This window comes from Dechloromonas sp. H13, assembly GCF_009469615.1.
Classification (GTDB): domain Bacteria; phylum Pseudomonadota; class Gammaproteobacteria; order Burkholderiales; family Rhodocyclaceae; genus Azonexus.
In genome coordinates this window covers 228,178-285,848 of the sequence record NZ_SSXX01000003.1, presented here as the reverse complement: position 1 = coordinate 285,848, position 57,671 = coordinate 228,178, and the positions used below count along the sequence as shown (strand labels likewise).

Sequence of the window (57,671 nt, the reverse complement as noted above, 5' to 3'; positions counted from 1 at the left end):
CTTCGGCAACATCGCCGTCGAGCCGCGCGCTTACCAGCTCGTGCCGCTGCTCATGGCGCTCAAGCAGGAGGTTGTGCGCCTGCTGATCGCTGACGACGTCGGCATCGGCAAGACCATCGAGGCGGCGCTGATCGTCCGTGAGTTGATCGACCGTGGCGAAATTGGTCGCCTGACCGTGCTTTGCCCGCCGCACCTGTGCGAGCAGTGGCAGCGCGAATTGAAGGAACGCTTCCACATCCACGCCGTCGTCGTGCGCAGCAGCACGGCCGCCCGGCTGGAGCGCGGGTTGCCCGCCAACCAGTCCGTGTTCGAGGCCTACCCGTACACCGTGGTCAGCCTCGACTACATCAAGTCCGACCGCAGGCGCGACGAATTTCAGCGCGCCTGCCCGGAATGCGTGATCGTCGACGAGGCGCACACCTGCACTTTCAGCGGTCAGGGGCGCCAGCAGCGCTACACCTTGCTCAAGGGGCTTGCCGAAAACCCCGAGCGGCACATGATCATGCTCACCGCCACCCCGCACTCTGGCGATGAGGAATCCTTCTTCAACCTGCTCGGCCTCCTGCATCCGACCTTCCGCGAACTCAAGGATGCCGCCGCCGACAGCCGCCAGCCGCTGCGTGAGCAGCTGGCCCGCCACTTCGTCCAGCGCCGCCGGCCCGATATCGAGGAATGGCAGGATCATCAGCTCTTCCCCGAGCGCCTCACCGCCGAGATCACCTATCAGCTCACCGGCGCCTGGGGCCGGCTGTTCGATGAAGTGCTGACCTACGCCCGCACGCTGGTCGAGCGCGCTGAAGGGCAGGGCGCCCTTCACCAGCGCATGAGCTGGTGGGCTGCGCTGGCACTGCTGCGCTGCATTTCCTCGTCGCCGGCCGCCGCCGTCAATGCCTTGCGCACCCGGCTTGCTGGCGGTTCGTTGAATGCCTCCGAAGATGAAACCCAAAGCCTCGCCGAAGCAGAAGCTCAGGGCCGCGAGCGCGTGCTCGACGGCGCCGAGGACGACCTGACCACCCAGGATATCGAGCCCGCCGCCTGCACCGAGGACAGCCAGTTGCTTACCGAACTCGTCGCCAAGGCGGAAGGACTCGCCGGCCCCGGCCAGGATCCCAAGCTCAAGCGCCTGCTCGAACACCTCGATGAACTCACCGCCGCCGGCTTCCAGCCGGTAGTTTTCTGCCGCTACATCGCCACCGCCCACTATGTTGCCGAGGCGCTGCGCAAGGCGTTCAAGAACCATCTGGTGCAGGCCGTTACCGGCGAATTCGCCGCAGCCGAACGCGAAGCTGCGGTCGACGCCATGGGTGAGGCAGAAAAGCGCATTCTCGTCGCCACCGACTGCCTGTCCGAAGGCATCAACCTGCAGAACCTGTTCACCGCAGTCGTGCACTACGATTTATCGTGGAATCCCACCCGCCACGAGCAGCGTGAAGGCCGCGTCGACCGTTTCGGCCAGAAGGCCCGCGAGGTTCGCACTACCATGCTCTACGGCCGTGACAACCCGGTCGACGGCGCCGTGCTTCACGTCATCCTCAGGAAAGCAGAAAGCATCCGCAAGGAACTCGGCGTGCTCGTGCCGATGCCGGACGACGAAGGCAAACTCACCCAGGCGCTGGTCGGCGCCGTGCTGTTGCGCAAGGGCAGCATCGCCACCGTCTCGCCGCAGCAGACCCTGGATTTCGGCCAGCCGGCGATCGAGATCGAAACCGCCTGGCAATCCGCCCGTGACAAAGCCGCGCGCAACCGCACCCTGTTCGCCCAGCGCCGCCTCAAGCCCGAGGACGTCCTGCCCGAATGGCGCAAGACGCTCGCCGTGCTTGGCGGCGAAGAAGACGTCGAGCGCTTCGTCCGCCGCGCCGCCGCCCGCCTTGGCGCGCCGCTCGAAGCCACCACCGGCGCCCAGACCGGCCACTGGAAACTACACGCCGGCAGCCTAGGTTCCGCCGCCCTGCGCGAGCGCTTGGCCGGGGAGGGGCTGACGGGCACGCTGCGCATCGATTTTCACCAGCCTCCGGCGCCGGGCACGCTGTTTATCCACCGCACCCACCCGCTGGTTGGCTGCCTGGCCGACCACCTGCTCGAACAGGCGCTCGACGACGGTATCGATGCCGACACCGCCGACGTTGCCCGCGCCGGGGCCATCTTCACCTCGGCCGTGACGACGCGCACTGCCGTTCTGCTGCTGCGCCTGCGCCACCAGCTCACCGTCACCCACCGTAACCACTCACGCCTGCTGTTGTGCGAGGAAACGGTCACCGTCGCCGTCGCCGAAGGGCAGGGCGATGCGCTGCTCGCGGGCGATGCCGTGCGCGACCTGCTCACTACCGAACCGGACCGCAACATGCCGCCGCCGCTGCGCGACCATCACCTGCGACAGCAGCTCGACCGCCTGCCGGCGTTACAGCCGACCCTTGAGCAGCTTGCCCGCGACCGCGCCCTGGCGCTCCTTGAAGACCACCGCCGCGTCCGCGAGGCTGCCCGGGGCAGCGGTGAATACCGCGTTACCCCGAGCCTGCCGGTCGACGTGATGGGCATCTTCGTGCTCGTTCCGGCCTAGGGAGACCTGTTATTCCTGCTCTGCAACGACATGAATTGATTGAAAATTTTCCCGGATGTCACCTTAAGCGCCGATCGCCATGCCTAATCCGACAGCGTAGGTTTGGGCCCGTTTTCTTTCTGAAGCGTTGTTGCAACCGGATGTTTTTAATGAAATTTTCGCGCTAGACTAGATAGTGTAAAAAAAGTTACACAAAAGGTTTTTATGACATCCTGGAAGTTCTACGGCCGCCGCGACGAGCTGGAGGCGATCAAGTTGCTTCTGACCCGCGAGCGCTGGTTTTTCTGCGCGATCAGCGGCCGCCGGCGCATCGGCAAGACCTCGCTGATCCGCGAGGCGCTGCTCGAAGCCCGGGGTGGCAGCGGACCGGCCGCAGCGCTCTATGTGCAGATTCCCGACAGCGACGAGCGCGATGTCGTTGCCGTGTTCACGGATGCGCTCGCCGCCTTTGCCGCCGCCAACCCGGGGCGCCTGCCGGTCGGTGTCACGGCCGACAAGCTGCGCCGCTTCTCCGACATGGCACGCTGCATCGGCGCGTTGTGCCGCGCCGGCATCGTCGTCGTCATCGACGAATTCCAGTATTTCAACCGCAAGGCGCTGTCGGCCTTCACCTCGCTGCTGCAGGCCGAAGTCGACACGTTAACCGGTTCCGCCAGCGGCGGCATCTTCGTTCTCGGTTCGATCCACACCGAGATGACGGCGCTCCTTGAAGATCGCGGCTCGCCGCTCTACGCCCGCGTGACCGACCGCTTGACCCTCGACCACTGGGACTTTGCCACGCTCTTCCAGGTCTTTGCGGACCAGGGCCTGGATAGCCCGCGCGACTGGCTGACCTTCTGGTCGGTCTTCGAGGGCGTCCCCAAGTTCTATCGCGACTGCGCCTATCAGGGCACTTTCTCGGCCGATGGCCGCAGCGCGGCGGACCGCATCATCGACACCCTGTTTCTCTCGGCGCGCGCGCCGCTGATCGAGGAGGCAGGCACCTGGTTTCTGCGCGAGCTGCGCGGCGCTGGTGTCTCGCTGTTGCGCCTGCTCGCCCGGCAGCAGCCCTGCGCGCAACAACAGCTCTCGGCGGCCTACGAAAGCCTCGGCGACAGTCGCTCCTTCGCCACCTACCTGGCGACGCTGATCGACCGCTACCGCCTCGTCGAGCGTCTCAACCCGATTTTTGCCCAGCCCGGCAGTCGCCAGGCGCGCTACCAGATCGGCGACAATTTCCTCGCTGCCTGGCTCGCGGCCATCGAGCCGGCGGTGCAGGCGGCGCGCGTCCAGCCCCCGGCGCAGGCGCTGCGCATCGGCGAAATCCGCCTCGAAAATCACGAAGGCCCCACCTTCGAACGCATGGTGCGCAAGCTGATGGCCGAAGCCTCGCGCCGCGGCGTTGCCGATTTCCCGCTGACCGATCTTGTCCACGGCTACTGGAACCGTCCCCGCGACGCCGCACGGCTGATCGAGATCGACATCGTCGCCATCAATGAAACCGAACAGCGTGTCCGCTTCGGCAGTTGCAAGCGTTCGTCCGGCAAGCACACCCGCGAGGCGCTGGCCACCTTCGAGCAGCACGTCGGCGATTTCCTCGCCACCGCCAGCGGGCGCCGCTTCAAGGGCTGGCACCAGGAACGCGCGCTCTACTCGCCGGACTTTCCGGCCGACGAGCGCCAGTCGCTGCAAGCCGCGGGCTACCGCTGCGTCGACCTCAACGATTACCAGCGCTGGCTTACCGCGCCCAACCTGAACTGAACTTTAATGGCCCGCCGCTCCAGCACCGAACTCGCCTTCACCGCCCTGACCATCGAGGGCGGCCTGCTGGCGCCTGATTTCCTCAACAAGATCGCCCACCTCGAAGCCGCCGCGCAGGGCGAAGCCGACTACGATGTGCCGCGCGGCCTCAAGCTGCGCGATGAGATCGGCCGCTACTGGAAGATCGCCCAGAACCTCTGGCAGGATTTCGCCGCCCGCCGCGAACGTGCCGACCGCGACCCGATCAAGGCCACTGCCCACGAATTCCTCGAACCCTTCTGCCGCCAGGTGCTCGGCTTTGCCGACATCCGGCGCATCGGCCAGGTCGCTATCGGCGAGCGCAGTTTCCCCATCGGCTGGGCCGCGTCCGACGGCCGCGTGCCGCTCGTCTTCGCCGGCCACGACCAGCCGCTCGACAAACCCGGCACCCGCCACGGCGACGGCACCCGCCGCCGCTCGCCCTTCCTGCTCGCCCAGGAAGTCCTCAACGCCAACCACGCCGCGCTCTGGGCCGTCGTCAGCAACGGCCTCAAGCTGCGCGTCCTGCGCGACAACCCGAGCCTCACCCGCCCGGCCTACGTCGAAGCCGACCTCGAAGCCATCTTCAGCGAAGGCCTCTATCCCGACTTCGCCGCCCTCTGGCTCTTCGCCCACGCCAGCCGCTTCGGCCAGGCCGGCGCCGAGCCCGCCGATTGCCCGCTGGAACACTGGCGTAACACCGCACAGGAAGACGGCATCCGCGTCCGCGACCGCCTGCGCGACGGTGTCGCCGGCGCCCTGCGCGTGCTCGGCACTGGCTTTCTCGCTCATCCCGCCAACGGTGAACTGCGCCGCCGCATCGAAAGCGGCGAACTGGCGACGCAGGACTACTTCGAGCAACTCCTGCGCCTCGTCTACCGCTTCATCTTCCTCGCCACTATCGAAGACCGCGAACTCGTCTTCGCGCCCGACGCCAGCGCCGAAGCCCGCGCCCGCTATCAGGCCGGCTACAGCCTCGCCCGTCTGCGCCGCCTGGCTGCCCGGCGGCGCAGCTACGACCGCCATGCCGACCTCTGGCAGGCGCTCACCATCACCTTCGCCGGCCTCGCCGGCGGTCAGCCGGCACTTGGCCTGCCGGCGCTCGGCGGCCTGTTCCACACCGGCCAGTGTCCCGATCTCGACGCTGCCCAGCTCGACAACCAGGCGCTGCTCACCGCGCTCTACGGCCTCTGCTTCTTCCGCGACGGTGCCGCGCTCTCGCGCGTCAATTACCGCGACATGGATTCCGAGGAACTTGGCAGCGTCTACGAAAGCCTGCTGGAATTGGTGCCGGAAATGACGTTGACCGCAACCGTCCGCCGCTTCGGCTTCATCGGCGACGAAGAGGCCGGCAGCACCAAGGGCAACGCGCGCAAGCTCACCGGCTCCTACTACACCCCCGACAGCCTGGTGCAGGAACTGGTCAAGAGCGCGCTCGACCCCGTCATCGCCCGCACGCTCGCCGACCACCCGCACGAACCGGTCGCCGCGCTGCTCGGCCTCACCGTCTGCGACCCCGCCTGCGGCTCCGGCCACTTCCTGCTTGCCGCCGCCCGCCGCATCGCCGAGGAAGTCGCCCGGCTCACCGCCGCCGACGGCAACCCGCTGCCGGCCGACTACCGCCACGCCCTGCGCGACGTCGTCGCCCGCTGCATTTACGGCGTGGACCGCAACCCGATGGCCGTCGAACTGGCGCGCACCGCGCTCTGGCTCGAAGCCTACACGCCCGACCGGCCGCTCACCTTCCTCGACCACCACCTGCGCTGCGGCGATGCGCTGCTCGGCATCCTCGACCCGGCCATCCTCGAAGCCGGCATCCCCGACAAAGCCTTCAACGCGCTCTCGGGCGACGACAAGGACGTCGTCAAGGCGATCAAGAAAGCCAACCGCGACGCCCTGAAATCCATCGAAAAGGCCAAGGCGCACGCCGCCTTCAACCTCGCGCTCGGCCTCGACGCCGCGCCCGCGGCCGCCGCGCTCGATGCGTTGCCTGACGACACCCTGGCCGCGCTCGACGCCAAGCGCGCCGCCTTTGCCGAGGCCGAGGCCAGGAGCGCCGCCTCGCGCGCCCGGCTGGCCGCCGACATTTTTGTCGCCGCCTTCGTCCTGCCCAAGACGCCGGAAACGGAAAAGACGGTGCCGACCTCGCAGGATCTCTGGCTGGTGCTCAACGGCGGCGATCCGCGCCCCGGTGTCGCCGCCGCTGCCGCCCGCGCCGCGCAAACGGCGCAGGCCTTTCACTGGTGGCAGGCCTTCCCGCAGGTGCGGGCGAAAGGCGGCTTCGCCGTGCTGCTCGGCAACCCGCCGTGGGAGCGCATCAAGTTGCAGGAGGAGGAATACTTCGCCAGCCGCAGCCCCCTGATCGCCGAAGCGCCGCATCAGGCCGAGCGCGGCCGGCGCATCGAACTGCTGTGCGAAGGCATGCTGCTGCACGCGCTCTATCCGGAAGTCGAGGCGGCGCAGGGGCTGGTGCCGCCCAACCTGGCCGAGCAGAAACTGTACGCCGACTTCATCGTCGCCCGCCGCATTGCCGAAGCCGCCAGCCTGTTCGCCCACGATGCCGGGCGCTACCCGCTGACCGGCGTCGGCGACGTGAATACCTACGCGCTATTCGCTGAAACCTTTACACAATTGGTCGCGGAAACTGGCCGGGCGGGGTTCATTGTGCCAACCGGCATCGCGACCGACGACAGCACGAAGCGTTATTTCGAGGCAGTTACACAGGGTCGGCAACTAATTGCTCTTTACTCGTTTGAGAACGAGGAGTTCGTATTCCCTGCGGTTCATCACGCGATGAAGTTTTGCTTGGTAATTGTAGGTGGCGTATGCACGAATTCGCTTACGTCGGAATTTGTGCATTTTGCTCGCCAAGTGACGGCGCTTGGTGATCCGAGGAGGCGCTTTACGCTATGTTCGGATGACTTCCGCCTGATCAACCCCAACACGCTGACCTGCCCGGTCTTCCGCAGCGAGCGCGATGCCGAGCTGACCAAGAAGCTCTATCGCTCCGCGCCGGTGCTCTTCGCCGAAGGGCCGCCCGAGCGCAACCCGTGGGGCATTCGCTTCATGACTGTGTTCCACATGGCCAGCGACAGCGGCCTCTTCCGCGACGCTCCGGCGCCCGGCCGTCTGCCGCTCTACGAAGCCAAGATGATCCACCAGATCGACCACCGCTGGGCGACCTATGCCGCCGACGGGACGAGCGGCGATGTTGCGGTCGACGCCAAAAAAGACCCGAATTTCACGGTCACGCCGCGCTACTGGGTCGACGCCGCCGAGGTCGAATCCCGCCTCGCCGTCAGGGGCTGGACGCGCGGCTGGCTGATGGGCTGGCGGGACATTACGAATGCGACCAACGAGCGCACGGTGATTGCGTCAGTGGTGGCGCGGGTGGGGGTGGGGCATACGCTTCCGCTGATGATGACCGTTCGCGAGCCGCGCGAGGCGGCGGCGTTGCTCGCCAATCTCAGCGCGTTGGTACTCGATTTCGTGGCTCGCCAAAAGGTTGGCGGCACGCACCTGACTTACGGCTATCTCAAGCAGTTCCCGATCCTCCCGCCCGACCGCTATAGCGAAACTGACCTCGCCTTCATCGTCCCGCGCGTCCTCGAACTGACCTACACCGCCCACGACCTCGCGCCTTGGGCCGCCGACCTCGGCCACGCCGGCCCGCCCTTCGCCTGGGAGCCCGATCGCCGCGCCATCCTGCGCGCCGAACTCGACGCCTATTACGCCCGCCTCTACAGCCTGACCCGCGACGAGCTGCGCTACATCCTCGACCCCGCCGACATCATGGGCGCCGACTACCCCAGCGAGACCTTCCGCGTCCTCAAGAACAACGAGACCCGCGAACACGGCGAATACCGCACCCGCCGCCTGGTGCTCGAAGCCTGGGATGCGCAGGCCGGCGGCGGCTGATAAGGTGCACATCAATGAATGACGTAAAGGGATTTCCGATGGACACGACCGTTTTTATCCGCAGGGTCAGGGTCAAGAATTTCAAGAGCATCGCCGCCTGCGATGTGGAGCTTGGGCCGCTGACCTATCTCGTCGGCCCGAACGGGTCGGGCAAAAGCAACTTTCTGGACGTTCTCCACTTCGTCAAGGATGCACTGCAGGGGTCGCTCGAGAATGCCTTGCAGTTGCGCGGTGGCCTTTCGGAAGTGCGCCGTCGCTCCGGCGGGCATCCTACCCATTTCGGCGTGCGACTCGATTTCCGGTTGCCCGATGGGCGAGAGGGCTACTACGCTTTCAACATCGGTGCACGGCCGGCCGGCGGATTCGAGGTGCAACGCGAGGAATGCGTTATCGGCGGCGCTGGCGGCGGGCCGAGCTATCTGGTCGTGCAGGGCCGACCTGAAAGGACCAGCGAGGAAGTGTTCCCGGTCAGCACACCCGACCGGTTGGCGCTGGTCAACGCGGGTGGCCTGCCGGTATTTCGGCCGGTTTTTGACTCCTTGAGCCAGATGAGCTTTTACAACCTTAATCCACGGGTGATTCGCGATCTGCAAAAGCCCCAGGATGGCTCCGAATTAAAGTCCTTGGGTGAGAACATCGCCAGCGTGTTGTCCTTCATGGAACGATACGCTCCGAGCGACAAGTTGCTGGTTGAGGAATACTTGAAGCTGGTGGTGCCGTCGGTGCATGGCGTGGAACGCACCGGCGTCGGCCACATGGAAACGCTGGAATTCCGTCAGGAAATTGCGGGCGCCAAGCACCCGTGGCGCTTCCCCGCCAACAGCATGTCGGACGGAACGCTGCGGGCGTTGGGTATCCTGGTGGCGCTGTATCAGGGCGGCGAGACCGGGCGTCCAAGCCTGGTCGGCATCGAGGAACCCGAGGTGGCGCTGCATCCCGCCGCGGCGGCCGTCGTGCGCGACGCGCTGGCACGCGCCGCGACACGCAGCCAGATTCTGGTAACCAGCCACAGCCCGGAACTGCTGGACGATGCCTCGGTTGCCGTGGAAACTTTGCTGGCGGTTTCGGCGAATGCCGGGGTGACGCGGATCGCGCCGGTCGACGAGGCATCGCGGCAGGCTATCCGCGGGGGATTATTCACCGCCGGTGAATTGCTGACGCTGAATCAGTTGGAGCCGGACCCGAATTGCTTCGGTGATCCGGAGGGGCGTCAGTTGAAGCTGTTTGGGGCCGAATCGTGAGGAGCATCGTCTGTATCGTCGAGGGCGATGGCGAGGTGAAGGCCGTGCCCGTCCTGTTGCGTCGCATCGCAGAGGCGAGAGGAATTTTTGATCTGAATGTAGGAATGCCTATCCGTGTTCATCGGGATCAGTTCCTCCGGCGTGAGGATGAGTTTCGGCGAAAGCTGCTGCTCGCCGCCGCCAAGGCTGGGGATGGTCAGGTCATCGTCTTGCTGGATGCCGATGATGATTGCCCGGTGGACCTCGCCCGCGATATTGCTGCGCGGGCAGGCAATATCGTTCCTCACGTACGGCTGGCGGTGGTTATCGCTCGGCATGAGTACGAAGCCTGGCTTCTTGCCGGTGCGAATTCCCTGGCCGGCAAGCGTGGCTTGTCGGCTGACCTTGAGGCGCCGGCTGATGGCGAGGCGATCCGGGATGCCAAGGGATGGCTGAGCAATCATATTCAGTCTGGGCGCTACCACGAGGTGAGCGATCAGCCCGCGTTGACTGCTGTGCTAGATATCGATCTGGCCTGCGCCGGCAGCCGTTCGTTCCGCAAGTTCGTCAAGGAGTGCGAGGGTGCGTTGGTGGCATTTCCTACAGCGGAATGATTCCATAATTGCTTTGCGGCATAGCTGATGGTTCGGGAGGATTAAGTGCCATCAATTCCGCACGATAACGGCGTGCTATACAAATAACAAAGTGAGCAAAGCATGAAAACTGACATGACTGCCGCCGATTACAAGGCCCAATACGCGCTTTGGGACCAATTCCTCGAGCACTGGCCGATTGCCACGCTGCGCGAGATGACGCTCGACGAGTATACAAAAGCTGGCGACAAGGACACCTTCACCTATTGGCTAGAAGTCAAATTGAAGAATCTGGGAAACGTCGGGGGAGGTTCATCTTTCAAGTTCGGGATCTTTTCGCGGAAGGATCAGTCGCAAAAGTCCAGTGAAAGCGGCGCGAGCTATACGCAGGAGTACGCGTGGCACTCCCGATATGGCGACACCCCGCAAGCAGCGTTTGGAGTTGTGCGCGATATCGTTGTCAACGTCGCGGAGGCGGCGCAGCAGGGCGACTGGAAGGCTGTCGAGGATGCGGATCTCGGTCCCGCTACCAAATGGAAGATTGCCTTCCACTATCAGAACCGTGATGAGCCGGGCGCGGTGGATGTCTTCATCAAGGCAGCATTGATGGCATTCGTCGGGGTCAGCGACGCCGACGTTTCTCTGCTTCAGTTGCAGCGGGACAGCGTGGCAAAGAAAAGGGCCGGCGAGGGCATTCTCGAATTCGGTGCCCGCGTCTGGTCAGTCTGGATGAGCAAAGCCGTGGCAGTCTGGAAGCTTTCGCACGGCAATGACGGGACGTTCAATGCCGGCGAGCGCGAGCAGTTGCTTGCGGACGGACTCGTTGTGATGCACAAGGACACGAAGAAGAGTCAGCCAGACAAGTTCCGGAAAGCGCCCAACGGCACCCTGTTCTATCTCTGCCACGGCAATTCCATCCAGTTGCTGGGGCGCTTCACGGGGCCGGTGGTGGCTTCGCCAATGAACGGCGAATGGATCCAGCGCCCCTATAAGGTTGTGAAGACTGGGTTGCATAGTACACCCTACGATGGCCCGGCAAAGGGCTGGACGCCTCGCTATTCGTCGACTTTCTCCAGGGTTCCGAATGATGACCTCTTTGAGTTCGAGGAAAGCCTCCTGACCCCCTATTTTGGATTGAAACTGGAAAACCTCATGAGCGATATGCCGAACGGAAATGGGGCTGCTGACTCTAAGGGCGACACGGGGTCGGGTAGCAATGGCCCTTTGAACCGCATCCTCTACGGCCCGCCGGGTACCGGCAAGACCTATCGCTCGGTGGCGGAGGCGGTGTCGATTATCGATGGGCAGCCGGTGCAGGCGCTGATGACCACCCAAGACGCTTATGTGGCTGCCAAGCAGAAATTCGACGCCTATCGTGCGGACGGACAGATCGAGTTCGTCACCTTCCACCCGTCCTACACTTACCAGGATTTTGTCATCGGCATTCGCCCATCGACCGAGGGTGTGAATGTAGTCTATTCGGTCGAACCCGGGCCGTTGAAGCGCTTGGCAGATCTTGCCGAGGAAAATTGGCGCGCATCACGGCTGAAGGCGGGCAGTGCGCTGAGCGACATGCAGCGCTTCGACCGGGCCTTTGGCAAGCTGCTCAAGGACATCTCGAACGCGCCGGAGCAGTACGTCGAGATGACGCTGCACGGCGGCAAGAAGACGCAGGCGCGCGCGGGCAAGCAGGGCAAGGGCGTGATTCTGAGCAAGGAGGAGGGGAGCATTCCTTACAACGTCGCGCGCAAGGGGCTGGCCGCGCTGTGGGAGGGTCGCGACAAGTTCAATACACCCGGTGACCTGGAGCCCTGCACGTACAACCATTCATTCTTCTTTGCGGTGCTCAAGCACCTGGCAGCCATCGACAGCAACCTCGGTGCACCGGAAGAGAAGGCGCCGGAGCCTCTGAAAAACTACGTGCTGGTCATCGACGAGATCAACCGCGGCAACATCGCCAAGATTTTCGGCGAGCTGATTACCTTGATCGAGGACGACAAGCGGCTCGGGGCGGTGAACGAGCTGACCTGCAGCCTGCCCTACGTCGACCCGGAGGAGGAACCGGCCTTCGGCCTGCCGCCCAATCTGTATATCGTCGGGACGATGAATACGGCTGACCGTTCGATTGCCTTGCTCGACACGGCCTTGCGCCGCCGCTTCGTGTTCGATGAACTGATGCCGGACATCAAAGCGTTGCCGCCTGTTGCGGTCGACGGCGTGGAATTGCCGAAATTGGTGGAGAAGCTGAACGAGCGCATCGCTTACCTGTTCGACCGCGACCACACGCTGGGCCATGCCTACTTCATGGGCATCAAGACCTTTGCCGATCTCGAACAATGCTTGCTGCGCAAGGTGATTCCACTGCTACAGGAGTATTTCTTCGAGGATTGGTCGAAGATCGGCCTTGTGCTGGGGTATGGCAAGAAAACGGATGTAGCGCCGATTATCTCCAAGAAGCAGCTCGACGCGACCGCGCTCTTTGGCAGCGATGTCGAGGTCGGCGACGGCCGGGCGATGTTTGCAGTCGCGGACGGGTTGAAGCCGGAGATGGTGAAAGCCATCTACGAATGAGCGTCGTCAGCTTCCGGGAGTACGAGCGAATTCCGGTGGTCGGGAAATTGTCGTCGCCGGTGGAGCGCGCGCTCGCGGTTGCTGAAATCGATCAGCTGGATGCGCTCGCCGCGCGCCTGAAGATCCCGGTCATCGAGCATCTTTCGCGCAGCCGGGTGCGCCCCGCGCAGTATGTCGGGGCGGTGCAGCTCGGTGGGCGCACGGTCGAGTTTCTGCCCAAGATCGAGCAGACGGAAGCCGAGGTCGATCTGCCGGCGGTACGCCACAACCTGCTGCAGATGTTGCTGGTGGCCTACGACCTGGAAGGGGCGACGCCGGGCAAGGCGGCGCTCGAACAATCGAGCGACGGCTGGCTCGATATCCTGATGCGCCTGTTCAGTCGGGCGCTGGCTGACCAGTTGCGGCGCGGCCTGATCCGCCGCTATCGCGAGGAGGCGGATGATCTGCCGACGGTGCGCGGCCGCTTGCAGATCGAGGAGCAGGTGCGCCGCAATCTCGTGCATCGGGAACGCAGCGCCTGCGCTTACGACGAGTTCGATGAGGACCACGCGCTGAACCAGCTGTTCCGGGTGGCGATCCGGCGGATGCTACGTGTCGCCTCGAACAACACGACGCAGCAGGCACTGCGCGAGCTGTTGCCGGCGTTCGAGGGGGTTTCCGACGTGGTGCCGACGGCGGACTGGCTGGATCGGGTGACGCTCGACCGGGTCAGCGAGCGTTTCGGTTTGTGCCTGGGCATGGCCCGACTCTTCCTGCGCGGTGCAACGACCGGGCTCTATGCCGGCGACCAGAATTCGTTCGCGCTGCTGTTTGACATGAACGACCTGTTCGAACGTTTCGTGGCCCGGACATTGCGGCGGCGCTTGCGCGGTTCCGGCTTCGAGGTCTCTATCCAGGATTCGTGCCACCACCTGGTGCGCGATCTGAAGTCGAAGCAGCAGCTGTTCAGGTTGCGGCCGGATATCGTGGTGCGCAAGGACGGCGCGTCGCTATGTGTCGTGGACACGAAGTGGAAGCGCCTTTCGCCCGAGGAGCGCAAGCTCGGGATTTCGCAGGGCGACCTGTACCAGATGCTGGCGTATGCCGAGGGCTACGCCAGCAGCGCGGTGCTGCTGATCTACCCGTGGGATCCGGCCGGCGGCGATCACCTGAGCGTGCGCAAGCGCCTGGTTTTCGAGGGCGGGAAGCAGTCGACCGTGACGATTGGCGAGGTGTCGCTGCAGGATTTGTCGGGTGTCGATGATCGGCTGCTCGGACTTCTGGAAGGGGCAGGTGTCATGTTGGCCGATGAGGTGTGTGCATGAGCAGCGAATATGAAACCCAGTTGCGCGAGGCGTTCGCCGGCCTGGGCGGTTACTCGAAGCTGGCCAACGGCTTTCGCTTGCAGGTGCCGACCGGACAGACTTGTGCGGTCTATTTTTCTAGCAATGCACCCGGCAACGCGGTCGAGATCGGCTTGTCGCCAAAGGCACTGGCACCGATCCTTGGCCGACCAGAGTCGGATATCCGGGATTGGGTGACGTCGCAAGCGGCGGTCACCGGCCGGGAGCGGGTGGTTTCCGGCGCGCGCGGGTCGTATCCAGGGCTGGCGCTTGGCTCGCGACGGGAACTGGATGCTTTTCTCATGGCCTGGCGCGAGTTCGTGTCGAAGCCTGGCGGCGGGTCGCTGGCCGCCACCCGTGTCGAGAAGGCCGCCGAGGACGCCGGTTTCGATCTGACGCCAGCGCGCGAAGGTCAGTGGATGATCTTCCGCTCGTCTGCGTTCCCTTTGGTACTGGGTGTTGTTTTGCGGTCGGTAGAGACGTACCGGGTCGGTTTTTCGGATGCCGGCTGGGGGCACAAGGTGGCGTACGACTGCAGTGTCGATGTCCGTGACGAGGACGGGCCGTGGGCTGCCATTGTCGAGTCATTGGCCGGATACGATGCACTGTATGCGCTGGTTCTGCGCGCCGGGCGCGTCGCGCACCTGCTGGCGGGGGAGGGAGCAGGCCAGTTTGCCGGCGAGGTACAACGTCTGCCGTCGACGACCGAGGCCGAACGCCTGGTGGTTCAGCGGGTTGGGCAGGATATTTTCCGCCAGTCGTTGATCGATTACTGGCAGGGGCGTTGCGCGGTTACTGCTCTGGATGTCGTGCCGCTCCTGCGCGCTTCGCACATCAAGCCGTGGGCGCGGTGCGAGACCGACGCCGAACGCCTTGATGTCTTCAACGGCCTGCTGCTGGCGCCGCATCTGGATGCGCTGTTCGACGGCGGCTGGATCAGCTTCGACGACGACGGCGGGATGCTGGTGTGTATCGATCTGTCCGGTGAGCAGCGTGCCTTGCTTGGCCTGGCGGCCACATGGCGGCTTCGGGAGCTGACGACGGCACACCGCCGATACCTGGCCTGGCACCGCAGCAATCTCTTCCTGACATAAGCTGCATTTTCTTTGCCAGTGACTCCTTGATGACTGGGCGACACTAATTCCGACCAATTACGGGCGCCGCGCCCCGGTAATGCGTGATCTGGTAAAGCGGTACCGGCTGTGCGCGTCCAGAATGTCCAGCATGGCTCCAAAATATCTTGTGCGGTCCGGTTCGCGTGGCGACTTCGCCCTGTCCCCGGAACATGCGGACTCGCCATGTATGAGATTTATCGGAACCTGTTGATGGAGGAAGGACGATGGAAACTGATGCCCGTGAAGTGCCAGATGGTGAAGACGAACCGCCCCTCGTAACGCTGGGTGAATTGCTCAGGAAGAAGATATCGGTTGCCAGCCTGGCGACGGCGATCGAGAAACATGAAATCTGGGCGTGGGACGAGTTTGGGCGCTGGGTCGCCGCGAATGAGGACCAGAAGGCTTCTGCACTGCGATTGCTGGCCAAGCAGCAAGCTTGGGCAGATGATCCGGAAAGAAAACTCAGGGAGGACCCGCGCTCGCCACTCGAGCTCTCTGAGGACGACTTTGATGGGCCGTTTGGTCATTATGGGTGGCCGCCCGGTTGCGAGCCGGACTTTGAGAGCGTTTCGCACGTTCAGATCGAAGCGACGGACATTCGCGCTGTTTTGCAAAGAAGGGCACCCGACGATTTTGTCAAAGCCTTGATGCAACTGCTGGTTGAGATTGCAAAAAGGGATCACATGCTAAATCTCAACGAGATGCCGGGGATCAAGAAAAATCTTTTCGAAGTCGCAATCAAGAGCAACCCGAGGCTGGACTGTTCGTTTGGAACCTTCGAGACCTATATCAAGCCGTTCATCGGGTTCAAACGAGGCAGCCGATCGGGCACGTATTACAAAAATCTCTTCCCCGAGTATTTCAAATAGGGGAAGTTGGTCATCCGGAAACCCTGACGACTAGGGGCATCCAGGAAACTTCCCCTATTTCCCCAATTTTCAGTCTGTGATCTCCCTGCTGAACTGGCGACTCGATCAACAAGCGCCGTTAGGCGCCAAGGAGCATCCATCATGACCAGTACAATTCTGAGGCTACCCACGGTCCGTTCACGCATCGGTCTTTCCCGTTCCACCATCTACAGCCACGTCGCTAAGGGTTCGTTCCCGAAACCGGTCAGCTTGGGACCGCGCGCTATCGGCTGGCTGGAGTCGGACGTCGAGGAGTGGCTTGCTTCCCGTGTGGAAGAAAGCCGCCGACCGGCCGGCAAAGCGGCGTGAGGGGGGGAGTGATCATGAGCAACAACATCAATCCCCTGATTCCCGGTTTCGACCTCAATGCTTTGCGTCTGCCACAGAACTTTGGCGAAGCGCTGGCCGTCAAGCGCCTCATCACCCGCGTGCCGGTGCGCAAACCGCTGAAGACCGAATTCTTCCGTGTCCGCCCTGGAGAGGCGTGGCGCTTTCAGACGATGATCCTGGAGTTGAAGGAGGAGAGGGAAACCTTCCTGCTGGCGCCAGCTGTCTGGGAAGCCGTTCCCGAATTATTGCGTACGGCCATGCTGTATACGGCCATCGATCGCCGCAACAACGTCTTTCTGATCCCCGTGCCGTTACCAGGATCTGACGGGCGTCGCAACCCGTGGCATCAGTCCCTCGCCGAGGTTGTGGCGATGGCCGAGAGCAACTGGGTCCGCAGCGTCGCGAACATGCAGGTCGGCGGTTACGACATGTTCGTCGCCGAAGCGGAGCTGGCTGAACCGGAATGGCCTGATATCACCTTCCCGGAACTCGTACAGATTGCCTTCCGCGAGCGTCTGATCGACAGCCCGGAACACCCCGTCATCACCCAGCTGCGCGGGCGTTCGTAATGGGGATGCCGCACTTTCCAGGCGGAATTTGGCTGGTGGACTTTGAATTTCACCCGGCAGCCGGACGGGAGGGGAATCCTCCCGTACCGGTCTGCATGGTGGCGCGCGAATTGACGACCGGACGTACCTTGAGGCTCTGGCAGGACGAAATGGCGCGGCTGGGTGGGGCGCCATTTCCGACTGACGAATCGGCACTTTTCGTTGCCTATTATGCGTCGGCGGAAATGGGGTGCTTCCTTGCCCTGGGCTGGCCGTTTCCGAAAAACGTGCTGGACCTGTTCATCGCCTTTCGCCGACATACCAACGGGAAACGTGTTCCCGCAGGTAATGGACTGCTCGGTGCACTCGCCTATTTCGGCCTCGACGCACTTGCTGCCGACGAAAAAGACGCCATGCGCGACCTGGTGTTGCAAGGTGGCCCCTGGAATGCCACCGAGCAACGCGCAATTCTCGATTACTGCGAATCAGACGTCGTGGCACTGGCAAAGCTGCTACCGGTGATGCGGGATGAAATCGACTGGCCGCGCGCAACGTTGCATGGCCGCTACACTTCAGCCATGGCACATATGGAACACAATGGTGTGCCAATCGACACCGAGGCGTTGGCGGCCCTTAAAACGGGCTGGCACGGCATTCAGCAGAATCTGATCGCGGCTGTTGACGCTGACTTTGGTGTCTATGATGGAACCACCTTCAAGCTGGAGCGCTTCGAGCGCTACCTGGCAACGACCGGCATTGCCTGGCCGAGCCTGACGTCCGGGGGGCTGGATTTACGGGACAACACGTTCAAGGACATGGCGAGGGCACACCCGCAGTTGTCGCCGCTCCGGGAACTTCGCAGCGCGCTGTCGCAGATGCGATTGTCCGACCTCACCGTCGGTGATGATGGCCGCAACCGTTGCATGCTCTCCATGTATCGTTCGAAAACCGGGCGCAACCAGCCGTCGAATACCCGTTTCATTTTCGGCCCTTCGGTTTGGTTGCGTGGCCTGATTCGGCCGGCGGACGGTTATGGCCTGGCTTATGTGGATTGGAGCCAGCAGGAGTTCGGTATCGCTGCTGCTTTGTCTGGCGACCTAGCCATGATGGCAGCCTATGATTCAGGCGACCCCTATCTTGCCTTTGCCATCCAGGCCGGCGCAGTGCCGCCGAATGCAACCAAGCACAGCCACAAAGCGGAACGCGACCAATTCAAGCAGTGTGTGCTGGCCGTGCAGTACGGTATGGGGGCCGAGAGTCTGGCTTACCGGATTAACCAGCCGGTCGCCCGGGCGCGGGAGTTGCTCGAATTGCACCGGCGCACCTACCGGCGCTTCTGGGTTTGGTCCGACGGCATATTGCACGAGGCTCTGCTCGGCGGCCGTGTCTTCACAACGTACGGCTGGCAGCTGTTCATCGACGACACGCCGAATGGGCGCAGTCTTTGTAACTTCCCGATGCAGGCAAATGGCGCCGAAATGTTACGCCTCGCCTGTTGCCGTCTGGTAGCTGATGGCGTTCGCGTCTGTGCGCCGGTTCATGACGCGATCCTGATTGAGGCTCGGTTGGCAGATCTCGACGCTGTGGTGGCTCATACACAGGCTGTCATGCGGGCGGCCAGCGCGGCCGTGCTGGGGGGCTTTGAGCTGAGCAGTGATGCCAAGATCGTTCGCTCACCAGAGCGCTACATGGATGGGCGCGGCGTGATGATGTGGAACACGGTGATGGAGCAACTTGCTCTCCATGACCGGAAAGTGGCCCATGAATAGGCGGCAAGCTGTCCCGTGTCGGGACACTAACCTGTCCCCATTAGGGACACCCGTACAGTCTTATCTATTGCTTATATGAATACTTCCAGAAACCGTACCCCCAAACTAGTCGAGCCAGGAATCGGTTCGGTTAAGCGTTTGACCTACAACGTTGTCACCGGTAAGCACCAGGCACCGTGTTCTTCCGAGAAGTTCATTAAGGGGCCGATCCCGCTTGCATGGATCAGCCAGGCCAATGCGCTACCCGGCAAGACGGGCCCGGTGGCTTTGGCCTTGTGGTTTCTGGTCGGAATACAACGTTCGCACATTGTCAGACTGACTGGAGAAGTCGAACGAATTGCAGGATGCGGTAGAAAGGCAGTCTATGCAGCGCTCCGGAACCTTGGGGACGCTGGCTTGATCAGCGTTGCGGTGAAGCGAGGAGGGCGGCCGCATGTCGAGATTCTGCATGGGGAGCCAAGACCGAATTGCGTAATGATGCAGCCGGTTGCCAATTTACTCAGGACCGCCACGATTGCCACGACTGGCTTGGCGGGTAGTGGGATTGATGTCGCACGATGTGACGAGATGCCTGATTTCGCAGATGGAGAACAGAAATGAGAAGGTTGCCTTCAACCGCATTCAAGCCGGGGCAATCCGGCAACCCAGCCGGGCGCCCAAAGGGGTGCCGGAATAAGGCGACGCAGACCGTAATCGCATTGATGGAAGGGGCAGGCGAGCAGATCGTGCAGTCTGTGATCAGGGCAGCCCAGGCCGGCGATCTGGCGGCCGCGAAAATGGTGATTGATCGCCTGGCGCCGCCACTGAGAGAACGTCCGGTTAATCTGCCTGACTTCCCAGATACGAACTGCATTGCTGGAATCAACCGGGTATCGCAAATCATTCTCGAATCGGTAGCCAGTGGAGAACTGACACCGGGTGAGGCGGCGACCTTGTCTGCGATTGTTGAGGCACGTCGAAAGGCTCTCGAGACGCAGCAGTTGAGTGAGCGAATCGGAACGCTCGAGAAAATTCTAAAAAAATGAGATGCCTTAATCGGGCGATTGGATGGCGACTGAAAAAACCACCAACGCGGCATCATGTGGAAATGTGACTACTACAGCAGGGGTTGAGACATGACAGGAATCAGTAACCGAGTAGACCGCCTAGAAGACTTGATCGGAAATAAGGACCTTGATACGAGCCGGCTAATTGAGAATATTCGCGCAGTGGCAGAAGGCTTTGAATGCCCTCATATCATGACAACCGGGATGCACAAAATTCTGGCGGATCAGCTACGAGAGCTATCCTTAATGGAGGAATTGACCGAGAAAGTGGAGGCCAAGAGTTCAACGCGAACCATCCCTTCGCGTTCGGTTGCCATTGAGCGCTAGATTAAATTTTTCAGAGGGTAAGGGAACGGATCTTCCCCCCCCACCTTGAAATGCGCTTGTTTCTCAAGCGACGGTGTGAATCGAGCTGACGACCGGCAGCATCCATAGGGAGGCTGCGGTCGACCACCCAAAACTGCTTATTTCTGCGAATCGTCCGGCTTGTCGAACTGCGCCTTGCCTTGGGCTATCTTGCGCCGCAGGAAGCTGATGCTGGCCGCTTCCGCATCGAGACTGTCAAAGTTAAGTTCCTCCTTCGCCGATATCCGCGAACTCATCTTGCGGGACGAGTACAGCGCCTCCTTGCGGAAGCGCGCCGTGTCCATCGAGCGCGCGAGTTCCGCCATGCTTTCCAACACCTCGATCACCCACGGCTGTTCGGCAAAGCGCTGGCGTGCCTCGCTGAGCAGGCGCTCTACGGTAGTCCAGTCACCATGCTCGGCAGCGGTACGTGCCTGTTCAAGCAACTTGCCGGCCGCCAGTTCGGCCTGACGGGTGACCACCAGCGGATCGTTGAGCAGTGCTTCCCAGGCCGAGACCGGCATGGCCGGCAGCGTCAGCAGCGCATCGGCAAAGGACAGCGGCTCGCCTTCGGGCGTCGAAGCGGTCACGGCCGCCTGCAGCAGTTGTCCTGAACCCTCAACGGCGAGTCCCGCCGTAATCTCCAGTTCGACCAGCGCCCAGGCTTCCGCCCCGAAGGCGATGTCCGGCAGACGGATCACCGGAATGCCAGCGTCACCCTCGACCGGATAGTCGTTGAGCAGACGGACATTGACCCCGGGCGCGCCAACCAGAGAAAGACGAACATGCCGCGCACAGAGCGCCGAGATGAAATCGAATTCCTCCGCGAACGGCTCGAAAAGGTCGGCGGCGGTATCCCCATAATAATGATTTCCGCTGCCCCGCTTGGCCATCTCGACCATCAGTTCCTCGTTGAAATCGCGTCCGAGGCCGTAAGTCGAGGTGGTGACGCCGCGTTCGGCCGCCTGGGCGCAAAGCGCCGCGATGCCGGCCGTGTCGGTGATATCCCCCACGTTGGCGTTACCGTCCGAAAGCAGGATGACGCGCGCCAGCGCCGCTTCGGCAGCACCCGGCAACAGACCATCAGCACCGGTCTGCCAGCCGCCATGCAGATTGGTCGAGCCACCGCTGTGCACCCGCGACAGCGCCAGGTGCAGAGCCCTGCGGTCACCGACCGGGCGGGCCGGGACGAGGGTCTGCACACGGTCATCGAAGACAACTAGGGAGGCGGTATCGGTCGGCGCCAGCTGATCGGTAATGTGTTTCGCGCAGCGCACGGCTTCGGCCAACGGCGGCCCGGACATCGATCCGGAACGGTCGATGACCAGGGCGAGGTGGAAGGGCTTGCGCACCTTCTTCTCGGTTGCCACCGCGTCGGGGGCCTGGACACGTATGAGGACCGGCAACTTCTGGGCGACACCGGCGATGAGCGCCGGCTTGAGCGGCTGAATGAGGATCTGGGGAATGTTGTTATTGGGCATGTGATCTCCTGTTCCTCCGGCACCATTGCCGGCGAGTGAGATCAGCATAACCACCGGCAGGCTCACAGGCTGAGCTACCGGGGGCTGTTTAGCCCAAGCGTTCGAGCAGTCTTGCAGCAGATCGCTCGTGAATGACGAGGATCAGCTTCATCGAACTGCGCGTGGCGCCGACAAAGAGCTTGCGTACCGCCTTCTCATCCAGCACCTCGAAATCGATCTCGGTCAGGATCACCGCCGGGGCGGCTTGGCCCTTGAAGCGGTAGACCGACTCGACCAGTACGTCGCCCTCGGTATAGACCGGCTGCCCGAACAGGTCGTAGTTGCCGGTGAAGTGACGCAGGCTGGTCTGGCCCAGCTTGTCGAGGGTCATCAGATGCGACTGTTCGCGCCCGTGGTAGCTGACGATCGCCAGATCGTGCTTCTTGAAACCGGCCGAGTAGCAGAGCCGGATGGCTTCCTTGACGCGGGCGAACATGCCGGCGGTATCGGCATAGTCGAGGATCTCGATCCTCTCTGCGGCGATCGGCGAGGCCGCCTCGATGTCGAGGTCGCCGGGCAGCAGGCGGCGCAGCAGGTCGACAATCGGCCGCGGGCTGCGGTAGTTGCTCTTCGCGTGTAGCGTGACCCAGCCGGGCAGGGGTGTCGGCGGGCGCATGTAGAGGTTTTGCAGCGGATCTTCCAGCCACAGCAGGCGCGCATCGGCCCGCGCGTGGCGGAAAATGAAGTCGCGCCACTTCTCCGAGATGTCCTGGCCTTCGTCGACGATCACGGTGTCGAACAGGAAGGCTGCCCCGATCGGCAGTTCGGCCGCCCGTTTCTGCAGGCGCTCGAAGGCATCGGGCAGCGCGAAGTCCGGGGTCTCGCCGGCATGGCGCACGCGCTGGTCGCAGAGCTGGTGATAGGTGCAGACCAGTCCGCCACTAGGTGCGATTCGGTTGAAGTGATCGGCCAACGGGCGATTGAAGCAGACATAGAGCGGACGCTTGCCGGCCTCCAGCGTGGCGCGGTACTCGGCCAGCGCCAGCTGGGTCTTGCCCGAACCGGCGGTGCCGGTGATGCGCAGGCGGAAGGGCTCGAACTCCAGGCGCCGTGCCCAGTGCGCCAGCCCACCGGAAACCCTAGTCACCAGATCCCGGGCATGGCCCATCAGGGCGCTGACATCGGTATCGAGCTGAATCAGGTCGCGCAGGAAGGCATGAATCTTCGCGGTGGCAGGCGTTTCTTCGCGGGCTGGCAGCAGGCGCTGGATGGTCTGGCAGAGCTGCTCCCGGCGGGATGCATCGACAATGCGTTCGGGAACGAGCCCGGCCGTCTCCGGGTTCCGGACCGTGTAGTCCGGGCAATAGAGCAGGGCGTCGGTGTGTACGGAAGGATTGTCGCCGCGCACCGCCAATTTGCCGCGCAGGTTGCTGACCATGCGCGACATCTGCACCGGCACGCTCTTCGACCGGCCGGGATACTGCTTGACCAGGCCCTCGGGGGTTTCGTCGAGAAAGCCGCTCTTCTGTTCGATCAGCAGCAGGTCGCCGGCACGATTGACTACGGCGAAGTCGATCTCCCCGTAGATCGCGAAACGACCGTCCATGCTGGTCCAGTGCACGGCGTGATAGACGACATAGTCGTCGGGCAGGCCGTCGGCAAGGACGCCGAGGGTCTCGATCTCGCGCTGTGCGGCGCCGGTGACGGACAGTTCGCGCCAGCCGTCGGGGATGATACGGGCCATGGGAAATCCTGCATGGGTCGAATGACAGGCAGCTTAATGCATTCTCGCGTCAGGCGCATTTCCTGAGCCTGAGATCCGGCAGACTTCCGTACTCAAAAGAAAAACAAATCGGGAGTTCACCATGAAACAAACCAGCCAGACCGATACCCTGCGCATTGACAGCATCCAGGTCAATTCTCTCGGCGGGAAAATTGGCATGACTCTGTGTCCGGGCAAACAGGTCATCAGCAGCGTTTCCGGCGAATGGGCGCGCGATCTCGACGCTGACCTGGCAGTCATCGGCGAGTGGGGTGCCACTGCGCTGCTCAGCCTGATCGAGCCGCACGAGTTCGAGAATCTGGGCGTCGCGCGCATGAAGCAGGGCTTGCCGGCCGGCATCACGCATTACATCCTGCCGATTGTCGATGGGGCGGTGCCCAGCGGCACCTGGGAGCGGGCCTGGGCAAACATCGGGCCGCAGGTGCGCGAGCGGCTGGCGCTCGGCGAGCGCATCGTCATCCATTGCCGGGGTGGCCTAGGCCGTACCGGCATGGTCGCGGCCCGCCTGCTGGTCGAGTTTGGCGAAGTGCCGGCGACGGCAATGCGCCGGGTTCGCGCGGCACGTCCGGGCGCCATCGAAAACCGCCGCCAGGAGGAGTACGTGCTGCGCCAGAAACCGCTTGAATCCATCCTCCCGCGACCTCAGTACCCGGTCGATCCATTGCTCCTGTCCCGCTATCGGGGATGCTTGCTGGGCGGTGCCGTCGGCGACGCATTGGGCGCGCCCGTCGAGTTCATGGATGTCACGGCGATCCTCAAGCAATTCGGCGCTGCCGGCATCCGCGACTTTGTGCCGTATGCTAACAAGTTGGGGGCCATCACCGACGATACCCAGATGACCTTGTTCACTGCGGAAGGCCTGCTACGTTCCGCTAACCGGGCGCGACTGTCGGGCGGCGATCCCGATTTCCAGACCGGCGTGGCACAAGCCTATCAGCGTTGGCTAGTCACGCAGGGCGACAAATCGCGGCTGACGCCGGATGTTCAGTCTGGCTGGCTGATCCGCCATGGGCCGCTGTTTGCCCGCCGGGCGCCGGGAATCACCTGCCTGACTACCCTGTGCAAGATGGTGCGACACGATGAACAGGCCCGCAATGACAGCAAGGGCTGCGGCGGCGTGATGCGCATGGCTCCGGTCGGGTTGTTTGTCAGCGGCAAGGAGGAAGCTGCTACGGATCATGCCCAAACGGCGTTCGATCTCGGCTGCCAGTTGGCAGGGATTACCCACGGCCATCCGGCCGGGCAGCATGCGGCCGGGGTGCTGGCAGTACTCATCGTCCGCGTAATTCAAGGCGCATCGCTGCCGGCTGCACTCGACGAGGCCAGGACCATCCTGAAAACACGAAACGACCATGAGGAAACCCTGGCGGCCATCAATCTGGCTGTGCGCCTGGTAGAGGATTCCGGCGACTGCGACAACCACCTGCGCCAGTTGGGGCAGGGCTGGGTTGCCGAGGAGGCGCTGGCCATCGCCATCTATTGCGCGTTGCGCAGCAACAGTTTCGAGGAAGGGGTGAGGCTCGCGGTCAACCTGACCGGCGACAGCGATTCAACTGGAGCAATTGCCGGCAATCTGCTCGGTGCGCTCTATGGGGTGGAAGCCATTCCGCCGCGCTGGCTGGAGCCGCTGGAGCTTCGCGAGGTCATCACGGCGGTGGCCGACGATCTGCTGAGCTGGCCGCAGTGGACGATCGGTGATCGCCGGCCCGATGATCCAGCGAGGCTTGGCGAGTGGGCCTATTGGGTCGATCGCTATCCCGGCAACTTAGTTGGCGGCTTTAGGCGCAATCCTGAGCGATAGTGGTGACTGGCAGATCACCGTCGATGTTGGCTCCGCGGCCACTGGTAGGCACCTGCTGGTTTGTTCCATTTGTCCGGGGCGTGTCTCGGAAGGCAAGCGACCAGCAACTCCAACACCCGTTCTCAGGTTGCGCTCAGAAACCCACGTTCAATTAAGGCGTCGGCAATTCCGTTCAGAGCATCCAGGGCACCCAAGCGAATAGCAACACCTTCTCGACTGGAACCAATCGCTTCATCGGTCGGGTTGATGCGGATGAGCGGGCCTTTCATTGATGCACCAAAGCGCCGAACGGTTGGAATTGCTTTGCCTGCGCCAAGTTCAATGGTGACCAACCGCTCGACCTTGGATAACCAAGCGCTCAGGCGTTCTTGGCGGATAACAGCCAATTCTTCGATCCAGTGCCAGTCGTTGAACATCAGGATGTTGGGTCGCGCAACGCCACCGCACATTGGACAGCTTGGTGGGCGGTTTATCAGGCGACAAACGCTTGTATCAACCTGCGGCTTGAACCCATCTGCCAGCCAGATGTTCTCGTTGCAGGCTGGAGATAGGCATTGCAACCAATGAATTGAACCGTGGCATTCAAGTACCTGCGCATCTTTAAATCCCGCTTTCTGGAATTGGCCATCCACGTTGCTGGTAAAGACGAATGCGCCGTGAGGTAAGCCGGCGGCTATTGCGCGCAATTGAGCAAACCCAGAATGTGGCTCGGTGTGGCGGTACAGTGTCAGTCGGTGACCATAGAACCCCCAGGCAAGCGCTGGGTTCGTATGGAAATAATTGGGATTGGCAATTTCTTCGAAGGCAATCCGTGCCTGCCCAAGCGCCGGATATGCCTTCCAGAAACCTTCTCTGCTACGAAAGTCGGGCAATCCGGAGTCAACGCCCATTCCGGCGCCAGCCGTAATCAGCAATGCATCGGCATGTGCGATGTATTCGGCTGCGCGGAAAAATTCAGTCTCATTCATTGGCTTCTATGGACTACGGAGTTCAAGTTTTTGGAGGAACTGGCTTTTACTTTGCTTGGAGTGAGCGGGATTGCCCAAGTTGTCATTTCATCGCTTTCTGGGTTGAACATGGGCTCACCGGATAGATTCTTGAGTTGTGTGAGCAGTTGTACGCCCGGCGTGGGGAGCTCCATTCTTGCTTCCTTGTGGATCAGATCGGCACCAAAGCATCCAGCGCTCTTATAGAACCTTATCCAACCGGCGGTCATAAGCATTTCGTTGACCCACTTGAGAAACGGTTCATATATCTCCGTCAGCCTCATGCTGGAGAGAGTTGTGTGAAGCACCTGATACTTCGGCGGGCAAAAATTACAGATATAGCCCCCATTTCGACGTTCCGGGGCAATCCCGAAGTCAGCCAACATATCGAAGTGCTCGCCTTTAGATTGGGCGAGAACCATCAACTCATTACGGGTGAGTTGAACAGAAATGTCAGGGGTCAGTCTTGGGAAAATCATTTCGATACGCTGGTCAGTGCGCCGGACAAGACGAACAGGTATGTCAAAAAGGGCCCGGCTTTTTCGGAACCACTGTAGAAAGTCCTTTTGGTAGCGTGGGCGAACTCGGCTGTTTTTGTAGGTTGTTTTCACGAAGCATTCTCTGGTTTGTAGCGTTTGGGAACACTATGGCTCAGCTATGCGACAAGATGCGTCGTCTGCGATTTCTCGATATATACGGGGTAGCAACCGGCACCCGAAAGGTGACGCAAAAGATCGGCATCAGCCATCGGGGCGAAATCTCGACATGTGGGGAAAATCTCCTGGCATTTCTCTTTGGGCATTGCGTGTCTGCCATTGCTTTCCTACTGCATTTGGGGCGATTGAAAGCATTCTGAAGGACCTAGGCGACACAAAATGTCGTCCATGACTTCTATCCTGGGTCCGCTGAATTTTCGCTGCTCGACAAATCAGCGATCAGCTTTTTTCGTCATTTTTTTTGATGGATGGAAATGCTATGGATATTTTTGAAACTGCGACCGTCGTGCGCAACGGCCATTGGCTGCGACCTGAATTGGGGGATAACGGCACACCGGGGTACACGCTGGCAGATACCTGCCCGGCAGCCGATGGCTCCCAGGTGGTTGTCTCTGTGGGAGACGTCATGCATGAACCCGAAGTAGATCCTGCTGCCGGAACAAACAGCCAGCGAATCGGAAAGCGTGAGCGAAGGCGCCAGCGGATGATCGGCGCACTGCGCGGGCGCTGTTGCATATACAAGGAAAGGGGGTGCCTCGTCCTGGTTCGGGTTGTTTCAGTCGAGAACGACGGAAACGCGTTTCACTTTTTCCTTGAGGTGGTGAAACGTTTCGCTGGCCGCGTTCCGGATCGCTTTGCGGTCGCTGTGTCAGCCGAATATCTCCTGATTTCCCCGAGCTGGTCGCTCCACGCTGCATGGGTCAATTGGACCTTGGTGACCCGGCCGGATCTGGTCGGCCTTGTCGAGCAGTCGTTCGAGAAAGGGATGCCCACAATCGAACTCGTCCGCCTGGTCAGCCGAATCGGGTAGGGCGATTGGTTCTCTGCGCTCTCACATTGCAGAGATTGATATGGCTCTTCATTTATCACGGCAAACTCGATTGAAGCGATTGCTTTGTGCGGGTTGTGGTTGTTGGTGCGACATAAAACGTCGCGCCATGCTTTTGAATGGCGTTACTGCAACGCTGTTCTTTAACAACTCGATCTCTACCGCTCAAATACTTTCAATGTCCGTTTTCTTTGGAGGCAATCGCATGAACTCTAATTACGTCACTTTCAATCACCCCGATGAAAATCTGGGTGGCCTGTCAAATCTCAATCTTGATTATCCGATTGCGGTCAATGGCGTCCGCATGCCAACCGCAGAACACCTCTTCCAAGGGTTGCGCTATCGCTCTGCAATGATCCAGGCGGCCACGATCTCGGTGGAGCACCCAATATCTGCCCGGCGTTTCGCTGCAAGCAAGGCTTTTCGTGATCAGACCTGCGAGCGCTGGCGGCAGAATCAGCTGGAAATAATGGAGTTTTGCCTCAAAACCAAGTTGCTGTGGAATTGGGTCAAATTCGGAAGGTTGCTCCGATCCACCGAGGGCAAGACGATCTACATGCTCTCAACCAGAAACGAGTATTGGGGTGTGCTGGCGTGCAACGATGGTTTTGTTGGTAAAAACCATATGGGCCAGTTGTTGATGAAGTTGAGGGACGAATTGTTGAGTGACAACAATGAGCACCTCAGGACTTTGACGCCCCCGCAGCATCTTGATCTCAAATTCCTGGGCCAGCCGATCCAGGCGAAAGATCGTCGTGATCACGTCCGCCAGGTAGGTATTCGGACGACGGAGATGGTTAATGCCCTGAGGCCGTAAAGGCGGGAGCTGGCTCACATCCTACAGGGCCCTACGCCCAAATCTGATCGAAGCCGGTGTCCGCAAAATCGTCGCCGGAACATCGGCATCAATCCGTTGCTGCCATGGGTTGAAGGATGGCTTCACCAAATGAATCCAGTAACGCCCAACCCAGACCACATGGAGGTTGAATCATGTCACCACTCTGGTATGACCCGTTCCACTGGAACGATCTGCTGTCGCAATGGCGTGTCTATCACTCCCGACACACCTCCGATTGCCCGAAAGGACAACAGCGACTGCCACTCTACAAATTGTTGAGCAGCATCACTCCTGGAAGAGCGGGCGAGGCTAACGCTGGCGGCGTTTAACGCGACACAAAATGTCGCGCATGGCGGCACTATCTTGTCGTAGTGCCACTTCTCGTCGTGCTCCACGCTGCTTCTCAGTTCACGTTCTTGCGATCAATTCTTTGGAGAAACCATCATGAAGTTACTGTTTGCATTGATTCTGGCCGTTGCTCTGACAGCGTGTTCAAGTACCGGCGGCAAGCAACCGCCCGCTGCCCCGGAAAGATCCGGAAGGCAGGATGGAGGCGCGATTCCGCTGGCTGAGTCGGCATTTCAGGAATCAAGCGGAACCCTGAATCTGATGTTCGATGCCAAGGGCAACTGGGTACGGATCACTGCCCTGGGTACCGCGAGCCTCACGGAGGACTCGCCGGGTGCCCGCGAGACCGCGTTGATGATTGCCAGCATGCGCGCCAAGCGGACGGTCGCCGAGTTCCTGAGCAGCGATGTCCGGACCTCCAAAACGCTCACGCGGATTGCCAGGAGCTACGGTAAGACCTTTCAGTCTTCAGAAGCCCAGTCTGCCGACGGCACGGGCGCCGAAGATGGTGAAGCTGCGGATGGCGGTAGCGAAGGCAACTCCGTTCGTTCGGAAAAGGCGCGGCAGGCGCATCGCATCGCGTCGGTGCTGACCGAGCGCATTCATGACAGCAGTTCGGCAATCCTCAAGGGTATCTATGTCACCCGGCGCAGTTTCGACGATGCTAGCGTTAGCGTCGAGCTGACGGCGAGCCGTGAGTCGATCGGCGCGGCGCGCCAAGTCTCCAGAATGATGGGAGGGGCACTGCAATGAAATGGCTCTGGCTCATGTTGTCCTTGGCAGTGACCAGCGCCCAGTCAGCTGAAGTCATGGCTACCGGGTTTGGCAAGACCGTCGATGACGCGCTGCAAAACGCCAAGACCGCCGCGCTTGAGCAGGTGACCGGCACTTTCGTTACCGCTCAGGCAACCTTGGAGGGCGACCGCCACCACTCAAGGACCGACCAGTACAACGGTGGACTGATCAGGACGCACCAGGTCATTTCTGTTGCTGAGGAAGATGGCTTGATCATCATGTTGATCAAGGCTGATGTCGATACGGACAAGGTCAATACAGTGATTTCCTCGACGGGAGCCGAAATCACCGAAACGGTGGCCGATCAACTTGAAAAGGCCCGGGACGATTTCGAGAAGACCAGGCGCATCGTAGCCGCATTGGACGAGCCGGCCCAGGCCTTTGCTGTGCGCGTGACGAAAGTGCGCTACCGGAACCGGGGTGAAATGACTGACGTCGAGGTCGACGGAGAGGTCGTCTTCAATCCAAAATGGTATGACGACGTGCGCTTGATGGCCAGGACCATCGGTCGCCCGGTCGATATCGGCTCTGCCTGGCGGGAGGCGTTGTGGGGATTGGCCGCACTGACGGCGATCGTCAATCCACTTATCACGGGCACGGCATTTTCCATAGCACGCGCGGCTCAGGTAACACCCAAAGCCAGTGAGGAATACATGGCCTGCTTCGGGAAGGACAATGGCTGGGACGTCGATGAATGCTACGAGATCCGGCACCCGATGCCGAGAATCATGGGCGGCCACCGACTTCCATTGGCAGGAAAACTTGTCCTGGATGACGGAGAAATGGGGTTAGGTCGGTTGAATGTCGATTCCGGATGGCAGATGCTCCTCAACGTGCAGGTCGGGCAGAGAATTTACTTTTCCAAGAATGGAAAGGAGCGGAAATTCCTTAACCCCGGGATCGTTCTCTTCGAGAAGGGAAAGGCGACCTTTCAGCACACCTTTTCGGAGCGGACAGCAACCATCGGAAAGGCGACCAACGTGCAGTTTGACCTGTTGTCCAGAATCTGAGGACTGGCCACCATCTATCCCCGCAACCATTTTTAACAAAGGAGCGTGTATGTCTGATCAGCAATTCAATGGGCTTAACCCGAAATCGCCGTCCGGCGAGTCGATCTTTTTCTACAGCCTCGATTACTGGATCGGCCTGTGTGAATGCATTCGCATGATCTGTCATGAAGGCTTTCCGTCATACCCCTCGATGGAGGCCGAAGACGCGGAGTATCTTGCGGAGATGCTAGAGCGTCGCCTGGAGTTCGGAATCGTCAAGGCCTATTTCGAGCTCGATGCGGCGAGAAGTTTCGACAAGGCCGGTGACTCGGATGGCGAGAGCGAGGCGGCAGCTGCCGAGTATGTCGAAACTATGCTCGACTGGACCAGGCAGTACATCCTCTTCCTGAGGGAGTGCGGAGGGTGCGAGGCAGTTTGAGCCTTCCTTGAATCTGGCCTGACCGGGGCAAGGCTTCCTTGCCCCGGCTCCAGGAATGACACGCAATTTCCATGGCGACATAAATTGTCGCGGTCCGACGCAATGATTCTCCACCCGAAACAATCCAGGGAGAATCATCTTGAAAAACTACCGCCGCCTTAGGGCATCCCTCTATATTGACGGGGCCGTCGCCACTGATTCCGCGCAAGCCCTCCATGCCGCCATCTGGGCGATGCGCATGGCCGCGGGGGAAATCCGGGGCGACCTGCTCAGCCAGGACGACGAACTCTTCTTGAAACTGGCCGGACCCTTCATGCGCTGGTCTAGAGCCGCCATGACAGGCTATCTCGCATGCTTCGATAGCGACCCCGAGCGCCGTGCCACCCTGGAAGCCATGAGACCCTCGGACGCATGGCGGCAACTCGCCTGCGAGTACGACCCGGAGGCAATGCGTCTCCTCAGGGCATTCCGGATGGCCGACCCGCGTAAATTCCACCGGATGCTGCGGTCGTCACTTTCGGCCCTCGAACTGCGACTTGCCTCCAGTGTTGATCCGATCGCCAAGAATATCGGGATGCTCCGTTCCCTGCTCGATCTTACGGAAACGGAATGCAAACTCCTTCACCTCGCCGCCTGCTCGGCCCAGAACGCCCTCGTTCAGAGCGCACTCCACGGCATCAGGATCGCCAGTAGTTGCGACGCCATTTGTCTCATCGGCATGCTGATCCAGGCGCCGGAAAACGAGGTTGCCAAGGCACTCAAGGCAGGCGCTCCGTTGTCGTATTTCCGATTGGTCGGCATTGACCGGGTGGCCATGACCATCGGTGACACCATCGTCCTTGAGGATTGGTTCAAGCAATACCTGTGTGAACCACATGATTCCATGGAAGAGATGATGCGCAATTTCATTGTCCCGGCCAGCCATGGCGTACTTGGTGAAGCGGACTACCCGCATCTGGCGGACGACCTTGCCGCACTGAAGCGATACGTGAGCGGCGCTAGAGAGGCTGGCACTCGCGGCGTCAATATCCTGATCTACGGGAAATCGGGAACCGGCAAGACCGAGTTCTCCAAGTTGTTGGCGAACACCGTGGGGGCGAGACTCTACGAAGTCGCCAGCAGTACGCCGGAAGGCTTCCCGGTCGCGCCGGAAGAACGGATCGAATCGTTGAAGATATCGCAGAGCTTCCTGGCCCGGCAGGGGGGCGCGATCATTCTCTTCGACGAGATCGAGGATGTGTTTTCCGGGCGGGGTGCGACAGAATCCGGCGGATCACGGCGGCGCCTGCCGCCAGCCGGCAAGGCCTGGATGAACCGGGCGCTTGAAACCAATGAGGTGCCGGTGATCTGGGTCTCCAACCGTATCGATCAACTGGACGGGGCGTACCTGCGGCGCTTTTCGTACCACCTGGAAATTCGCACCCCGCCCGTCGCGGTGCGCCGCCGCATTGCCCAGCGCTATCTTGAAAACACCCCGGTCAGCAACGGCTTCATCGAGCAGATGGCCCATGAATCCGGGCTGACGCCGGCCCTTCTCGAAAGCGCAGCGAAGGTGGTTTCGCTGTCAGGGGGGCTTGACGGTGAAAGTGCCGAGCGCCTGGCGTCCCGGGTCATCCGTCAATATCAGGCTGCAACGGGCCAAAGCCCACGCAACGAGATCCGGTCCGGTGTCACGCACTACTCGCTCGACTATCTCAATATCGACAGCCGCTACAGCGTTGAACAGATCGTCTCCAGCCTGGCTCGCCGACCTTCCTCCAGCCTTTGTTTCTACGGACTGCCCGGTACCGGCAAGACGGCGCTGGCCGAACACATTGCCGTAGCGCTTGGCAAACCGCTGCTTGCAAAGCGCGCTTCCGACCTGCTTAGCAAATGGCTCGGTCAGTCTGAAAAGAATATCGCAGCAATGTTCGAAGAGGCGGATGCCCAGCAAGCCATTCTCTTCCTCGACGAGGCCGACAGCCTGCTCAGGAACCGCGAGCAGGCTCAGAAGGGCTGGGAGGTCAGCCAGGTCAATGAACTGCTCCAGCAGATGGAGCGCTTCAATGGGGTCTTCATTTGCGCCACTAACCTGTTCGGCCAGATAGACGTCGCCGCGCTGCGCCGCTTCGCTTTCAAGATTGCCTTCAAGGCCATGCGCCCGGAACAACGGGTGCGCATGTTCGTGCACGAAGCACTTGCCGGTAATGAGTCAAGCCTTGACCAGCGTTTGCGTGATCGCCTGAACGCCCTTGCAACCCTGGTGCCCGGTGACTTCGCCGTCGTCAGGCGCCAGGCGGCCTTGATCGGTATCGATCCCGACCCCGAGCAGTTTCTGGCAGAACTCGAGGCCGAATGTCGGATCAAGCCGGCCGGCGGGTCTCGCCCCATCGGATTTGTCGCATGACCGCCGGAAGGCATCCCCGGTGTGCGCAGATTGAGGCATCGCAATTCGTTACCGGTCAAAGAGTGAAGCAATGAACAAAGAAACCTGTCGCTGGATCACGGTCAAGCCGCTCCTGTTCAACGACCCGGAACGCGGTGAGGTAGTCGTCATTCCCGACGGCGAACTCTGCAACCTGATCGACTCCGTCGATGACGCCCGCCGCCGCGGACTCCTCACCGACGAACAGGCCGTCTGGGCCGCGAAAACCAATGTGCAGCGCGGCTATTGCCTGGTCTGGCTGCGCGGATGTTTGCGCGGAGTGGCGCCGGAGGACATTGCCCCACGTAACAGGTAGCAGCTGCTGCCGACTTCGCCCTAGGCAGCTGCCGATTCGAGGCATTTCAATGCGTTTGCTGGCACGCGACGTATGCTGTCGTCTTGTCTGAGATACTGATACCCTTCAAACAACGTTTCCACGAAAGAAAGGAATGGAATGAGTGAAATTGCATTCACCAAGGTCGACTTGCCCTACGGCTGGCTGGGCAATATGAGCCCACACATCGTGAAGTACCAGAACCAGTGGTACAAGACAGCTGAAGCCCTGTTCCAGTGCATGCGTTATGAGGGTTTCCCGGAAGTGCAGCAGGAAATCAGGGATCAGAAATCACCCATGTCGGCAAAGATGGCCGCCAAAAAGTACAAGAAGCTGATTGCAGGCAGGTGTTCCAAGGAGGAAGAGGAGGTCAAGGATCTGGAGCGTATGCGGGAGTGCCTCCTGCTCAAGCTGAGTGCCCATCCTGACCTGAAGCGGCGACTCCTCGGCACCAAGGATGCGCTGATCATTGAGGACTGCTCGCGACGCAAGGGTGGCAGCGGGATGTTCTGGGGGATGGCGAAAGTCGAGAATGAATTGCCCGATGGAACCCGGTCGATGGGCTGGGTTGGGCGCAATGAGCTGGGCAAGCTGTGGATGAAGATCCGGGAGGAACTGGCAAACGAGCAGCAGGGGGTGTAGCGCGACGTGTATTGTCGCGGGAGCCTGGATCATCGCGTTGTCTTCAGCAAAAGAGAGAAACGCGATGATCAGGGAATACGAATTGGTTTGCGCTGCCTTGAGCGCCGCTGGCGCGAGGCGGCACCTGAACGCCGGGCAAGAGTCGGCTTGATTGTTCTGGTCTAGTCGGGATTGATAGTCTGCCTGGCCGACCGAGCACTGGCGGTAGCGCTGGAGCCCGATACCCAGCCGTCACCCCGATTGATGCAGCGCTACAGCAATAGCCTTAGCGCCTCCTCTCCCCGGCGCTCAAGCCCCAGACGCCGATGGTGCCGCGATCGTGCTTTTCGAGAAAACAGATGTGTTTTCCGTATTCCGGCCAACATGGCTCGCGATAGCGGTCACGCGAGCCGATTCCTCCATAGAGCAGAAATTTTGGTTTCCCGGCGGGGTTGTTTTCGACAGTTCGGGCGAGAATCTGGTTCGGGTCTTCAAAATTGCTCCAGTTACCCCCAAAGCCATGCCCCGGTTGAATCACGGCGATGGCCTTCGGAGCAACTGAGTTTGCAACATATAGAGCCTGATAGGCGGCAGCGCCGTCGGCACAAAGGTAGAGCAGGCTGAAACGTGATGGCCCATGGCTGGGAGGCCGGTCACTACAACGTTGAAAAATTATCCATGCACAGAATGGCTGCTCTATCCACCCGAGTTCTTTGATCAATCCAAATTCTCCACGGGTGGAACTTCCGTCAAGGTGTGTCGGAAATTCAGGCCAATTCAGTTCCTGAGCGGAGACTGAGCGCGCTGCGATAGCTTCGTATCCGAGAAATCCTGGATTAGCCAATGCTTGCAGAAATTCTGCCTCGGAGCGTCCATAGTCCGCGTAGATGAAACTGTGGATATTTCCCGCGAGGAACTTCACGGGATCGCCGTCAAAGGCCGATGACGGGTAATAAAAAGAACTTCCGAGCAATTTCATCAGTGGAAATTCGGAGCGATGCATCGTGCCAGTTGAAACATCAGACAGCCAAATTGGGCAGGTCACCTTGGGAAGTTGTCCTAACAAGATATCGCTCTTATTGGGTTTGCTCAACGAAATTAATTATGATTATAAAATCCCACAATCTGCCGTTGAATAGCAGAAGGATTTAATAACCCTCCATAAATAGAACGGCTTCAACCTCCCTAAGGGTCCAGGTGTCTCTCCCCCCCTCCTTTTTATCATTCAATATTGTTTTTATCTCCTTGCATAGGCGGTTAGCGTCGATCTGAGCTTGGATTACCCGATAGGCGACAGGCCAATTTTTGTATCGATAACCTCTGGGTCTTGTTCCCCCCATGCCGCCATATACGCCCAGCGCGCTAAATTCATTCCGGAAAACTTCTACCGTATCAACGCTTGTCTTGTCTTTGGTTCGCATTGGATACATATACTCAGCGGCGGTCAGTATGGCAGCCGCAACTCGCGAATCGTAAATTACATATTCCTCAGGTCTGGCAAGGGCGTAAACTTTCGTGAGAGTGCTATCGACCTCTGTAATCTCTCCATTTCGCAATGCTTCAAGGTGTGCGACTATCTCGTCACCATTTCGTCTTGTCCCGTTTGGGTTTCCCCATTTTCGTATGTCATCATATATTTTGAGGGCGCTATCAGCAGAGATCACTGTGGACGCTAGCATTGATTCAAGCCTATCCTCGAAATCCTTCAGGATTGACTTTGTTTCGTTCCAATTATCTCCATTCCATTCATATGCATCTAAACGGGGCTGCCAGCCAACAACTGGAATGCTAGGTACCCAATAATCGGATGATCGGCCAAGCCCTTTCTTAAGGTATCGAAAAGGCCGATTTCTGAGGTAATCGACCATTTTTAAGGCAATATCCCTTGCTGTCGAGTTGGCATTCGGTTGTTTAGATGACCTAAATTCCCGTCCCTCTAGGAGAGCCGATGCCAATTCATCACCATCATCCTCATAGTCATCACAATTCAACGAGTAGTGTCCGCGATTGAGTCTGATAAACAGGGCGTCGTTAGGGGTAGTGACAGAATTACCACGTCTTTCGCCGGGACCTACTGAGAAGTTGGCTAAAATAGTTCCAATATGCTTAAGCGTATAGCGATCATTAAGATGCTCTTTCGACGAAATGTACCCCTTTACTTGATCAGATGTGAATATTTCACCCAGTTCCCTGCTTCTGATAGCTTCTTGAATAACATCGCGCAAATTAGACATGGTTTCTTTCTAGAGAGTGCATTTATTGATTTCAGAATTGGGTGGACAAATTGAATGTGTATAGCAGCATCTTATATTTAGATGTTGTCGTTCATGACTACCCAGATTCGCCTAAGGCTCATATTTATAGTTATTTTTTGCAACAAGCAATTTATTACATATTTCTTCTCGAAGATCTGTCGGCTCATGAACAATTAAGTCTTCCAGCTTACCTACAAGCCACCACCGCAATTGCCAGGTATCCTGAACAGTCGCCTCGATCCGGAACCAGTCCCCGTCCGGCCGGATTTTCTGATGTGCCGATAACTTGGTCTCCTCGAGTTCCCGCGCCAGCATCGGTGAGATTCTCGCCACAAGATTGATTGGCTTTGCCTCACCAAATCCCATCCCGCCGTCGTCGATGAACTGTTTCAAAGAAAACCCCTTCGGACGCTTCACGTCTTCGTAGGTGTTCATGACACCGCTCATGCGGTGCAGGGCAAACGGGCGCGGTTCCTCGTAGTGGAAGGCGGTGGCGATCAGGTAGGTAACCGGCCCGCGCTGAACTAGTCCGAGCGGATGCAACTTCAACTCCTTGGGCTTATCCGCTGCCACGCTGCGGTAGCGGCAGGTGATGACGAAGTCCTTGAGCAGGCAGTCCTGGACCGTTTCGAGCACCGCCGGGTCGATTTTTGGCGGGATGAAGGGCACCATCGGCAGTACGCTGGCCACCTTGTTGGCCCAGCCGCTGACTGCGTTACGCGGGTTCACGGCGTCGAGCTTCTCGGCGGCGTTTTGGAGGCGTGGTTCGAGCGCCTTGAGTACACTGGCCGGCAACAGTGGGCGCAGGGAGGTCTCGATCAAACGGAGCGTCAACGCATCGGTCAGTTCCAGGCTCTGGATATCGAGCTTGGCGCCACTTTGCCAACGCCACAGGGTTTCGTTTTTTTCGCCGGCTTCGCAGTCGATGTCGAAGACCTCGGCAAGCGCCTTGAGATCGCGCTGTACGGTGCGCAAACTGACAATGTAACCGCGCTCGCTCAACTCATTCTGGAACTCCGATGGCTTCAGGCCCGGGGAACGGGCTGAAGGGATGATCTTCAGCACTTCCCATTGGCGCGCGATGGCGCCATCTGTCGAGTTAGCCGGCATTGGCACTCTCCAGAAAGCGCGCCAGATGCACCAGCGCCTCGGTATCTCGCCCGCAGTAGTCGAGCAGGTGGCGGCGCAGTTCGCTGCGCCGCTCGGCGCCGGTCTGCGGTTCCATCACTTCCAGAAAGGCCTCCTGGGCAAGGACGCCGTCACGGACGGCAAGGTTCGCGTAATCAAGGTGTGGGGCAACGGTCGGCAGGACGCGCTTGAGCGACCAGGAGCCGTGCATGTCAGGGTGATAGTAACTTGCCAAAGTCATCTTCTCAAGGCAGCTCAGACGGTTCGCGATTCCGGTCAGCGCATCCGCGAAGTCGGGAATCTGTTTGGCCAGTTCGCGGAGCCGCAATGCTTCGAATTGCGCGTGGTAGGCATAGATCGGCCCCTCGTCGCCAAGTGCCGCGATCAGCGTTTCGGCGCATTCTCGCCGCGGATCCTCAGTGCCCGTCGCGAGGAACTCGCGGTGCTCAAGCACGCCGGGCGCAGTTTCCGTATGGCAGGACCACTGGAAGGGAATTACAAGATGTGGCCCCGTGTCCGGCCAGACTGGGCAGCCGACCGCGATCGTCTCGAAGTCGAAGTAATGGCGGGGGTAGGGCGCTGCCCGCAATTGCGAGCCGGCTACGTCGTCCAGGTAGGCTCGGCCGGTGATCGCTGCCTCGCGAATACGCAAATGCTTCTCCGATTTCAGGAGATGCTGGGGGATCTGGCGAATGTCCGAGTAGCCGGCGGCGCGCAGGGCAGCCTTGTGCTTCGGGTGCGCACGGTATAGCTCGTCGATGGGGAACTCGGTGGGATCTGTTTCAGTGGCGGCACAATGTTTGAGGAAAGGGCATTCATACGGATCCCTGCATTGTGGCCCGCAGACGATACCTGGTTCAGCGCCAGTCAGCGTTGCACGCGCTGCCGTGACCCAGCCCGCGATCTGAGGTGTAAAGCTGTCGACCGCTCGGGTCACCTCCTGCGGCTTGATCAACCCTGTGTAGTCACCACCACCAGCGTAACGAAAATTCCTGTCAGCATGGGCAACCTGAACCGACGTGAGCGGCAAGCCGGTTGCCCGTACGACCCATGCCTGGATCGCCGCATCCTCGACGTGGTAGTCCTTGACGGAAGACGATCCCTTGACTTCGATCAGTTGGGCTCCGTTCCTGCCGGGGACGAGGACGTCGGCGCGTATCAGAACCCCGTCATGCTCGAAGGTGGCTTCGAACAGCGGTTTTTCGGGATGATCGGCAAGCGCCGCGCGGGTCTGCTCAAGGGCGGCGCGCAGGTCGTTCGTGTCGATCAGGATGCCGTCAGGATAGAGTCTTCGCGCGGCCTCGCCGATGCGGTTGCCACTCTGCATTGCCAGGCGGGCCAAGGGCGACTCGGTCGCCAGTTCCGGCCGGAAGGTCTGCAGCCACAAGCGCTTTGGACACTGGCGGTAGGCCATGATTTTAGATTTGGAGAGTCCGTGCAATTTTCTTCCTTTAATTTCTGTCGGCATATTTTCACCCATTGGCCACGAAACCGATGGACTGGATGCGACCGTCCTTCTTGAGGCGCGCCTCGGCAAGCAAAGCCTCGATGAATTCTCCGGGGCCGGCAATCGGGCTGAAGCAGTGCCGGCGCGCAACGGTTGCAAAGTCGCCCGGCGTGAGGTTGCCGATGCCCGACAGGCGCGCCTTGTGAGGCGCACCCGGAGTGGCCAGGCCAAGCGCGCGGCAGAAGCTTTCCAGCAGACCACAGGCTTGGGCCGGATGCAGGTAACCGAAGCGGATTTTGAGGTCGAAGCGGCGGATTGCCGCCGGATCGAGATTGTCCATCAGGTTTGTCGAGGCAATGAAAACGCCTTCGAATGCTTCCATCTGGGTCAGCATTTCATTGACCTGTGTTACTTCCCAGGAGTGGCGAGCCCCGTTGCGATCCTGAAGGAAGCTGTCCACCTCGTCGAGCATCAAGACGGCGCGATCCTCCGACGCGCTGCGAAACGCTTCGGCCAGCCCCTGTTCGCTCATGCCGACATACGGGGAGAGGATGTCCGAGATGCGCTTGACGTGCAGGGGGGCGCCGATTTCCTCGGCCAGCCAGCGGCCGAAGGCCGTCTTGCCGGTGCCCGGGGGGCCATACAGACAGAGCCGGCCACGCCGGGAGCGGCGAATGCCAGCGGCGATGTCGTTCAGGTTGGCGTCCGCTGCCACGAATTCCGGTGCGTAGGCCGCCAGCGTGTCGTTTGCTGCCAGCGTGGGCAGTCCAGCATGCCCTTGCGCAACGAGCACGCCATCGATCAGCAGGCGCAACGCATTTGCCCGTTGGGCCGGCAGGAATTCGTCATGCACGGTCCGCAACACGTTGGCGGCCCGGGTGACAACGGCCGGGGTGAGATGTTCGGCATCGGCAATCCGGGCAATCGCTGCTTCGGGCACCATGTCATCGGCAATCTCCCGGACCAGGCTGCGCATTCGGTTGCGCGGCGGGGGCGGCATCGCAAATACCATCGTGAAGCGGCGGATAAATGCAGGATCGATTCCCTTGATCGCATTGGTCAGCCAGATCGTCGGTACTTGGTTGTTCTCGAGCGTCTGGTTCATCCATGCCTTGCACGACTGGGCCACACTGGGTGGCGCGAACAACGTATCGCCGCGGCCAAAGATGTCTTCCGCTTCATCGAAAACCAGCAGGTTTTTAGACGATCCCAGCAGGTTCAAGGCCACACGGTATGCGCCGAGGCGTGCCTCGCCATCGATCGGCTCGCCCTCACGGTCCGCGCTGGCGACTTCATGCAGGACTGAGGCGGTTTCGCGAGCCAGGATCCGCGCGAACTCGGTCTTGCCAACGCCCGGGGGGCCATAGATCAGAATGTTGATTCCCGTCAGGCGGCTTTTACGCGCACTTTGCAACAGCGGAAAGAGGATGTCGATTTGCGCCTGCATGTGGGCAAAGTCCTTCTTGTCCAGTGTCGCCGGGGGGGAACTGAAAAATACGTCTTCAAAAAGATCCTGCGTGCTGCCGGCTTCAATCATCATCCGTTCGGCGAAGTCGCCTGGAAGCGTATTCAATTTCTCCTTCAGATTGACATGTTCGCGCCGTTTGATGGTCAGCAATCCGCTGACGACAAGCGGGCTCGTATGACTCAGCTCCCGGCGCACAGTGCCTTCCCGCACACCAAGGATCATCGAAAGTGAGTGATAGAGATCGCTGGTCGATAAATTGGCGAGCATTTCCATGCCATTAGCAATTCTGCGGACATTTTGCATCATCAGCGTGAAGCAAAGGAGCTTTCGTGCGGTCGGAGAGAGACGCAGCGCCTTGCCGAGGCGCTCGACATTTTTCTCGAGGGCCGCTGGCGGGGCCTTGCGCATCCGCTTGTGCTCGAACTGTGCGAGCAGTTCGCCTAAACGCGACTCCAGCAGCGCGAAAACCGGTTCGCTTTTTTCATCGACGCACCCATCGACCCCCAGATAATGAACCAGTCCAAGGCTCTCCCAGCCGAAGGCGCCGATCATGCGTGATTTGCCGTCGAGTTTGACCATGGCACGGTAGAGCCACAACTTGGCGAGGTTCTCGGCCGATTTTGGCAGCGCTGACCTGGTCTTGCAGATGGCTACGGGCAAATCGAACATATGCATCCCCTGTGATGATGTTGAAGTTACCGACTGATGCCGCCGGAAAATGCTGCGGCGTGATTCATGAGGAGGCGCCAAATTTCTGGCTGGCCGGCCCCGCTACTTTTTCTATCGCGGATGGATGTTCTCAGCCACGGTGACAGCTTGTGTCGCGAGATCATCGAAATGTTTGGCTCGCGGCCAAGACAGAATCGGAAACAACAGATTGAATCTTCCCGCCCCTTGCCAGGAGCTGCATCGCCCCGATGAATGCTCATCCCGAGTTGTTGTCGGTGGGTCGGCACCCTTCGCGACCGCTCCACGCCGAAACCTGCCGCTGAGCCTTGGGCTGCTTGTTCGGCTACTCGGGGTCGGGAGTACGCATTCGCCAGAAATGGAAGCTGCCGCTCGTAACCACTCAAGGTGGAACGCCAGGTAAGCAGCGAATTGCCCCCCCGATTGAATGGCTCAGGCCAATGGCTGCTGTGGCCAAATGTGGACGTAAGGGAAAAGGTGGGGTGCCTCCCACCCGCTCTTAAGCCGATCGGTATCTGAACCTTATTGCCGGAACGACGCTTAGATTGGCCTGCCGAGCTAGGGTCGGTTTACAGTAGCTGATTTGTGTTTTCATCCTGAATTTTGGATGTTGCACACAGCAAAGACGGAACCGTAAGCTTGCACGGTGTTGAGGATGCAGAGCGTCCGCCACGCGTTATTGATATCAGAGTCCCCAAGAGTGAGTTCGAAAAACGCTTTTCGATCTGGTACTCTGATGAGTTTGATCACGTCGATCAGTTCGTGACGGATCGTTAAGGGCCGGATAGCGACGGCGTGTGCAAAATTTGTGTCAATGGATAACACAGCGTGATCCCATCGAACTCGGTGAAAAGGCTACAAATCGTTTGACTGCTGGCCGGCGGAGACAAGAGTAATCAAGAATGCGAACCTCAAGCGCGCTATTGACCTTTCTAAGGAGTGGAAGCCATGACTGAAAAGTTCACCCGCTGGGCCCCAGCCGCTCACCTTCAGAGCGACGCGGACATGGCCTTGTATCTCGACGCCTGCCTCGACCAAGACCCCGGCGATGGCAGCGTGGTTCGCGCTGCGCTGAATGACGTTGCCCGGATGCAGGGGATGATGCAGCTTGCCCGTGCTACCGGACTGACCCGCGAAGGGCTCTACCGGGCATTGTCGCCGGCCGGTAATCCGGAGTTCTCGACGATCCTGAAAGTCATCAAGGCACTGAAGATCAAACTGCATACAACCACTGGCGATGACCACCTGGTGGCAGCCTAGCAAGGCCGTGGCGAGTAGCCAGATGAGTAGCTATAAAACGTTTAAGTCTTACATATCCAATAAATACACGGCCTAGCGCCGTATAACCATAGAGTTGCAGGAACTATGATCGAACTCGGCGTCAATATCGACCATATCGCCACGCTGCGCCAGGCGCGCCGCACCTACGAACCCGATCCGGTCTGGGGCGCGGTAGAGGCCCATCTCGGCGGGGCCGACGGCATCACCGTCCATTTGCGGGAAGATCGGCGCCACATTCAGGATTCCGATGTGCGTCGCCTGCGCGAGCTGACCCAGGTCAAGCTCAATCTGGAAATGGCGGCAACCGACGAAATGATCTCCATTGCTTGCGGCCTCAAGCCCGAAATGGCCATGCTGGTGCCGGAAGGCCGGCATGAGGTGACGACCGAGGGCGGCCTTGACATCGTCGCCCAGGAAGCCCGCCTCAAGGATGTGATCGCCCGTCTCGCCGACGCCGGCATCGTCACCAGCGTCTTCATCGACGCCGAGATTCCGCAGATCAAGGCGGCCGCGCGGATCGGTGCCAGCGTCTGCGAAATTCACACCGGTCCCTATGCCCACGCTTTTCATGCACGTGGACGGGATGCCGAAGCACCGGCGGTCGTCGCCGAACTCGCCAAGATTCGCGCCGCCGGCCAGCGTATCCGCGAACTCGGGATGCGTTTCAACGCCGGTCACGCGCTCAACTACTACAACGTGCAACCGGTCGCCAGCCTGCCCGGCATCCGTGAACTGCACATCGGCCACTCCATCGTCAGCCGTTCCATCTTCGTCGGCCTGCGCGAAGCGGTGCGCGAGATGAAGCAGCTGATGCGCGAAGCGGCGAATCCGCACCAGGCATGATCCACGGCATCGGCACCGACATCGTCGCCGTCAGGCGCCTGCAGGGCATGTGGGAGCGCCATGGCGAAAAGGCGCTCGACAAGCTGCTGGCGCCGCAGGAACGGGCCGATTTCGCCGCGGCAGCCGACAAGGGACGTTTCCTCGCCAAGCGTTTCGCCGCCAAGGAAGCCTTCAGCAAGGCCCTCGGCACCGGCGTCCGCCCGCCCGCCGTGCTGCCGGCCATCGCGGTCGCTCACGACGAACTGGGCAAGCCGTGCTTGACCTTCTGCGGTCGACTGGCGGAAATGGTCGAAAACCAGGGCCTCAAGGCCCACCTCTCCCTCAGCGATGAAGCCGACTACGCCATCGCCTACGTCATCCTGGAGCGCGCATGAAGCAACTCCCTCTCGGGCCGCTGATGATCGACATCGCCGGCACCCGGCTGACCGACCTCGATCGCGAACGTCTGTGCCATCCGCTGGTCGGCGGCATCATCCTGTTCACGCGCAACTACACCGATCCGCAGCAACTGGCGGCGCTGACCGCCGAAATCCACGCCCTGCGTGCGCCGGCCCTGCTGATCGCCGTCGATCACGAAGGGGGCAGGGTGCAGCGCTTCCGGGAAGGCTTCACCCGCCTGCCGCCGATGGCCGCCCTCGGGCGGCTCTGGAATAGCCAGCCGGCCGCCGCGACCGCTGCCGCCCATGACGTCGGCTACGTGCTGGCGGCCGAATTGCGCGCGTTCGGCGTCGACTACTCCTTCACTCCGGTGCTCGACCTCGACTACGGTCCGTCGCGGGTCATCGGCGATCGCGCCTTCCATCGCCAGCCGCAGGCGGTCGTCGCGCTGGCCGGCGCCCTGGTCGCCGGTTTGCGCGCCGGCGGCATGGCCTCCTGCGGCAAGCATTTCCCTGGACACGGGTATGTGATTCCGGACTCGCACGTCGAGTTGCCGGTCGATGAACGCAGTCTCGACGCAATGCAGGAAGACCTGCTGCCCTACCGCCAGCTGTCGCTCGACGCGGTGATGGCCGCGCATGTCATCTATGGCTGCATGGACTGCAATACTGCTGTTTTTTCAGATAAATGGATCGACTACCTGAGAAACGACGTTAAATTTGAAGGCGTCGTTTTCACGGATGATCTCTCGATGGCCGGCGCCGGTATCGTCGGCGGCATGCTCCAGCGCGTCGCTACCGCCTATCGCGCCGGTTGCGACATGCTGCTCGTCTGCAACGCACCGGATGCCGTCGCCGAGGTGCTCGCCGGCTGGCGGCCGGAAATCGATCCCGCCAGAGCGGCGCGCGTCGAGAACCTGCTGCCGCGGCAGCCCGCTGCCGATTGGGCTGCGCTCCGGGCCGACCCAGCATATCGGGCAGCACTCGACAGCATCGCGCAACTGACGGCCTGAAATAAAAACGGGCAGCCGAAGCTGCCCGTTCTTCCTGCGGAGTCCTCGCAAATTACTTGACGCGGTTCCGGTATTCGTCGGTACGGGTGTCGATTTCGATCTTGTCGCCGATATTGACGAAGGCGGGAACCGGCAGCTCGAAGCCGGTTGCCAGCTTGGCCGGCTTCATGACCTTGCCCGACGTGTCGCCCTTGACAGCGGGTTCGGTGTAGATCACCTCGCGGACGACGCTGTTCGGCAGTTCGACCGAAATGGCCTTGCCGTTGTAGAAAACGACTTCGCAGGCGAGGCCGTCTTCCAGGTACTTCAGCGCGTCGACCATGTTTTCGGCTTCGACTTCGTACTGGTTGTAGTCGGCATCCATGAACACGTACATCGGATCGGCGAAGTAGGAATAGCTCACTTCCTTCTTGTCGAGGACGATCTGCTCGAACTTGTCGTCAGCCTTGTAAACCGCTTCGGAAGCGGCGCCCGACAGCAGGTTCTTGAGCTTCATCTTGACGACGGCGGCGTTGCGGCCGGACTTGTTGTACTCGGTCTTCTGGACGACGAGCGGGTCGGCACCGACCATAATGACGTTGCCGGAGCGGAGTTCCTGTGCGGTCTTCATTCGGGATTCCCAACGATCTGAAAAAGAAAAACGTTAAATTATACCTTGCCCGCGCAGAACTTGACGAGTGCCGCCGCAAGATCGGGATGGCCAGCCAGGCGCTCCGCCCAGTGGCGGTTGTGCTGGGCGATCTCCGGTCTCGCCGCCAGAAAGCTTTCCCATGCCCGGCCCAGACCGTGGCCGGAATTCCACGCCTGGAACAGGTCGACCGCAGCCGCCGCGCCGGCGGCGCCCAGCCCGGCCACGTATTGCGCCAGAAAGGCCCGCAGCTTGGCCATGTGCGCTTCGTCCGCCTGCCGGTACGCCTGCCACACGAAGGGCCTGGCCGCCCATTGCGCGCGGACGAAGGAATCCTCGCCGCGGACGAAGTTGATGTCGCAGCGCCACAGGAGACGGTCGAAATCATCCTGCGGCAAGAAGTCGAAAGGGATCACCGTCAGTTCGCCGCGTCGCCACGGTCCGCTGCCGCCAAACCGCGCAGCGACCGCGGCGAGCGGCTGGCCGGGCGCGACATGCAGGCGAACCGCCGTCGGCGACCTGGCGAGAAGGTCGAGCAATTCGCCGACCGGGGCGCTTTCGTAACAGAACATGCTGACGTCGAGCCCCTCGCTGCGAGGAAGTCGCGCCATTTCGGCATCGCGTGCCGCCAGCAGTCCTCTCTCCCGCAACAGGCCGCCGCTGGCGGGCGAAAAGCCCGGAAAGTAGAAATATTTGACCAGCGGCAGGGAAGGGTGGGGCGAAGCCATGCCATGACAGCCCTCGGCCCAGGCTTCCGCCGTCAGGTATTCGAGATTGATCCAGCACGGCCTGGGCGACTTTCGGGCCATCCCTGCGACGACAGACGCCGGGAGGTCGCAGCCGAAGGCCTCGATAATGACCTCCCCAACGCGGTCGACCGCAACCGGCTCGACCCAATGGCGGATTTCAACGCCACGGCACGCCTGGACGGCCAGCGCGACGTCGGTTTCCGGGCACAACGGCTGCAGGCTGTGCAGGTCGTCGACCCACAGCCTGACCCGCCGCCCATGTTCGTTTGCCAGTTGCCGCGCCAGGCGCCAGCAGACGCCAATGTCGCCGTAGTTGTCGATGACGCGGCAAAAGATGTCCCAATTCGGCTGCATGGGCGCCATGCTAACATCGCCGCCATGCCTTCATTCCACGACCCGCAAGACTGCATCGCCTGCCCGCGCCTGGCCGGGCACCTCGCCGCCATTCGTCGGCGCGACCCGCACTGGCACGCGCTGCCCGTGCCCGCCTTCGGCCCGCTCGGCGCCGAACTGCTGGTGGTCGGCCTCGGCCCGGGAGAGAAGGGCGCCAATCGCACCGGCCGTCCGTTCACCGGCGACGTCGCCGGCGAACTGCTCTATCCGGCCCTGCATCGCTTCGGCTTCGCCAGCGCCGCCGAGCCGCTCGGGCCGGACGGCCTGGCCAACCCGGCCATGCACCTGAGCAACTGCCGCATCACCAATGCAGTGCGTTGCCTGCCGCCAGCCAACAAGCCGACCACCGCCGAGATCCGCCAGTGCAACGGCCATCTACGTGCGGAACTGGCAGCCATGCCTCGCCTGAAGGTCATCGTCGCGCTCGGCGCCATCGCCCACCAGGCACTGCTGTGGAGCTACGATCTCAAGCCCCGGCATTACGCCTTCGGCCACAATGCCAGCCACGCCCTTCCGGACGGGCGCCTGCTGGTCGACAGCTACCATTGCAGTGGCTACAACTGGCGCACCGGGCGATTGTCGCGGGAGAGCTTCGAGGCCGTCTTCGCCGGCGTGCGAGCCCGCCTGGAGTAAATCCGCGAAGCAATGAGTTTCGACGCCAAGTCATTCCTCGCCTCGCTGACCGAACTGCCCGGCGTCTACAGGATGCTGGGGGCCGGCGGTGCCGTGCTCTACGTCGGCAAGGCCAAGAATCTCAAGAAGCGGGTCGCCTCCTACTTCCGCGACAACCTGGCAAGCCCGCGCATAGCGCACATGGTGAGCCAGATCGAGGCGATCGAGACGACATCGACGCGCACCGAGGCAGAAGCGCTGCTGCTGGAAAACAACCTGATCAAATCGCTGTCGCCGCGCTACAACATCCTGTTCCGCGACGACAAGTCCTATCCCTACATCGTCCTCACGCGGGACGAATTCCCGCGGCTCGGCTTCTTTCGCGGCAACCCGGACCGCAAGGCGGACTATTTCGGCCCCTATCCGTCGTCGTGGGCGGTACGCGACAGCATTCACCTGTTGCAAAAGATGTTCCGCCTGCGCACCTGCGAGGACACGGTGTTCGCCAACCGCTCGCGTCCCTGTCTGCTCTATCAGATCAAGCGCTGCAGCGGTCCGTGCGTCGGGCACATCGCGGCGGACGACTACGCCGCCGACGTTCAGCTGGCCTCGATGTTCCTGCTCGGCCGGCAGCAGGAGGTCACGAAGCGCCTGAGCGATGCGATGGAGGCCGCGTCGCAGCGCCTCGCTTTCGAGCAAGCGGCGGTCTACCGAGACCAGATCCAGTCCCTGCGCCAGGTCCAGGAAAAGCAGTACGTTTCAAGCAGCAAGGGCGAAGACATCGACATCGTCGTCGGCCTGCGCGAGGCGGGGCAGCTCTGCGTCAACCTGGCGATGGTCAGGGGCGGCCGCCACCTCGGGGACCGCCCGCGGTTTCCGGTCAATGCCGGGGAATCCTCCGCCGCCGAAGCGGTGGCCGCGTTCATCCGCCAGCATTACGCGGCGCACCCGGCACCGGCCCGCCTGATCGCCTCGCCGCTGCCCGAGGAAGAGGAGGGGAGCGACCTCGGCGCCCTGCTGGCCGAGATGGCGGGCCGGCCGGTCCCGGTGATCGAGGCGCGCTCGGTCCTGCATCGGGCCTGGGCGGAAATGGCCTTGCAAAACGGCCGCCTGGCGATCCTCGCGAGAAACCAGGCGTCGGCGCAACAGGAACAGCGCCTGCAGGCCCTGCAGCAGGTGCTGGCGTTTCCCGAATCCTTACAGCGCATCGAGTGTTTCGACATCAGCCATACGCAGGGCGAGGCGGCCGTGGCATCGTGCGTGGTCTACCACGGAAACGGCATGAAGAAATCGGACTACCGCCGCTTCAATATCCGCGACATCACTCCCGGCGACGACTACGCCGCCATGCGGCAGGCCGTGACCCGGCGCTACGACCGCGTCGCCACCGGCGAGGGCATTGCCCCCGACCTGATCCTGATCGACGGCGGCAAGGGGCAGGTGAGTGCCGCCTACGCGGCACTTGCCGACCTTGGATTGGGAGAACTCGCGATGGTCGGCGTCGCCAAGGGCGAAGAACGCAAGCCCGGCCTGGAAACGCTGATTTTCCCGGACGGGCGCGAGCCGCTACAATTGCCGCCGGAACACTCGGCTTTGCACCTTATCCAGGAGATTCGCGACGAAGCGCACCGCTTTGCCATTACCGGCCACCGTGCCCGCCGCGGCAAGGCGCGCAAGACCTCACGGCTCGAGGATCTCCCGGGCATCGGTCCGGCCCGCCGCAAGGCGCTGGTCGCGCGCTTCGGCGGTCTGGCCGGCGTTCTTGCAGCAACGCCGGACCAACTGGCCGAAGTGCCCGGAATAAGCCGGGAGCAGGCCGAAAAGATTTACGCAGCCCTACATTGAGTCGATGCCTTTCAATCTGCCCATCCTGCTGACCTGGTTACGTATCGTCGCCATTCCGCTGCTGGTCGCGCTGTACTACCTGCCCGCCGACTGGGCAACTGCACATGAACGCGACCTGGCGGCAACGGCGATCTTCATCGCCGCCGCGCTTACCGACTGGGCCGACGGCTACCTGGCCCGCAAGCTGAACCAGACCTCGGCTTTTGGCGCCTTCCTGGACCCGGTCGCCGACAAGCTGATGGTCGCCGCAGCGCTCATCGTTCTCGTCCAGCTCGGTCGCACCGACGCGATCGTCGCCGCGATCATCATCGGGCGGGAAATCACCATTTCGGCCCTGCGCGAGTGGATGGCCAGGATCGGGGCGACCAAGAGCGTCGCCGTGTCCCTGCTCGGCAAGATCAAGACTGCAGCCCAGATGACGGCAATCCCGCTGCTGCTCTTTCATGCCGAATTGCTCGGATACGACTCGCAGCAGCTGGGCAACTGGCTGATCTGGATCGCGGCGCTGCTGACCCTGTGGTCCATGGGGTACTACCTGCGGATGGCATGGCCGGAAATCGCAGCCCGCAGTCATGAAAAATGATGTACCCAATGTTGACATATCCCTTGCAGCGCCTATAATGCGCGCTCTGTTTCAGCGCGGCAGTAGCTCAGTTGGTAGAGCGCAACCTTGCCAAGGTTGAGGTCGAGAGTTCGAGACTCTTCTGCCGCTCCAGTTTTCCGGGGGAAAGCACAGCTTTCCCTTTTTAGTTGTACAAGCAACGATTTTCGGCAGGGCGCGATAGCAAAGCGGTTATGCACCGGATTGCAAATCCGTGTAGGTCGGTTCGACTCCGGCTCGCGCCTCCAGGAATTTGCGGCAGTAGCTCAGTTGGTAGAGCGCAACCTTGCCAAGGTTGAGGTCGAGAGTTCGAGACTCTTCTGCCGCTCCAAATCAAAAGGGAAAGCGATGATCGCTTTCCCTTTTTCGTATCGGGGCACCGATATAATCGACGCATGGCCCGGGTGGTGAAATTGGTAGACACAAGAGACTTAAAATCTCTCGGCCTCTGGCTGTACGGGTTCGACCCCCGTCCCGGGCACCAACGGTAAGCCCATGATCATTTACGATCTTCGCTGCGACAATGAGCATCAATTCGAGGGGTGGTTCCACAGCGCCGCCGATTTCGACGCCCAGACCAGTCGCCATCTCGTCAGTTGTCCGCAGTGTGACAGCCATCAGGTTCGTCGCGTGCCGTCCGCAGTAGCGATAGCAGGGCACAACGCCCCCGAACCGGCAGGGCCGGCTCCAAGCGCGTCCAAAACCGGCAGCATGGCAGCGATGCCAGCCGGAACGCAGATCATGGCTGCTTATCGGCAGTTGGTCAGGGTGATGATCGAACACAGCGAAGACGTCGGCAACGCATTCGCTGTCGAGGCGCGAAAAATCCATTACAACCAAGCGCCAAGTCGCGCGATACGGGGAAATGCCACGGCGCAGGATCTCGACTCTCTTGCCGACGAGGGGATTCCCGTCATGCATCTGCCGAACATCAGGGAAGAGGATCTGAACTGATCCATTTTCCTGTGGTTGATATTATTTTACATAATACAAATTATGCGCACTAACGGTACTACACGATCAACCCGGCTGGTCGACGTCATTCAGCACGCCAGGATCGTTTACCGCGCACGTCACCAAGGCGGCCGGATCACCTGAAATGATTGCCTTGCCACCCTCGTCGCCGCGCAGCGCCAGCAATGCCGCCCGGTAATCGGCGGCGAATCCGACCGGATGTCCCATCTGCCCCTCGAACGTTGGGCGCGCGATGCATGCGCCCTGAGCCAGCGCACTGAGCACCGCCGTATAGCTCGCCGGCGCGATGAACGGCATGTCGGCGAGCGCAACCAGCCAGCCGCCTGCTGCTCCATCTGCCGTCGCCGCGACGCCTGCAGCAAGACTATGCCCCATGCCCGCCGCGGCCTGCACACAGGCCACACAGCGCAATCCTTCAGTCGACAGCAGCGCTACGAGTTCTTCGTCCTCCGGGCGCACGACAACCACCATGCGCGGGCACGCCGCTGCCAGCCGCCGTGCCGCCTGAAGCACCATCGGCGTACCGTCGGCCAGCCGGTGCCAGCGCTTGTCGCTGCCGAAGCGGCGGCTGCGGCCGGCAGCAAGCAAAAGTCCGGTAACTTCCCTCACCCGGCGCTCACCTCACCGCACAGCCCGGCGCATGGGTCACCGCCGCATTGCGCCCAAGCACGCCATTCTTCACGGCCGTCATCTCGGCCAGGATGGCAACGGCGATCTCCGGTGGGGTCCGGCTGCCGATCGGCAGGCCGACCGGGCCGTGCAGGCGGTCGATTTCAGCCTGTGTCAGGTCGAAGTACAGGCGCAGCCGCTCGCGGCGTTTGGCGTTGTTGGCGCGCGAGCCGAGCGCGCCGACGTAGAACGCCGGCGACTTCAGCGCTTCGAGCAATGCGAGATCGTCGAGCTTCGGGTCATGCGTCAGCGCGACGACTGCGCTGCGCGGATCGAGCGCAAGTTCGTTCACCGCGTCGTCCGGCATCGTCAGGACGCGCTCGGTACCTGGTACCTCCCAGCCGTCAGCATATTCATCCCGAGGGTCGCAGACGAAGACACGGTAGCCGAGCGCCTGCGCCATCGGCGCCAGGTAGCGCGAAATCTGGCCGGCGCCGATGATCAGCAGCCGCCAGGCCGGGCCGTGCAGCGTCACCAGCGTTTCGCCGTCCCACTGCGGCGCATCACCAGTGCTGGCGCCCTCGACAGTAACTCTGCCATTAGGAAGGGAGAGCCGCCGTTGCGCCAGTTGCCCGCTTTCGATGCGTGCAGCAAGCTCCTCCAGCAGGCCGGTGTCGGGCGCCGGTTCGAGCACCAGTTCCAGCGTGCCGCCGCAGGGCAAGCCAAAACGGTGCGCCTCGTCGGCGGTGACACCATAGCGCAGCACGCGCGGGCCGCCGGCGGTGAACTCGCCACCCTGCGCGCGGCGGATCAGATCGTCCTCGATACAGCCGCCAGAAACCGAGCCCTGCACCTGCCCGTCGTCGCGCAGGATCATCCATGCCCCGGGCGGGCGCGGTGCCGATCCCCAGGTGCGGGCGACGGTGACCAGCGCGAAACGATGACCTTCAGTCGCCCAGCGGCGGGCGGCGGCGAGCACTTGTTGGTCGAGGCTGTCCATGTCAGGCGGCCAGCTCGCGCGTGTCGAAAGGCAGCCGATACAGGCGCTTGCCGGTCGCTGCCGCCAGCGCGTTGGCCACCGCCGGGGCCACCGGCGGCACGCCTGGCTCGCCGATGCCAGTCGGCGCCGCGGCGGAGGCAACGATATGCACTTCCACCTTCGGCATGTCGGGCAGGCGCAGCAGCGGGAAGCCGTCGAAATTGCCCTGCTCCACGCGACCGCCTTGCAGGGTGATCTCCTCCGCGAGAGAACTGAGCGCGAAGCCGATGCCACCCTCGACCTGTGAGCGGATGTTGTCCGGATTGATCGCCGTCCCGCAGTCGACCGCGCTGACGATGCGGTCGACGCGGAACGAGCCGTCCTTTTTCACCGTGACTTCGGCGACCTGCGCGACGTAGGAGCCGAACGACTCGTGCACCGCGATGCCGCGCCCGCGCCGCTCGCCGGATCTGGCTGGCAACGGCGTGCCCCAGCCGGCTTTCGCCGCTGCCAGTTCGAGTACGCCGGCGTGGCGTGGATGGGCCGCGAGCAGTTCCTTGCGCAGCGCGACCGGGTCCTTGCCCATCGCCGCCGCCACCTCGTCGAAGAAAGCCTCCGTCGAGAACGCGGTATGCGAGGAGCCGACCGAGCGCCACCACAGCACCGGCACGCCGATGTCGCGCGGCGTATGCAGATCCACGGTCAGCGCGGGGATGGCATAAGGCAGGTTGGCGGCGCCCTCGACCGAAACCGCGTCGATGCCGTCCTTGACCAAAGCCGACTCGAACGGCGAACCGATCAGGATCGACTGCCCGACCAGCCGGTGCCGCCAGCCGGCGAGCTTGCCGTCCTGGTCGATCGCCGCTTCCAGCGCGTGGTGGAAGAGCGGCCGGTAGTAGCCGCCGCGCATGTCATCCTCGCGCAGCCAGACCAGCTTCACCGGGGCGCGGCCGCCGATCGCCTTGACGATCTGTCCCGCCTCCAGCACGTAGTCCGAATCCTTGTTGGCGCGACGGCCGAAGCTGCCGCCGGCGTAGAGCATATTGATCTTCACCTGCTCCGGCTGCAGCCCGAACAGCTGCGCCAGCGCGTGCTGGTCGCCAGTGTGCAGTTGCTCGCCGTTCCACACCTCGCAGCCGTTGGCGGCGAGGCGGATGACACAGTTCAGCGGTTCCATCGCGGCATGCGCCAGATACGGGAAGTCGTAGGCGGCACGCACCACCTTCGCTGCGCCGGCGAAGGCCTTGTCGCTGTCGCCAACCTGTTTGGCGACCAGCCCCGGCGTTTTCGCCAGTTCCTTATAGCGCGCGAGAATCTCGGCGCTGCCGAGCCGGAACGCGGCGCTCTCGTCCCACGACACCGTCAGCGCGTCACGGCCCTTCTTCGCGCTCCAGGTATCCTTCGCCAGCACGGCGACGCCCTGCGGGATCTGCACGACATCGACGACGCCCTTCACCGCCTTCGCCTTGCCGGCATCGAAGGATTTCACCCTGGCGCCGAACAGCGGCGGGTGGGCGACGACGGCAACCAGCATGCCGGGCAGGAAAACGTCCTGCGTAAACTTCGCGCTGCCGTTGGTCTTCGCCGCCGAATCCTTGCGCCTAGCCTGCTTGCCGATCAGGCGGAAATCCTTCGGGTCCTTCAGCTTCACCTCGGCCGGCACCGGCGACTTCGCGGCCTCTGCCGCCAGCTCGCCGAAGGTCGCCTTGCGGCCGCTCGCCGGGTGGCCGACCACCCCGTCGCGGACAACGATCTCGGCCTCGCCGACCTGCCATTTGCGTGCGGCCGCCGCCACCAGCATCGCCCGCCCGGCGCCGCCCGCCTTGCGCAGCTGCTCCCAGGAATTGGCCATCGCGGTACTGCCGCCGGTGCCCTGCGCCGGGCCCCAGAACAGGTTGTTGTAGCGCTTCGCGTCGGCCGGCGCGCCTTCGACGCGCACCTGTTTCCAGTCGGCGTCGAGCTCCTCGGCCAGGATGGTGGCGAGCCCGGTGTAGGTGCCCTGCCCCATCTCGAAGTGTTTCGAGATTACCGTCACGCTGTTGTCGGCGCCGATGCGCAAAAAGGCGTTCGGCTCGAAGTTGACCGCGGCGGCAAGGCCTTCGCCGGCCTTGCCCGGCCCCGCGGCCGGCAGCTTTTCGGCGGCGATGGCAGGCAGGCAGAAGCCCAGCGTCAGGCCGGCGCCGGCCTGCAGGAAACGGCGGCGACCGAGATCGGCGCCCTGTTCAACGCTCAGGTTGGTGATTCCAGGATTCGTGTTCATCGTCGCCCTCCTCACGCCAGCGCCTTGGCGGCTTCATGGATCGCCGCGCGGATGCGCACGTAGGTCGCGCAGCGGCACAGGTTGCCGGCCATCGCGTTGTCGATGTCCTCGTCGGTCGGCTTGCGGTTCGCGCTCAGCAGCGCCACCGCGCTCATGATCTGGCCGGACTGGCAGTAGCCGCACTGCACCACGTCAAGCCGGCGCCAGGCCTCCTGCACCGCCTTGCCTACTTTTCCGGCATCGACCGCCTCGATCGTCGTGATCTTCTGCCCGACCGCCGCCGATACCGGCAGCGAGCACGAGCGCACCGGCGTGCCGTTAAGATGCACTGTGCATGCGCCGCACAGCGCCTGGCCGCAGCCGTACTTGGTGCCGGTAAGCTGCAGCGTATCGCGCAAGGCCCACAGCAGCGGGGTATCCGGCTCGACATCGAGCGTCACCGCCTTGCCGTTCACGTTAAGTCGGATCATCTCTGTCTCCTGTTCAGGGTTGGGACAGCAACGCCGGAAGGCGCCGCAGAATGCGAGCAGTGTGCGCGCGACGGAAGCGCGGCCGATAACCCAAAAATACGAACTTGTTGCCTGATCCTCCGGAAATCGGCCCCTGCCTCTCGTCCCCGGCAAGCAAAAACGCTACGCTTGCGGCCATGGATAACGCCGTTCTGACCCGCCTCCGGGAAAATGATTCCGTCGCCGCAACGCTGGCCCGCCAGCGCGCCGAACTGGCAGCGATCATCGGCCGCCATTGCCGGACGGACGGACCGAGCGAGACCGCCATCCCCGGCCTCGCCCTGTTCCGCGGTTCGACCACGGCGGCGCCGACCTGTACCGTCGTTCCCTCGGTGTTCGCGATCATGGCCCAGGGTGCCAAGCGCCTGCAGGTCGGCGACGACGTCCTTGAATACGACGCTCGTCACTACATGATCTCGTCGGTCGACCTGCCGATGTCCTCGTGCATCACCTGCGCCTCGGCCAACGAGCCCTACCTCGGCTTCGCACTCGCCCTCGACCCGCTCAAGCTCGCCGAACTCACCGCGGCGCTGCCGCAAAAACGTGCCATCTTGACGGTCGACCGCGGCATCGCCATCGGCGAACTCTCGGTCGACATCCAGAACGCCGCGCTGCGCCTCGCCCGGCTGCTCGACGCGCTGGGCGACATCCCGGTGCTGGCGCCGATCATCGAAAAGGAGCTGCTCTACCGCCTGCTCACCGGCCCGCTCGGGGCGCGTCTACGCCAGGCGGTGATCGCCGGCAGTCACAGCCAGCAGATCGCGCGGGCCATCGACTGGCTGCGCAGCAACCTCGACCAGGCGACGAACATCGATCACCTGGCCGACCTCGCCAACATGAGCCGCTCCTCGCTGCACCACCACTTCAAGGCCCTGACGGCGATGACCCCGGTGCAGTACCAGAAGCAACTGCGCCTGCAGGAAGCGCGCCGGCTGATGCTGGTCGAGGATCGCGATGCCGCCACCGCCGCGCACCGCGTCGGCTACGAAAGCGCCTCGCAGTTCAGCCGCGAATACCGGCGCCAGTTCGGCCGGCCGCCGGCGAGCGACGTCGCCGATCTGCGGCGGAACGGCGGCTAGGCCGTACCGCCCGTTCGGCGCAGGACGGCGACAGTGCGAAATGTGCGACCGCCCTGCCCTCAGTCGCTCCCGTTCTGCGACTTGATCGCCGCCTTGATCGCCTCCTCGCCGACATCGGGGCAGACCTTCTCGATGAAGGCGTGCGCATAGCTGCGCAGGTAGGTGCCGCGGCGCACCGCCAGGCGCGTCGTGTTGGCGGGAAAGAGCGACGGCACCGGGATCAGCGCCAGGTTGCGATCCTGCTCCGGATCGTAGGCGACCGAGGCCACCACCCCGACACCGAGACCGAGGCCGACGTAGGTCTTGATGACGTCGGCGTCGATCGCCGAGAGCACGATGTCGGGAACGATGCCAGCATCGGCGAAGGCCTTGTCGACGTGCGCCCGCCCGGTGAAACCTTCGTGATAGGTGATGATCGGGTATTCGCTGAGCGTTTCCAGCGAGATCTCGCCGGCCGCCAGTAGCGGATGGCCGTGCGGCACGATGATGGCGTGGTGCCACGAATAGAACGGGAAGGAGGCCAGCTCCGGGACCCGGTCGACGCTTTCGGTGGCGATCCCGACATCAGCCTGCCCGGACACCACCAGATCGGCAATTTCGCTCGGGCTGCCCTGCAGCAGGGTCAGGTGCACCTTCGGGTAATCGCTCTTGAACCACTTGATGATCGCCGGCAGCGCATAGCGCGCCTGGGTATGCGTGGTGGCGATGACGAAATGCCCGGTTTCGCGGCTGGCGAACTGGTCGGCGATGCGGCGCAGGTTGTGGGTGTCGAGCAGGATGCGCTCGACGACCTGGGCCAGTTCCTTGCCCGGTTCGGTGAGGCCGAGCAGGCGCTTGCCGCGCCGCACGAAAATCTCGATGCCGAGTTCGTCCTCGAGATCCTTGATGTGCTTGCTGACGCCCGGCTGCGAGGTGTACAGGGCGTTCGCCACTTCTGTCAGGTTGAAGTCCTGGCGCACGGTTTCGCGCACGATGCGCAGTTGCTGGAAATTCATGGTCGCTTCCTCAGGCCGCCAGGCGGTCGTTGTGGAACACCCGGATGGCGCGCGGCCGCAGCGAAACGTGGTCGCCTTCGCGCAGGCCGAGGGTGTCGAAAATGGCGCGGGAAACCGAGACCTCGATCAGTTCGCCGTCCACGCGCGTCAGCTCGACCTGGGCCATCGGGCCGATGGCGATCACCCGGGCGATCCTGGCCGGCAGGCCGCCGGCATTGGCAGCTGCCGGCAGCAGGTCGAATTCGTGCGGCCGGACGAAGCCGACAGCCTGCTCGGCCGGCGCATGGCCATCGCCGAGCGCCAGCGCGTGTTCGCCGACGTGCAGGTGGCCGTCCTCGACACGGCCGTGGAAGAGGTTGACCGAACCGAGGAAACTGGCGACGAAGGGCGTCGCCGGGTGATCGTAAACCGCGTCCGGCGAACCGGTCTGCTCCACCCTGCCCTTGTTCATCAGGACCACGCTGTCGGAGACTTCCAGCGCCTCCTCCTGGTCGTGGGTCACGAACACGCTGGTCACGTGGATCTCGTCGTGCAACTGGCGCAGCCAGCGGCGCAACTCCTTGCGCACCTTGGCGTCGAGGGCGCCGAACGGCTC

The 57,671-nt window shown here is 61.8% G+C and carries 48 protein-coding genes and 4 tRNA genes (2 of these 52 only partly in view); 35 read left to right on the top strand and 17 right to left on the bottom strand.

Annotated features, from left to right (window positions below):
- The 13 genes from GH660_RS09620 to GH660_RS09560 form a co-directional block, all read left to right on the top strand.
- Window positions 1-2,557, top strand: partial view of a helicase-related protein gene (locus GH660_RS09620; protein WP_153146443.1) — the 3' portion only. Its footprint begins 281 nt before the window's first position; 2,557 of the gene's 2,838 nt are visible here — the last part of the coding sequence; its start codon lies beyond the left edge, outside the window; its stop codon occupies window positions 2,555-2,557.
- A 204-nt stretch (window positions 2,558-2,761) separates the two neighbouring features.
- On the top strand, window positions 2,762-4,297 hold the full coding sequence (locus GH660_RS09615; RefSeq protein ID WP_153146442.1) for an ATP-binding protein: 1,536 nt from the start codon (window positions 2,762-2,764) through the stop codon (window positions 4,295-4,297).
- A gap of 6 nt (window positions 4,298-4,303) precedes the next feature.
- Complete coding sequence (locus GH660_RS09610; RefSeq protein WP_153146441.1) at window positions 4,304-8,233, top strand: DNA methyltransferase; 3,930 nt, start codon at window positions 4,304-4,306, stop codon at window positions 8,231-8,233.
- Between the two features lie 38 nt (window positions 8,234-8,271).
- On the top strand, window positions 8,272-9,474 hold the full coding sequence (locus GH660_RS09605) for an AAA family ATPase (protein ID WP_153146440.1): 1,203 nt from the start codon (window positions 8,272-8,274) through the stop codon (window positions 9,472-9,474).
- On the top strand, window positions 9,471-10,067 hold the full coding sequence (locus tag GH660_RS09600) for a DUF4276 family protein (RefSeq protein WP_153146439.1): 597 nt from the start codon (window positions 9,471-9,473) through the stop codon (window positions 10,065-10,067). The genes GH660_RS09605 and GH660_RS09600 overlap by 4 nt, the downstream gene beginning before the upstream one ends.
- Window positions 10,068-10,169: 102 nt before the next feature.
- Window positions 10,170-12,617, top strand: a complete 2,448-nt coding sequence (locus GH660_RS09595) for an McrB family protein (RefSeq protein ID WP_153146438.1) — start codon at window positions 10,170-10,172, stop codon at window positions 12,615-12,617.
- Entirely contained in the window at window positions 12,614-13,921 is a 1,308-nt protein-coding gene (locus tag GH660_RS09590; protein WP_194266282.1) for an McrC family protein, read from the top strand. Before GH660_RS09595 ends, GH660_RS09590 begins: the two co-directional genes overlap by 4 nt.
- Window positions 13,918-15,033, top strand: coding sequence for an HNH endonuclease (locus GH660_RS18010; protein WP_228276442.1), 1,116 nt, complete (start codon window positions 13,918-13,920; stop codon window positions 15,031-15,033). The genes GH660_RS09590 and GH660_RS18010 overlap by 4 nt, the downstream gene beginning before the upstream one ends.
- Window positions 15,034-15,278: 245 nt before the next feature.
- Window positions 15,279-15,923, top strand: coding sequence for a hypothetical protein (locus GH660_RS09580; RefSeq protein ID WP_153146436.1), 645 nt, complete (start codon window positions 15,279-15,281; stop codon window positions 15,921-15,923).
- Between the two features lie 141 nt (window positions 15,924-16,064).
- Complete coding sequence (locus tag GH660_RS09575; RefSeq protein WP_153146435.1) at window positions 16,065-16,271, top strand: AlpA family transcriptional regulator; 207 nt, start codon at window positions 16,065-16,067, stop codon at window positions 16,269-16,271.
- Between the two features lie 14 nt (window positions 16,272-16,285).
- A complete protein-coding gene (locus tag GH660_RS09570) occupies window positions 16,286-16,861 on the top strand; it encodes a hypothetical protein (RefSeq protein WP_153146434.1) in 576 nt (191 codons plus the stop codon).
- Window positions 16,861-18,609 carry a DNA polymerase gene (locus GH660_RS09565; RefSeq protein ID WP_228276441.1) on the top strand — a complete coding sequence of 583 codons (1,749 nt, stop codon included), beginning with the start codon at window positions 16,861-16,863 and terminating at the stop codon, window positions 18,607-18,609. The genes GH660_RS09570 and GH660_RS09565 overlap by 1 nt, the downstream gene beginning before the upstream one ends.
- Before the next feature lie 596 nt (window positions 18,610-19,205).
- Window positions 19,206-19,634 (top strand): DUF5681 domain-containing protein, encoded by a 429-nt coding sequence (locus GH660_RS09560; RefSeq protein ID WP_153146433.1) that lies wholly within the window; start codon window positions 19,206-19,208, stop codon window positions 19,632-19,634.
- Window positions 19,635-20,119: 485 nt separating this feature from the next.
- On the opposite strand, the gene GH660_RS09555 is transcribed toward GH660_RS09560, so the two are convergent.
- Both GH660_RS09555 and GH660_RS09550 read right to left on the bottom strand, forming a co-directional pair.
- On the bottom strand, window positions 20,120-21,481 hold the full coding sequence (locus tag GH660_RS09555; protein WP_194266281.1) for a VWA domain-containing protein: 1,362 nt from the start codon (window positions 21,479-21,481) through the stop codon (window positions 20,120-20,122).
- Window positions 21,482-21,569: 88 nt separating this feature from the next.
- A complete protein-coding gene (locus tag GH660_RS09550; protein WP_153146431.1) occupies window positions 21,570-23,204 on the bottom strand; it encodes an ATP-binding domain-containing protein in 1,635 nt (544 codons plus the stop codon).
- A gap of 121 nt (window positions 23,205-23,325) precedes the next feature.
- Between GH660_RS09550 and GH660_RS09545 the strand changes: the two genes are divergently transcribed.
- Entirely contained in the window at window positions 23,326-25,044 is a 1,719-nt protein-coding gene (locus GH660_RS09545) for an ADP-ribosylglycohydrolase family protein (RefSeq protein WP_228276440.1), read from the top strand.
- Window positions 25,045-25,166: 122 nt separating this feature from the next.
- Here the strand turns inward: GH660_RS09545 and GH660_RS09540 are convergent, their stop codons facing one another.
- Together GH660_RS09540 and GH660_RS09535 are read right to left on the bottom strand one after the other, a co-directional pair.
- A complete protein-coding gene (locus GH660_RS09540) occupies window positions 25,167-26,012 on the bottom strand; it encodes a Sir2 family NAD-dependent protein deacetylase (RefSeq protein WP_153146430.1) in 846 nt (281 codons plus the stop codon).
- On the bottom strand, window positions 26,009-26,641 hold the full coding sequence (locus tag GH660_RS09535; RefSeq protein WP_153146429.1) for a hypothetical protein: 633 nt from the start codon (window positions 26,639-26,641) through the stop codon (window positions 26,009-26,011). Before GH660_RS09535 ends, GH660_RS09540 begins: the two co-directional genes overlap by 4 nt.
- 364 nt (window positions 26,642-27,005) lie before the next feature.
- Between GH660_RS09535 and GH660_RS09530 the strand changes: the two genes are divergently transcribed.
- From GH660_RS09530 to GH660_RS09495, 8 genes are all read left to right on the top strand, one after another.
- The gene (locus tag GH660_RS09530; RefSeq protein ID WP_153146428.1) at window positions 27,006-27,557 is read left to right on the top strand and encodes a hypothetical protein; all 552 of its coding nucleotides are present in this window, start codon (window positions 27,006-27,008) and stop codon (window positions 27,555-27,557) included.
- A gap of 70 nt (window positions 27,558-27,627) precedes the next feature.
- On the top strand, window positions 27,628-28,392 hold the full coding sequence (locus GH660_RS09525) for an NADAR family protein (RefSeq protein ID WP_194266280.1): 765 nt from the start codon (window positions 27,628-27,630) through the stop codon (window positions 28,390-28,392).
- A 465-nt stretch (window positions 28,393-28,857) separates the two neighbouring features.
- The gene (locus GH660_RS09520; protein WP_153146426.1) at window positions 28,858-29,514 is read left to right on the top strand and encodes a hypothetical protein; all 657 of its coding nucleotides are present in this window, start codon (window positions 28,858-28,860) and stop codon (window positions 29,512-29,514) included.
- Complete coding sequence (locus GH660_RS09515) at window positions 29,511-30,566, top strand: hypothetical protein (protein WP_153146425.1); 1,056 nt, start codon at window positions 29,511-29,513, stop codon at window positions 30,564-30,566. Before GH660_RS09520 ends, GH660_RS09515 begins: the two co-directional genes overlap by 4 nt.
- A gap of 49 nt (window positions 30,567-30,615) precedes the next feature.
- On the top strand, window positions 30,616-30,984 hold the full coding sequence (locus tag GH660_RS09510; protein WP_153146424.1) for a hypothetical protein: 369 nt from the start codon (window positions 30,616-30,618) through the stop codon (window positions 30,982-30,984).
- A 139-nt stretch (window positions 30,985-31,123) separates the two neighbouring features.
- A complete protein-coding gene (locus tag GH660_RS09505) occupies window positions 31,124-33,370 on the top strand; it encodes an ATP-binding protein (RefSeq protein ID WP_153146423.1) in 2,247 nt (748 codons plus the stop codon).
- A 70-nt stretch (window positions 33,371-33,440) separates the two neighbouring features.
- Entirely contained in the window at window positions 33,441-33,704 is a 264-nt protein-coding gene (locus GH660_RS09500) for a hypothetical protein (protein ID WP_153146422.1), read from the top strand.
- 138 nt (window positions 33,705-33,842) lie between these two features.
- Complete coding sequence (locus GH660_RS09495) at window positions 33,843-34,364, top strand: NADAR family protein (RefSeq protein ID WP_153146421.1); 522 nt, start codon at window positions 33,843-33,845, stop codon at window positions 34,362-34,364.
- Between the two features lie 265 nt (window positions 34,365-34,629).
- On the opposite strand, the gene GH660_RS09490 is transcribed toward GH660_RS09495, so the two are convergent.
- From GH660_RS09490 to GH660_RS09470, 5 genes are all read right to left on the bottom strand, one after another.
- On the bottom strand, window positions 34,630-35,436 hold the full coding sequence (locus tag GH660_RS09490) for a hypothetical protein (RefSeq protein ID WP_153146420.1): 807 nt from the start codon (window positions 35,434-35,436) through the stop codon (window positions 34,630-34,632).
- Between the two features lie 55 nt (window positions 35,437-35,491).
- On the bottom strand, window positions 35,492-36,577 hold the full coding sequence (locus GH660_RS09485) for a hypothetical protein (RefSeq protein ID WP_153146419.1): 1,086 nt from the start codon (window positions 36,575-36,577) through the stop codon (window positions 35,492-35,494).
- Window positions 36,578-36,688: 111 nt separating this feature from the next.
- A complete protein-coding gene (locus tag GH660_RS09480) occupies window positions 36,689-37,708 on the bottom strand; it encodes a YafY family protein (protein WP_153146418.1) in 1,020 nt (339 codons plus the stop codon).
- The gene (locus tag GH660_RS09475) at window positions 37,698-39,194 is read right to left on the bottom strand and encodes a DUF2779 domain-containing protein (protein WP_228276439.1); all 1,497 of its coding nucleotides are present in this window, start codon (window positions 39,192-39,194) and stop codon (window positions 37,698-37,700) included. Before GH660_RS09475 ends, GH660_RS09480 begins: the two co-directional genes overlap by 11 nt.
- Window positions 39,195-39,198: 4 nt before the next feature.
- Window positions 39,199-41,310, bottom strand: coding sequence for an ATP-binding protein (locus GH660_RS09470; RefSeq protein WP_194266278.1), 2,112 nt, complete (start codon window positions 41,308-41,310; stop codon window positions 39,199-39,201).
- Between the two features lie 966 nt (window positions 41,311-42,276).
- On the opposite strand from GH660_RS09470, the gene GH660_RS09465 reads away from it, so the two are divergent.
- From GH660_RS09465 to nagZ, 4 genes are all read left to right on the top strand, one after another.
- Window positions 42,277-42,588, top strand: coding sequence for an addiction module antidote protein (locus GH660_RS09465; protein WP_153146415.1), 312 nt, complete (start codon window positions 42,277-42,279; stop codon window positions 42,586-42,588).
- Window positions 42,589-42,693: 105 nt separating this feature from the next.
- Window positions 42,694-43,452 carry a pyridoxine 5'-phosphate synthase gene (locus tag GH660_RS09460; protein WP_153146414.1) on the top strand — a complete coding sequence of 253 codons (759 nt, stop codon included), beginning with the start codon at window positions 42,694-42,696 and terminating at the stop codon, window positions 43,450-43,452.
- Window positions 43,449-43,826 (top strand): holo-ACP synthase, encoded by a 378-nt coding sequence (gene acpS / locus GH660_RS09455; protein WP_153146413.1) that lies wholly within the window; start codon window positions 43,449-43,451, stop codon window positions 43,824-43,826. The genes GH660_RS09460 and acpS overlap by 4 nt, the downstream gene beginning before the upstream one ends.
- Window positions 43,823-44,842, top strand: coding sequence for a beta-N-acetylhexosaminidase (gene nagZ / locus GH660_RS09450; RefSeq protein WP_153146412.1), 1,020 nt, complete (start codon window positions 43,823-43,825; stop codon window positions 44,840-44,842). Before acpS ends, nagZ begins: the two co-directional genes overlap by 4 nt.
- A 52-nt stretch (window positions 44,843-44,894) precedes the next feature.
- On the opposite strand, the gene efp is transcribed toward nagZ, so the two are convergent.
- Together efp and earP are read right to left on the bottom strand one after the other, a co-directional pair.
- A complete protein-coding gene (gene efp, locus GH660_RS09445; protein WP_153146411.1) occupies window positions 44,895-45,452 on the bottom strand; it encodes an elongation factor P in 558 nt (185 codons plus the stop codon).
- A 38-nt stretch (window positions 45,453-45,490) separates the two neighbouring features.
- Window positions 45,491-46,582: an elongation factor P maturation arginine rhamnosyltransferase EarP gene (earP, locus tag GH660_RS09440; protein ID WP_153146410.1), complete on the bottom strand. Its 1,092-nt coding sequence runs from the start codon at window positions 46,580-46,582 to the stop codon at window positions 45,491-45,493.
- A 15-nt stretch (window positions 46,583-46,597) separates the two neighbouring features.
- Here earP and GH660_RS09435 point away from each other — a divergent pair, with 15 nt between their 5' ends.
- The 8 genes from GH660_RS09435 to GH660_RS09400 all read left to right on the top strand — a co-directional run bounded on the left by GH660_RS09435 (window position 46,598) and on the right by GH660_RS09400 (window position 50,624).
- A complete protein-coding gene (locus tag GH660_RS09435) occupies window positions 46,598-47,245 on the top strand; it encodes a uracil-DNA glycosylase (RefSeq protein ID WP_153146409.1) in 648 nt (215 codons plus the stop codon).
- A gap of 12 nt (window positions 47,246-47,257) precedes the next feature.
- Window positions 47,258-49,069: an excinuclease ABC subunit UvrC gene (uvrC, locus tag GH660_RS09430; protein ID WP_153146408.1), complete on the top strand. Its 1,812-nt coding sequence runs from the start codon at window positions 47,258-47,260 to the stop codon at window positions 49,067-49,069.
- 4 nt (window positions 49,070-49,073) lie between these two features.
- Entirely contained in the window at window positions 49,074-49,652 is a 579-nt protein-coding gene (gene pgsA, locus GH660_RS09425; RefSeq protein ID WP_153146407.1) for a CDP-diacylglycerol--glycerol-3-phosphate 3-phosphatidyltransferase, read from the top strand.
- Between the two features lie 56 nt (window positions 49,653-49,708).
- Window positions 49,709-49,784: transfer RNA gene (locus tag GH660_RS09420), tRNA-Gly, on the top strand.
- A gap of 60 nt (window positions 49,785-49,844) precedes the next feature.
- A tRNA-Cys gene (locus GH660_RS09415) sits at window positions 49,845-49,918 on the top strand.
- Between the two features lie 7 nt (window positions 49,919-49,925).
- Window positions 49,926-50,001 (top strand) — tRNA-Gly (locus tag GH660_RS09410).
- Between the two features lie 67 nt (window positions 50,002-50,068).
- Window positions 50,069-50,154: transfer RNA gene (locus GH660_RS09405), tRNA-Leu, on the top strand.
- Between the two features lie 11 nt (window positions 50,155-50,165).
- Window positions 50,166-50,624 carry a DUF1178 family protein gene (locus tag GH660_RS09400; protein ID WP_153146406.1) on the top strand — a complete coding sequence of 153 codons (459 nt, stop codon included), beginning with the start codon at window positions 50,166-50,168 and terminating at the stop codon, window positions 50,622-50,624.
- 66 nt (window positions 50,625-50,690) lie between these two features.
- Here the strand turns inward: GH660_RS09400 and GH660_RS09395 are convergent, their stop codons facing one another.
- The 4 genes from GH660_RS09395 to GH660_RS09380 are packed head-to-tail and all read right to left on the bottom strand — an operon-like array spanning window position 50,691 to window position 54,963.
- On the bottom strand, window positions 50,691-51,254 hold the full coding sequence (locus tag GH660_RS09395; protein WP_153146405.1) for an NTP transferase domain-containing protein: 564 nt from the start codon (window positions 51,252-51,254) through the stop codon (window positions 50,691-50,693).
- Window positions 51,255-51,261: 7 nt separating this feature from the next.
- Window positions 51,262-52,254 (bottom strand): XdhC family protein, encoded by a 993-nt coding sequence (locus GH660_RS09390; protein WP_153146404.1) that lies wholly within the window; start codon window positions 52,252-52,254, stop codon window positions 51,262-51,264.
- 1 nt (window position 52,255) lies between these two features.
- Window positions 52,256-54,493 carry a xanthine dehydrogenase family protein molybdopterin-binding subunit gene (locus GH660_RS09385; protein WP_153146403.1) on the bottom strand — a complete coding sequence of 746 codons (2,238 nt, stop codon included), beginning with the start codon at window positions 54,491-54,493 and terminating at the stop codon, window positions 52,256-52,258.
- Between the two features lie 11 nt (window positions 54,494-54,504).
- Entirely contained in the window at window positions 54,505-54,963 is a 459-nt protein-coding gene (locus GH660_RS09380) for a (2Fe-2S)-binding protein (protein ID WP_153146402.1), read from the bottom strand.
- Between the two features lie 176 nt (window positions 54,964-55,139).
- On the opposite strand from GH660_RS09380, the gene GH660_RS09375 reads away from it, so the two are divergent.
- Window positions 55,140-56,081 (top strand): AraC family transcriptional regulator, encoded by a 942-nt coding sequence (locus tag GH660_RS09375; RefSeq protein ID WP_153146401.1) that lies wholly within the window; start codon window positions 55,140-55,142, stop codon window positions 56,079-56,081.
- Window positions 56,082-56,140: 59 nt separating this feature from the next.
- Here the strand turns inward: GH660_RS09375 and GH660_RS09370 are convergent, their stop codons facing one another.
- A complete protein-coding gene (locus tag GH660_RS09370; protein ID WP_153146400.1) occupies window positions 56,141-57,076 on the bottom strand; it encodes a CysB family HTH-type transcriptional regulator in 936 nt (311 codons plus the stop codon).
- Between the two features lie 10 nt (window positions 57,077-57,086).
- Window positions 57,087-57,671, bottom strand: partial view of a sulfate/molybdate ABC transporter ATP-binding protein gene (locus GH660_RS09365; RefSeq protein WP_153146399.1) — the 3' portion only. It continues 483 nt past the right edge of the window; only the last 585 of its 1,068 coding nucleotides appear in the window; its start codon lies beyond the right edge, outside the window; the stop codon is at window positions 57,087-57,089.

Bases quoted from the DNA above. Each gene is read 5' to 3' on its own strand.
- GH660_RS09580 (WP_153146436.1), top strand. From the start codon at position 15,279: ATGGAAACTGATGCCCGTGAAGTGCCAGATGGTGAAGACGAACCGCCC.
- GH660_RS09460 (WP_153146414.1), top strand. From the start codon at position 42,694: ATGATCGAACTCGGCGTCAATATCGACCATATCGCCACGCTGCGCCAG.
- GH660_RS09530 (WP_153146428.1), top strand. From the start codon at position 27,006: ATGGATATTTTTGAAACTGCGACCGTCGTGCGCAACGGCCATTGGCTG.
- GH660_RS09555 (WP_194266281.1), bottom strand. From the start codon at position 21,481: ATGCCCAATAACAACATTCCCCAGATCCTCATTCAGCCGCTCAAGCCG.
- GH660_RS09485 (WP_153146419.1), bottom strand. From the start codon at position 36,577: ATGTCTAATTTGCGCGATGTTATTCAAGAAGCTATCAGAAGCAGGGAA.
- GH660_RS09510 (WP_153146424.1), top strand. From the start codon at position 30,616: ATGTCTGATCAGCAATTCAATGGGCTTAACCCGAAATCGCCGTCCGGC.
- GH660_RS09435 (WP_153146409.1), top strand. From the start codon at position 46,598: ATGCCTTCATTCCACGACCCGCAAGACTGCATCGCCTGCCCGCGCCTG.
- GH660_RS09520 (WP_153146426.1), top strand. From the start codon at position 28,858: ATGAAGTTACTGTTTGCATTGATTCTGGCCGTTGCTCTGACAGCGTGT.
- GH660_RS09560 (WP_153146433.1), top strand. From the start codon at position 19,206: ATGAGAAGGTTGCCTTCAACCGCATTCAAGCCGGGGCAATCCGGCAAC.
- GH660_RS09540 (WP_153146430.1), bottom strand. From the start codon at position 26,012: ATGAATGAGACTGAATTTTTCCGCGCAGCCGAATACATCGCACATGCC.
- nagZ (WP_153146412.1), top strand. From the start codon at position 43,823: ATGAAGCAACTCCCTCTCGGGCCGCTGATGATCGACATCGCCGGCACC.
- GH660_RS09400 (WP_153146406.1), top strand. From the start codon at position 50,166: ATGATCATTTACGATCTTCGCTGCGACAATGAGCATCAATTCGAGGGG.
- GH660_RS09370 (WP_153146400.1), bottom strand. From the start codon at position 57,076: ATGAATTTCCAGCAACTGCGCATCGTGCGCGAAACCGTGCGCCAGGAC.
- GH660_RS09480 (WP_153146418.1), bottom strand. From the start codon at position 37,708: ATGCCGGCTAACTCGACAGATGGCGCCATCGCGCGCCAATGGGAAGTG.
- pgsA (WP_153146407.1), top strand. From the start codon at position 49,074: ATGCCTTTCAATCTGCCCATCCTGCTGACCTGGTTACGTATCGTCGCC.
- GH660_RS09570 (WP_153146434.1), top strand. From the start codon at position 16,286: ATGAGCAACAACATCAATCCCCTGATTCCCGGTTTCGACCTCAATGCT.
- GH660_RS09465 (WP_153146415.1), top strand. From the start codon at position 42,277: ATGACTGAAAAGTTCACCCGCTGGGCCCCAGCCGCTCACCTTCAGAGC.
- GH660_RS09595 (WP_153146438.1), top strand. From the start codon at position 10,170: ATGAAAACTGACATGACTGCCGCCGATTACAAGGCCCAATACGCGCTT.
- GH660_RS09375 (WP_153146401.1), top strand. From the start codon at position 55,140: ATGGATAACGCCGTTCTGACCCGCCTCCGGGAAAATGATTCCGTCGCC.
- GH660_RS09590 (WP_194266282.1), top strand. From the start codon at position 12,614: ATGAGCGTCGTCAGCTTCCGGGAGTACGAGCGAATTCCGGTGGTCGGG.
- GH660_RS09385 (WP_153146403.1), bottom strand. From the start codon at position 54,493: ATGAACACGAATCCTGGAATCACCAACCTGAGCGTTGAACAGGGCGCC.
- GH660_RS09380 (WP_153146402.1), bottom strand. From the start codon at position 54,963: ATGATCCGACTTAACGTGAACGGCAAGGCGGTGACGCTCGATGTCGAG.
- GH660_RS09515 (WP_153146425.1), top strand. From the start codon at position 29,511: ATGAAATGGCTCTGGCTCATGTTGTCCTTGGCAGTGACCAGCGCCCAG.
- GH660_RS18010 (WP_228276442.1), top strand. From the start codon at position 13,918: ATGAGCAGCGAATATGAAACCCAGTTGCGCGAGGCGTTCGCCGGCCTG.
- GH660_RS09575 (WP_153146435.1), top strand. From the start codon at position 16,065: ATGACCAGTACAATTCTGAGGCTACCCACGGTCCGTTCACGCATCGGT.
- GH660_RS09550 (WP_153146431.1), bottom strand. From the start codon at position 23,204: ATGGCCCGTATCATCCCCGACGGCTGGCGCGAACTGTCCGTCACCGGC.
- uvrC (WP_153146408.1), top strand. From the start codon at position 47,258: ATGAGTTTCGACGCCAAGTCATTCCTCGCCTCGCTGACCGAACTGCCC.
- GH660_RS09495 (WP_153146421.1), top strand. From the start codon at position 33,843: ATGAGTGAAATTGCATTCACCAAGGTCGACTTGCCCTACGGCTGGCTG.
- GH660_RS09475 (WP_228276439.1), bottom strand. From the start codon at position 39,194: ATGCCGACAGAAATTAAAGGAAGAAAATTGCACGGACTCTCCAAATCT.
- GH660_RS09605 (WP_153146440.1), top strand. From the start codon at position 8,272: ATGGACACGACCGTTTTTATCCGCAGGGTCAGGGTCAAGAATTTCAAG.
- GH660_RS09545 (WP_228276440.1), top strand. From the start codon at position 23,326: ATGAAACAAACCAGCCAGACCGATACCCTGCGCATTGACAGCATCCAG.
- GH660_RS09470 (WP_194266278.1), bottom strand. From the start codon at position 41,310: ATGTTCGATTTGCCCGTAGCCATCTGCAAGACCAGGTCAGCGCTGCCA.
- GH660_RS09565 (WP_228276441.1), top strand. From the start codon at position 16,861: ATGGGGATGCCGCACTTTCCAGGCGGAATTTGGCTGGTGGACTTTGAA.
- GH660_RS09500 (WP_153146422.1), top strand. From the start codon at position 33,441: ATGAACAAAGAAACCTGTCGCTGGATCACGGTCAAGCCGCTCCTGTTC.
- acpS (WP_153146413.1), top strand. From the start codon at position 43,449: ATGATCCACGGCATCGGCACCGACATCGTCGCCGTCAGGCGCCTGCAG.
- GH660_RS09610 (WP_153146441.1), top strand. From the start codon at position 4,304: ATGGCCCGCCGCTCCAGCACCGAACTCGCCTTCACCGCCCTGACCATC.
- earP (WP_153146410.1), bottom strand. From the start codon at position 46,582: ATGGCGCCCATGCAGCCGAATTGGGACATCTTTTGCCGCGTCATCGAC.
- efp (WP_153146411.1), bottom strand. From the start codon at position 45,452: ATGAAGACCGCACAGGAACTCCGCTCCGGCAACGTCATTATGGTCGGT.
- GH660_RS09615 (WP_153146442.1), top strand. From the start codon at position 2,762: ATGACATCCTGGAAGTTCTACGGCCGCCGCGACGAGCTGGAGGCGATC.
- GH660_RS09390 (WP_153146404.1), bottom strand. From the start codon at position 52,254: ATGGACAGCCTCGACCAACAAGTGCTCGCCGCCGCCCGCCGCTGGGCG.